Source organism: Sporosarcina sp. P12(2017), from assembly GCF_002743035.1.
GTDB classification, from domain to species: Bacteria; Bacillota; Bacilli; order Bacillales_A; family Planococcaceae; genus Sporosarcina; species Sporosarcina ureae.
In genome coordinates, this window is record NZ_PDYL01000023.1 from 1 (window position 1) to 51,152 (window position 51,152).

Annotated in this window: 46 protein-coding genes and 3 pseudogenes; 30 read left to right on the forward strand and 19 right to left on the reverse strand. The window is 43.1% G+C overall.

What is annotated here, in order from left to right; all coding sequences use genetic code 11:
- Nucleotides 1-308 precede the first annotated feature (308 nt).
- The 4 genes from CSV80_RS15575 (at nt 309) to CSV80_RS15590 (ending at nt 6,115) form a co-directional block, all read left to right on the forward strand.
- The gene (locus tag CSV80_RS15575; RefSeq protein WP_099671531.1) at nt 309-1,862 is read left to right on the forward strand and encodes a fatty acid--CoA ligase family protein; all 1,554 of its coding nucleotides are present in this window, start codon (nt 309-311) and stop codon (nt 1,860-1,862) included.
- Between the two features lie 123 nt (nt 1,863-1,985).
- Entirely contained in the window at nt 1,986-3,956 is a 1,971-nt protein-coding gene (locus CSV80_RS15580; protein WP_099671532.1) for a S9 family peptidase, read from the forward strand.
- Between the two features lie 103 nt (nt 3,957-4,059).
- Nucleotides 4,060-5,505 (forward strand): aspartate ammonia-lyase, encoded by a 1,446-nt coding sequence (aspA, locus tag CSV80_RS15585; protein WP_099671533.1) that lies wholly within the window; start codon nt 4,060-4,062, stop codon nt 5,503-5,505.
- Between the two features lie 319 nt (nt 5,506-5,824).
- Nucleotides 5,825-6,115, forward strand: coding sequence for a late competence development ComFB family protein (locus CSV80_RS15590; protein WP_099671534.1), 291 nt, complete (start codon nt 5,825-5,827; stop codon nt 6,113-6,115).
- An 863-nt stretch (nt 6,116-6,978) separates the two neighbouring features.
- Here CSV80_RS15590 and CSV80_RS15595 read toward each other — a convergent pair.
- The gene (locus CSV80_RS15595; protein ID WP_099671535.1) at nt 6,979-7,755 is read right to left on the reverse strand and encodes an enoyl-CoA hydratase-related protein; all 777 of its coding nucleotides are present in this window, start codon (nt 7,753-7,755) and stop codon (nt 6,979-6,981) included.
- Between the two features lie 596 nt (nt 7,756-8,351).
- Here CSV80_RS15595 and CSV80_RS15600 point away from each other — a divergent pair.
- From CSV80_RS15600 to CSV80_RS15660, 13 genes are all read left to right on the forward strand, one after another.
- Nucleotides 8,352-9,200 carry a DegV family protein gene (locus CSV80_RS15600; protein WP_099671536.1) on the forward strand — a complete coding sequence of 283 codons (849 nt, stop codon included), beginning with the start codon at nt 8,352-8,354 and terminating at the stop codon, nt 9,198-9,200.
- Nucleotides 9,201-9,214: 14 nt separating this feature from the next.
- Nucleotides 9,215-10,585, forward strand: a complete 1,371-nt coding sequence (locus tag CSV80_RS15605; protein WP_199083998.1) for an ATP-dependent helicase ComFA — start codon at nt 9,215-9,217, stop codon at nt 10,583-10,585.
- Entirely contained in the window at nt 10,582-11,196 is a 615-nt protein-coding gene (locus CSV80_RS15610) for a ComF family protein (protein WP_099671537.1), read from the forward strand. Before CSV80_RS15605 ends, CSV80_RS15610 begins: the two co-directional genes overlap by 4 nt.
- Before the next feature lie 5 nt (nt 11,197-11,201).
- Nucleotides 11,202-11,618, forward strand: a complete 417-nt coding sequence (locus tag CSV80_RS15615; RefSeq protein WP_099671538.1) for a TIGR03826 family flagellar region protein — start codon at nt 11,202-11,204, stop codon at nt 11,616-11,618.
- A 127-nt stretch (nt 11,619-11,745) separates the two neighbouring features.
- Nucleotides 11,746-12,012, forward strand: coding sequence for a flagellar biosynthesis anti-sigma factor FlgM (gene flgM, locus CSV80_RS15620; RefSeq protein WP_099671539.1), 267 nt, complete (start codon nt 11,746-11,748; stop codon nt 12,010-12,012).
- 17 nt (nt 12,013-12,029) lie between these two features.
- Nucleotides 12,030-12,536, forward strand: a complete 507-nt coding sequence (locus tag CSV80_RS15625; RefSeq protein ID WP_099671540.1) for a flagellar protein FlgN — start codon at nt 12,030-12,032, stop codon at nt 12,534-12,536.
- Nucleotides 12,537-12,548: 12 nt separating this feature from the next.
- On the forward strand, nt 12,549-14,111 hold the full coding sequence (gene flgK / locus CSV80_RS15630) for a flagellar hook-associated protein FlgK (protein ID WP_099671541.1): 1,563 nt from the start codon (nt 12,549-12,551) through the stop codon (nt 14,109-14,111).
- A gap of 16 nt (nt 14,112-14,127) precedes the next feature.
- Nucleotides 14,128-15,003, forward strand: coding sequence for a flagellar hook-associated protein FlgL (gene flgL, locus CSV80_RS15635; protein ID WP_099671542.1), 876 nt, complete (start codon nt 14,128-14,130; stop codon nt 15,001-15,003).
- Nucleotides 15,004-15,070: 67 nt separating this feature from the next.
- On the forward strand, nt 15,071-15,625 hold the full coding sequence (locus tag CSV80_RS15640) for a DUF6470 family protein (RefSeq protein WP_099671543.1): 555 nt from the start codon (nt 15,071-15,073) through the stop codon (nt 15,623-15,625).
- Between the two features lie 79 nt (nt 15,626-15,704).
- Nucleotides 15,705-16,136 carry a flagellar assembly protein FliW gene (fliW, locus tag CSV80_RS15645; protein ID WP_099671544.1) on the forward strand — a complete coding sequence of 144 codons (432 nt, stop codon included), beginning with the start codon at nt 15,705-15,707 and terminating at the stop codon, nt 16,134-16,136.
- 1 nt (nt 16,137) lies between these two features.
- The gene (csrA, locus tag CSV80_RS15650; RefSeq protein WP_099671545.1) at nt 16,138-16,359 is read left to right on the forward strand and encodes a carbon storage regulator CsrA; all 222 of its coding nucleotides are present in this window, start codon (nt 16,138-16,140) and stop codon (nt 16,357-16,359) included.
- A 262-nt stretch (nt 16,360-16,621) separates the two neighbouring features.
- A complete protein-coding gene (locus CSV80_RS18125) occupies nt 16,622-17,914 on the forward strand; it encodes a flagellin N-terminal helical domain-containing protein (RefSeq protein ID WP_099671862.1) in 1,293 nt (430 codons plus the stop codon).
- A gap of 332 nt (nt 17,915-18,246) precedes the next feature.
- Nucleotides 18,247-18,372: a flagellin gene (locus tag CSV80_RS15660; protein ID WP_304442308.1), complete on the forward strand. Its 126-nt coding sequence runs from the start codon at nt 18,247-18,249 to the stop codon at nt 18,370-18,372.
- 421 nt (nt 18,373-18,793) lie between these two features.
- Here the strand turns inward: CSV80_RS15660 and CSV80_RS15665 are convergent, their stop codons facing one another.
- The gene (locus tag CSV80_RS15665) at nt 18,794-20,707 is read right to left on the reverse strand and encodes a hypothetical protein (protein ID WP_099671547.1); all 1,914 of its coding nucleotides are present in this window, start codon (nt 20,705-20,707) and stop codon (nt 18,794-18,796) included.
- A 116-nt stretch (nt 20,708-20,823) separates the two neighbouring features.
- Between CSV80_RS15665 and CSV80_RS15670 the strand changes: the two genes are divergently transcribed.
- The 4 genes from CSV80_RS15670 to CSV80_RS15685 all read left to right on the forward strand — a co-directional run bounded on the left by CSV80_RS15670 (nt 20,824) and on the right by CSV80_RS15685 (nt 22,882).
- Nucleotides 20,824-21,030: a DUF5320 domain-containing protein gene (locus tag CSV80_RS15670; protein ID WP_099671548.1), complete on the forward strand. Its 207-nt coding sequence runs from the start codon at nt 20,824-20,826 to the stop codon at nt 21,028-21,030.
- 220 nt (nt 21,031-21,250) lie between these two features.
- Nucleotides 21,251-21,922 (forward strand): hypothetical protein, encoded by a 672-nt coding sequence (locus CSV80_RS15675; RefSeq protein WP_099671549.1) that lies wholly within the window; start codon nt 21,251-21,253, stop codon nt 21,920-21,922.
- Nucleotides 21,923-21,924: 2 nt separating this feature from the next.
- Nucleotides 21,925-22,500 carry a hypothetical protein gene (locus tag CSV80_RS15680; RefSeq protein WP_099671550.1) on the forward strand — a complete coding sequence of 192 codons (576 nt, stop codon included), beginning with the start codon at nt 21,925-21,927 and terminating at the stop codon, nt 22,498-22,500.
- Complete coding sequence (locus tag CSV80_RS15685) at nt 22,478-22,882, forward strand: hypothetical protein (RefSeq protein ID WP_099671551.1); 405 nt, start codon at nt 22,478-22,480, stop codon at nt 22,880-22,882. The genes CSV80_RS15680 and CSV80_RS15685 overlap by 23 nt, the downstream gene beginning before the upstream one ends.
- A gap of 122 nt (nt 22,883-23,004) precedes the next feature.
- Here the strand turns inward: CSV80_RS15685 and CSV80_RS15690 are convergent.
- Together CSV80_RS15690 and CSV80_RS15695 are read right to left on the reverse strand one after the other, a co-directional pair.
- Nucleotides 23,005-23,251, reverse strand: a pseudogene (locus tag CSV80_RS15690) (IS5/IS1182 family transposase); the annotation flags it as partial.
- A 134-nt stretch (nt 23,252-23,385) separates the two neighbouring features.
- Nucleotides 23,386-24,726 (reverse strand): reverse transcriptase/maturase family protein, encoded by a 1,341-nt coding sequence (locus CSV80_RS15695; protein ID WP_099671552.1) that lies wholly within the window; start codon nt 24,724-24,726, stop codon nt 23,386-23,388.
- Nucleotides 24,727-26,674: 1,948 nt separating this feature from the next.
- Between CSV80_RS15695 and CSV80_RS15710 the strand changes: the two genes are divergently transcribed.
- Together CSV80_RS15710 and CSV80_RS15715 are read left to right on the forward strand one after the other, a co-directional pair.
- The gene (locus CSV80_RS15710) at nt 26,675-27,493 is read left to right on the forward strand and encodes a choline kinase family protein (RefSeq protein ID WP_158231926.1); all 819 of its coding nucleotides are present in this window, start codon (nt 26,675-26,677) and stop codon (nt 27,491-27,493) included.
- Nucleotides 27,494-27,526: 33 nt separating this feature from the next.
- Nucleotides 27,527-27,946: a PaaI family thioesterase gene (locus tag CSV80_RS15715; RefSeq protein ID WP_099671556.1), complete on the forward strand. Its 420-nt coding sequence runs from the start codon at nt 27,527-27,529 to the stop codon at nt 27,944-27,946.
- Between the two features lie 123 nt (nt 27,947-28,069).
- Here the strand turns inward: CSV80_RS15715 and CSV80_RS17935 are convergent.
- The 6 genes and pseudogenes from CSV80_RS17935 to CSV80_RS15740 form a co-directional block, all read right to left on the reverse strand.
- Nucleotides 28,070-28,190, reverse strand: a pseudogene (locus tag CSV80_RS17935) (FAD-dependent oxidoreductase); the annotation flags it as partial.
- Nucleotides 28,191-28,229: 39 nt separating this feature from the next.
- On the reverse strand, nt 28,230-29,483 hold the full coding sequence (locus CSV80_RS15720) for a dihydrolipoamide acetyltransferase family protein (protein WP_099671557.1): 1,254 nt from the start codon (nt 29,481-29,483) through the stop codon (nt 28,230-28,232).
- Between the two features lie 12 nt (nt 29,484-29,495).
- Complete coding sequence (locus CSV80_RS15725) at nt 29,496-30,491, reverse strand: alpha-ketoacid dehydrogenase subunit beta (RefSeq protein WP_099671576.1); 996 nt, start codon at nt 30,489-30,491, stop codon at nt 29,496-29,498.
- 26 nt (nt 30,492-30,517) lie between these two features.
- Nucleotides 30,518-31,582 (reverse strand): pyruvate dehydrogenase (acetyl-transferring) E1 component subunit alpha, encoded by a 1,065-nt coding sequence (gene pdhA / locus CSV80_RS15730; protein ID WP_099671558.1) that lies wholly within the window; start codon nt 31,580-31,582, stop codon nt 30,518-30,520.
- A 29-nt stretch (nt 31,583-31,611) separates the two neighbouring features.
- Nucleotides 31,612-32,751 carry a Glu/Leu/Phe/Val dehydrogenase dimerization domain-containing protein gene (locus CSV80_RS15735; RefSeq protein WP_099671559.1) on the reverse strand — a complete coding sequence of 380 codons (1,140 nt, stop codon included), beginning with the start codon at nt 32,749-32,751 and terminating at the stop codon, nt 31,612-31,614.
- Nucleotides 32,752-32,807: 56 nt separating this feature from the next.
- Nucleotides 32,808-34,163: a sodium-dependent transporter gene (locus tag CSV80_RS15740; protein ID WP_099671560.1), complete on the reverse strand. Its 1,356-nt coding sequence runs from the start codon at nt 34,161-34,163 to the stop codon at nt 32,808-32,810.
- Between the two features lie 284 nt (nt 34,164-34,447).
- Here CSV80_RS15740 and CSV80_RS15745 point away from each other — a divergent pair, with 284 nt between their 5' ends.
- A complete protein-coding gene (locus CSV80_RS15745) occupies nt 34,448-34,912 on the forward strand; it encodes an Lrp/AsnC family transcriptional regulator (protein WP_099671561.1) in 465 nt (154 codons plus the stop codon).
- 435 nt (nt 34,913-35,347) lie between these two features.
- Entirely contained in the window at nt 35,348-36,055 is a 708-nt protein-coding gene (locus CSV80_RS15750; protein WP_099671562.1) for a gamma-glutamyl-gamma-aminobutyrate hydrolase family protein, read from the forward strand.
- A 102-nt stretch (nt 36,056-36,157) separates the two neighbouring features.
- Here the strand turns inward: CSV80_RS15750 and CSV80_RS15755 are convergent, their stop codons facing one another.
- Nucleotides 36,158-36,856 (reverse strand): YjjG family noncanonical pyrimidine nucleotidase, encoded by a 699-nt coding sequence (locus tag CSV80_RS15755; RefSeq protein WP_099671563.1) that lies wholly within the window; start codon nt 36,854-36,856, stop codon nt 36,158-36,160.
- A 197-nt stretch (nt 36,857-37,053) separates the two neighbouring features.
- Between CSV80_RS15755 and CSV80_RS15760 the strand changes: the two genes are divergently transcribed.
- Nucleotides 37,054-37,809, forward strand: a complete 756-nt coding sequence (locus CSV80_RS15760) for an IclR family transcriptional regulator (RefSeq protein ID WP_099671564.1) — start codon at nt 37,054-37,056, stop codon at nt 37,807-37,809.
- A gap of 56 nt (nt 37,810-37,865) precedes the next feature.
- On the opposite strand, the gene CSV80_RS15765 is transcribed toward CSV80_RS15760, so the two are convergent.
- A complete protein-coding gene (locus tag CSV80_RS15765; protein WP_099671565.1) occupies nt 37,866-38,855 on the reverse strand; it encodes a 5-oxoprolinase subunit C family protein in 990 nt (329 codons plus the stop codon).
- Complete coding sequence (pxpB, locus tag CSV80_RS15770; RefSeq protein ID WP_099671566.1) at nt 38,846-39,586, reverse strand: 5-oxoprolinase subunit PxpB; 741 nt, start codon at nt 39,584-39,586, stop codon at nt 38,846-38,848. Before pxpB ends, CSV80_RS15765 begins: the two co-directional genes overlap by 10 nt.
- A 307-nt stretch (nt 39,587-39,893) precedes the next feature.
- On the opposite strand from pxpB, the gene CSV80_RS15775 reads away from it, so the two are divergent.
- Genes CSV80_RS15775 through CSV80_RS15785 form a run of 3 tightly spaced genes read left to right on the forward strand, consistent with a single transcriptional unit; the run spans nt 39,894 to nt 42,704 of the window.
- Complete coding sequence (locus tag CSV80_RS15775) at nt 39,894-40,670, forward strand: LamB/YcsF family protein (RefSeq protein ID WP_099671567.1); 777 nt, start codon at nt 39,894-39,896, stop codon at nt 40,668-40,670.
- The gene (locus tag CSV80_RS15780) at nt 40,667-41,893 is read left to right on the forward strand and encodes an NRAMP family divalent metal transporter (protein ID WP_099671568.1); all 1,227 of its coding nucleotides are present in this window, start codon (nt 40,667-40,669) and stop codon (nt 41,891-41,893) included. Before CSV80_RS15775 ends, CSV80_RS15780 begins: the two co-directional genes overlap by 4 nt.
- A gap of 19 nt (nt 41,894-41,912) precedes the next feature.
- Nucleotides 41,913-42,704 carry a putative hydro-lyase gene (locus CSV80_RS15785; protein ID WP_099671569.1) on the forward strand — a complete coding sequence of 264 codons (792 nt, stop codon included), beginning with the start codon at nt 41,913-41,915 and terminating at the stop codon, nt 42,702-42,704.
- A 90-nt stretch (nt 42,705-42,794) separates the two neighbouring features.
- Here CSV80_RS15785 and CSV80_RS15790 read toward each other — a convergent pair whose 3' ends face one another.
- Nucleotides 42,795-43,562, reverse strand: a complete 768-nt coding sequence (locus CSV80_RS15790; RefSeq protein ID WP_099671570.1) for a 3-hydroxybutyrate dehydrogenase — start codon at nt 43,560-43,562, stop codon at nt 42,795-42,797.
- A 504-nt stretch (nt 43,563-44,066) separates the two neighbouring features.
- Here CSV80_RS15790 and CSV80_RS15795 point away from each other — a divergent pair.
- Nucleotides 44,067-44,621 (forward strand): competence protein ComK, encoded by a 555-nt coding sequence (locus tag CSV80_RS15795; protein WP_051210420.1) that lies wholly within the window; start codon nt 44,067-44,069, stop codon nt 44,619-44,621.
- 452 nt (nt 44,622-45,073) lie between these two features.
- On the opposite strand, the gene CSV80_RS15800 is transcribed toward CSV80_RS15795, so the two are convergent.
- The 5 genes and pseudogenes from CSV80_RS15800 to CSV80_RS15820 all read right to left on the reverse strand — a co-directional run bounded on the left by CSV80_RS15800 (nt 45,074) and on the right by CSV80_RS15820 (nt 50,911).
- Nucleotides 45,074-45,586: a sigma-70 family RNA polymerase sigma factor gene (locus CSV80_RS15800; protein WP_099671571.1), complete on the reverse strand. Its 513-nt coding sequence runs from the start codon at nt 45,584-45,586 to the stop codon at nt 45,074-45,076.
- A gap of 795 nt (nt 45,587-46,381) precedes the next feature.
- Nucleotides 46,382-48,364 (reverse strand): methyl-accepting chemotaxis protein, encoded by a 1,983-nt coding sequence (locus CSV80_RS15805; RefSeq protein WP_099671572.1) that lies wholly within the window; start codon nt 48,362-48,364, stop codon nt 46,382-46,384.
- Between the two features lie 139 nt (nt 48,365-48,503).
- Nucleotides 48,504-48,581 (reverse strand): annotated as a pseudogene (locus CSV80_RS17940) (YjcZ family sporulation protein); the annotation flags it as partial.
- 120 nt (nt 48,582-48,701) lie between these two features.
- The gene (locus CSV80_RS15815) at nt 48,702-48,830 is read right to left on the reverse strand and encodes a YjcZ family sporulation protein (protein WP_083035222.1); all 129 of its coding nucleotides are present in this window, start codon (nt 48,828-48,830) and stop codon (nt 48,702-48,704) included.
- A 113-nt stretch (nt 48,831-48,943) separates the two neighbouring features.
- Nucleotides 48,944-50,911, reverse strand: coding sequence for a methyl-accepting chemotaxis protein (locus CSV80_RS15820; RefSeq protein WP_099671574.1), 1,968 nt, complete (start codon nt 50,909-50,911; stop codon nt 48,944-48,946).
- Nucleotides 50,912-51,152: the final 241 nt, after the last annotated feature.

Below are 51,152 nucleotides of genomic sequence, written 5' to 3' on the forward strand. Positions count from 1 at the left end.
TCAAGCATGTCAAAATGATGGTTGATAGACATAAAAAGAACTCCTTTCAAAAATGATGGTATGTATCTTTACCATCTTTTTGAAAGAAGTACACCTATTTCTTAAGTTGACAGCTATGGGCTCAAGCCACGCCCTCCGGAAAGCGTCCCCAGCTGGAGCTTCAATCCCCACCCACTTACCCCGTCCAGACTCACCTAATAAAGTAAAATAACAAAATTCCCAGTAAACTCTTGCCAATTAATTGTTTTGTCAGTATAATGAACAAAATACTGAATGGTTATTCATTCACTTGTTAGGGAGATGAAAGCATGAATTTAGTTTCTAGTGTTCAGCAAACCGCACAGAGCAAGCCAAGTAAAATCGCCTATCACTTCATGGGGAAAGACACGACGTACGCAGAGTTTGACATGTCCGTATCCATGTTCGCCAACGCACTACAAAACCTAGGGGTCAATAAAGGAGACAAAGTGGCATTCTTACTCGGCAACACGCCGCACTACTTGATCTCACTCTATGCCACTATGCGGATCGGAGCGACAGCTGTGCCGATCAATCCGCTTTATACACCTGACGAAATTTCATACATTCTAGAAAACAGTGATGCCAAAGCCGTTATTGCGATCGATCCATTACTGCCACTGGTAGAAGTAGCAAGCCAGTCATTCCCGACGATTGAGAACTATGTCATCTGTGAAATGAGTCCAGATGCAGGACAGAAATTAGCTGCGCTAAACGATGCGGTGAAGGAAAAAGTGCATTCATTTAGCATGCTCATTAAGAAATCTAAACCGATGACGGAAGCGGTTGAAGTTGACGAGAATGAAAGCGCTATCATTCTTTATACATCTGGAACGACTGGACACCCGAAAGGTGCGATGTTAACACATAAGAATATCTACTCGAATGCGCGTGACGTAGGGGACTATTTAGGCTTCTCCGAGAATGATAGAATCGTAGCCACATTGCCTTTATTCCATGTATTCGCATTAACGGTTGTAGCGAATGCACCACTCGTTAAAGGCGCTACTATTTTACTTGAACCACGCTTTAGCCCGGGCGAGATATTCCAAATGATTCGCGAGCAGAAGGCGACAGTATTTGCGGGCGTTCCTACTATGTATAACTTCCTTTATCAGTATCCAGAAGGTAAAACAGAAGACTTCGACTCCATCAGACTAGCGATTTCAGGTGGATCTTCACTGCCTGTCTCCTTGCTTCATAACTTCGAAGAGAAATTTAATGTGCGTGTTTCGGAAGGTTACGGCTTATCTGAAGCCTCACCGGTTACGTGTTTCAACCCGTTAGATCGCGAGCGTGTACCTGGATCGATCGGCACGAATATCATGAATGTCGAAAATAAAGTGGTTGATGAAATGGGCGAAGAAGTTCCTGACAATCAAGTCGGTGAATTAATTGTACGCGGACCGAACGTCATGAAAGGGTATTATAAAATGCCTGAAGAAACTGCAGCTGCACTTCGTGACGGTTGGCTCTACACAGGCGACTTGGCGCGACGAGATGAAAACGGTTACTTTTATATCGTAGACCGCAAGAAAGATATGATCATCGTCGGCGGATTTAACGTCTATCCTCGTGAAGTCGAGGAAGTGCTGTTTAGCCACCGCGATATTGTGGAAGCCGCAGTCGTTGGCGTACCAGACACGAACTTCGGTGAAGAAGTACAAGCCTATGTTGTGTTGAAGGAAGGTTCGAATGCTACGGAACAATCGCTGCATGAATTTTGTGCGAAGCGTCTCGCGAAGTATAAAGTACCGAAAACGATTGAGTTCCTTGATGAGTTGCCGAAAAATACGACAGGTAAGATTTTAAGACGTTCATTGAAAGATCAAGTTAAGAGTTAAAGATCATAGGAACGAGTGATGGGGAATGATAGCCCGTCACTCGTTTTTTTACGCATGTATTGCCAAAGCAAGTGCGGTCTTGTTATGGTTTAGAGAGAAAAGTAAGAAAATAGGAGGGGTTAGATGAATAAACGATGTGTAACGATGGACGATCTATTTGAAACGAAGTCGGTAACGAATCCGGTGTTGGCACCTAACGATCAAGAAGCGGTATGTACGGTGACGGAATTAAATAAAGAGGATAATGCGTATCATTCAGCCATCCATCATATCGACTTACAGACGGGTGAGGTAACGCGGTGGACATATGGCAAGCAACGAGTCGGAGCAACAAAATGGTCTCCAGACGGCAAGCAAGTAGCGTTTTTATCGAATCGTAGCGGAACGGATCAACTATATATGATGCGAAAAGCAGGCGGGGAAGCACGTGCTCTAACGGACTGTAAAGAGGGGATCGATTCATTCGAATGGTCGCCATGCGGCAAGAAAATCTGGTTTACGGGCAAGCTTAAAACAGGCGAAACATTTTCTACTACGGTACAAAAGCAAAAGGGATTTCCCCAACCGATCCGTGTGACGAAAATGAAATACAAAGAAGATTTCATTGGAGTCTTACCGCAAGACGAATTCACACAAGTCGGCTATGTCGATGTGGCCACGTGCACTGTTTGTAATTTCACAAAGGAACCATTTAATCATTCATTAGAAGCGGTTTCGCATGACGGCAAGCAATTGGTCATCGGCGTCAACCGCAACGAGCAGACGGATCATGACTTCAGTGTTCCGTTAATACTAGTGGATATTGAAACGAAAAAAGAAACAGTGATCCTTGATGAACAAGGCTTTTTCGGCAATGTCGCTTTCTCTAAAGACGACCGCTATATCGCGTATACAGGGTATGACATGACGTTCCAAAACGTTACGCAGGCAGATGTCTTCGTCTATGACCAAACGAATGGTCAGACGATGAATCTAACAGCGGGGATTGACGCACCGATCGGAGACGAAAGCATTTCTGATCACTTGCAACAAACGATTGCGCCAGGTGTAGTTTGGACGGAAGACGAGCAGCTGTATTTCCAACTATCCAGTATGGGGGAAGTACGATTATATGCGGCTACACTTGACGGTGCAATCTATCCTGCGACTGGTGAAGAAGAACATGTTTATGGTTATGACGTTGCGAAAGACGCTGAATTCGCATTGCTCACCGTAAGCACGATGACGAATCCGGGAGAACTGTATCGCCAAACGATTGCGACGGGGGAACGGATAAAATTGACTTCATTCAACGAAGGCTGGTTGAAGAAAGTCGAGTTAGTTGAACCGGAAACGATTTATTTTACGAATGGCAATGAAAATATCCAAGGGTGGCTCATGAAGCCAGCGAAATTTACAGAAGGTAAAACGTATCCGCTCATTGTGGAAATTCATGGCGGACCGCATGCGATGTACGGCTATACGTATTTTCACGAGATGCAAGTGCTAGCGGCGCAAGGCTACGGTGTTCTCTATCTCAATCCACGTGGTAGTCACGGTTATAGTCAAGCGTTTGTTGACGCGGTGCGCGGTGATTACGGTGGCGGTGGATATGAAGACATTATGGCTGGGCTGGATGAAGTATTGAAAACCGAAAGCTGGATCGATGAAACGCGCCTTGGTGTAACGGGTGGTAGCTATGGTGGCTTCATGACAAACTGGATTGTGGGGCATACGAATCGTTTCAAAGCAGCCGTCACACAACGTTCCATCAGCAACTGGGTCAGCTTCTTCGGAGTATCCAATATCGGCTATTACTTCACCGACTGGCATTTGAAAGCTGGAATGACAGACGTCGATACGTTATGGAAGCAGTCTCCATTAAAATATGCAGAGAATGTCGAGACACCTCTATTGATTCTTCATGCAGAACGAGACTTCGTTTGTCCGATTGAGCAAGCGGAACAACTCTTTATTACATTAAAAGATTTAGGCAAAGAGACAGAATTTGTGCGCTTCCCCGAATCCGATCATAATATGTCAAGAACAGGGAAACCAAACCTGCGAATTGCGAGATTAGAAGAGATTACCGGGTGGTTTACACGTTATCTATAAGGTAAGATGAAATTGTATGCCCGAACGGCTATACATGGACCGTATTGTGTGTATAATGGGATACGAATTAAACTTATAAAAACTACTTGAGAAGAGGTTCTGCATGATGGAAGAACAATTACTGTACAGAATAGAGTCGGATTTTATCGGAGAGAAGAAGGTGCCACAAGACGCGTATTACGGTATACAAACATTACGCGCAGCAGAAAACTTCCCCATCACGGGCTACCGCGTCAACCGCGACTTAATTCGTGCGATTGCAATCGTCAAAAAATCTGCAGCACAAGCTAACCGCGACATTGGTCAATTGGACGCTACTCTTGCAGAAGCGATTATTACGGCATCTGAAGAAGTCATCAATGGCGCATTGCGCGACCAGTTCCTCGTCGACCCAATCCAAGGGGGAGCAGGAACGTCAGTAAATATGAACGCAAACGAAGTCATCGCCAACCGTGCACTGGAGATTCTCGGTTACAAAAAAGGCGAATACGATATTATTAGCCCGAACACGCATGTCAACATGGCGCAGTCGACAAATGACGCGTTCCCGACTGCAATTCATATCGCAACATTAATGAAAGTAGATAAATTACTCGGTGTTATGGAATCACTTCATAAAACCTACTTGAAAAAGTCTATCGAGTTCCAATCGGTCTTGAAAATGGGCCGTACACACTTACAAGACGCGGTTCCAATTCGTCTTGGACAAGAATTTGAAGCGTACGCAATGGTACTACGCCGCGACATCGAACGCGTTCGTGTATCACGTGTGTACTTGTATGAAATCAATATGGGCGCAACAGCGGTTGGAACCGGCTTAAACGCGGATCCACTATATATTAAAAAAGTAGCGAGCTATCTGTCAGAAAACAGTGGTTTCGAATTAAAGTCTTCTACGCATTTAGTAGACGCAACACAAAACACAGACTCGTACGTTCAAGTATCTGCAGCACTACGCGGCACGATGCTGAACCAGTCTAAAATTTGTAATGACTTGCGCTTGATGGCATCTGGTCCACGTACAGGTCTATCGGAAATTGCATTACCTGCAAGACAGCCAGGATCTTCTATTATGCCAGGAAAAGTGAACCCGGTAATGGCAGAAGTCATGAACCAAGTATCGTTCCAAGTAGTCGGTAACGATATGACGATCGCATTGGCATCCGAAGCGGGACAGTTCGAATTAAACGTGATGGAGCCAGTGCTTGTATTCAACTTGCTGCAGTCATTGAAAATCATGACGAACGTCTTCGGCGCATTCCGCGATTATTGTTTAGATGGAATCACTGCAAACGTCGAACACTTGAATGAATATGTGGAGAAGAGTATTGGGATCATCACGGCAATCAATCCGCACGTCGGCTATGAAGTGGCGTCAGAGATCGCGAAAGAAGCGTTGTTAACGAACAAGTCGATTCGTGAGATTTGTATCGAGAAAGATATTTTGTCGAAAGAAGAGTTGGATACGATTTTGCATCCGTTCGAGATGACGAAGCCTGGTATTTCGGGTAAAGAGTTGTTGAAGAAGAAGATTATTCTTTCTAAGTAAGGTTTTACTTTGCAGAGGCTTGACTGGGGCTAGTGGTTTGGGGAATGGGGCTCCAGACGGGACGCTTTCCGGTGGGCGTGGCTTGAGCCGCTTCCTTCGCTTCGCTACGTCCAGGGTCTCAAGGCGCACGCTGATCCACTCGGAGTCGCCCGTCTTCCGCCCCATTCCCTAGGTGCATAGTGGAGGAGACATTAAGAATACACTGGCATACTAGGTGAAAGTTTTACTGAAGTCATAGAGCAACATATTGAACGATCACGATCCAAGTTATTTATATCTCCAATCTCTATCTACTCTGAGTAAGAAGGAGTATCTGACTATGAAAGTGCATAATATTATGGAGGTCGTGGTACGCGACGTGATTTCCAAATATAAGAATGAGTTGCATTTGCCGTGTACATGCGAGCGTTGCCTCAATGATGTACTGGCGATGACGTTGAATCATGTTGCACCTCAATATGTCGTTGATGAAGCAAACAGTGCGTATATCCGTGCTGTCCATGAAGCGGATCGTCAAGGGGCTACTGCGGTTTTGACGAAAGTTGCGTGGGCTGCGGGAGTTGTTGGGCAAAATCCGCGATGTGACAATATGAAAAATCCTTCCGAGTGATTCGGAAGGGTTTTTTCTTTTGGAAACTCACGCTATTGGAGGATTTCATTGCTTATAGGGAGGGTAGTTGTCGGGCCGCGCTCATAGTTGGCCGAGATCGGCTCTATCCAGGTCGGTTACTGCTCTATCTAGCGTGTTATCCGCTCATACTTAAACTTGAGCGCTCTATCCAACCGTTTAACCGCTCAATAAGGACGTTCATCCGCTCTATCGACCATGCTGTGAAGCTTAGCACGAATTCATTGCTTATAGAAAGGGCAGTGGCCGGTCCGCGCTCGTAGTTGGCCGTGATCCGCTCTATCCAGCTTGGTTACCGCTCTATCTAGCGTTTTATCCGCTCATACTTTACCGTGAGCGCTCTATCCAACCATTTAACCGCTCAATGAGGACGTTCATCCGCTCTATCGACCATGCTATGAAGCTTAGCACGAATTCATTGCTTATAGAAAGGGCAGTGGCCGGTCCGCGCTCATAGTTGGCCGAGATCCGCTCTATCCAGCTAGGCAAGCGCTCTATCAATCGTGTTAACCGCTCATACTTTACCGTGAGCGCTCTATCCAACCGTTTAACCGCTCAATGAAGACGATTATCCGCTCTATCGACCACGCCGTGAAGCTTAGGACGAATTCAGTGCTTATAGAGAGGGTGGTTGTCGGGCCGCGCTCATAGTTGGGCAAGATCCGCTCTATCCAGCTCGGTTACCGCTCTATCAAATGTGTTATCCGCTCATACTTTCCCGTGAGCGCTCTATCTATCCATTTAACCGCTCAATAAAGACGTCCAACCGCTCTACCCAGCCGATCGAACGCCCAATTCACCACGCTATGAAGCTCAATCCATCACACTTTTCCCCCGAAAAACACTTACTTCCCCTTAAACACAGGCTTCCGCTTCTCCGAAAAGGCAATCAATGCCTCCACACGATCTTCCGTGGGCAACGTCATCTCATATGCCTTACGCTCAATTGCTAGCCCTGTCTGCAAATCCGCCATCATCCCTTGCTTGATCGCAAATTTCGCCTGCTGAATCGCGATTGGTCCGTTAGCGAGCAATGAATCGACAAACGCATTCACGACTTCATCCAATGAATCCACAGGCGCTTTCTGCGTCACCATGCCAATCCGCAACGCTTCTTCGGCCGACACGCGTCGAGCTGTCAAAATCAACTCCATCGCTTTTGATTCACCAATTAACCGAGGCAACCGCTGCGTTCCGCCAGCCCCCGGAATAATCGCCAGTCCCGTCTCTGTCAGTCCCATCACTGCACTATCCGCCGCAATCCGGAAATCACAAGCTAGCGCGAGTTCCATACCGCCACCAAACGCAAAGCCATTAATGACTGCAATCGTAGGCTGTGGCAGCTGGTCAATCATCGTAAATACGTCGCCAATCTTATTCAAATTCCTTCGCACCATCGATTCAGTCAACGTCTTCCGCTCTTTCAAATCAGCACCTACACTAAAAGCCCTGTCGCCACTGCCTGTAAATACGACAGCCCGCACATCGGGATCGATTCGAATTCCTTCAACAACTTGCCCAAGCTCGAGCAACAGTTGAAAGTTAAACGCATTCATCGACTCCGGTCGATTTAACGTCACATACGCTACCGCGTCCCGCTGTTCATAGATAATTTCCTGCATAATCAAACGCCTCCTTGAAGTGTTCAGTCTAGATACAAGATAGCATGAAAGAGTTACTTCGTCAGTTTTAGAGAGTTGAAGGGGAAGGGCATCGTTACGCTGCGTTCCAGGCGGACGCGTTTGAAGTGACCCGCGGTGAGCCCGCTAGTCGCTGCGCGCCTTCAGCGGTCTCACCTGTCGGGGTGATCCTCCCAGAGTCGACCATCTTCCACCCCCATCCCTTACCGATTGCTGATACTTACCTTTTGTTGAGTTTCATTGTGGCAGTAGGGAGTAAGACATTGCAGTTCATACTTAATCCCTTGATATTTGAACTTGAACTAGAAGTTAATCCCAATTTCAATGAAAAACAGTATGTGCCACCCCACTAAAGGTAGGATTGGAGCGTAAGAGGGGGCGACTCCGGGAGGATCAGCGTGCGCCTTGAGACCCTGGACGTAGCGAAGCGAAGGAAGCGGCTCAAGCCACGCCCTCCGGAAAGCGTCCCCTCTGGAGCGCAAATCCCCCACGTACCGCAATTCATCCTCACCAATTCCCCCTTCACAGATGCCAACTCCGCCAATTTCAGGTAGAATAAGTAACAGGAGTTGATCATATTGAAAATAGCGATTGTGACAGACACGACGGCGTATTTGCCGGATGACATAAAAGCAGGACTCGGGATCCATACCATCCCGTTACTCGTAACAATTGACGGCAAAGAATTCAAAGAAGACGCCGACATCACAACCGAAGCATTCTACGACATGGTACGCGGTAAAGGCCCGCTACCGAAAACATCACAACCCGCGATCGGTGACTTCGAAGCGCTATTTAGCGAACTCGCGAAAGACTACGACGCGGTCATTACGATCCACTTATCGAGCGGTATCAGTGGAACGTATATGGGCGCAATACAAGCCGCCGAGCTCGTGCCGGAACTAGAAGTCCTGCCGTTTGATTCTGAAATTTCAGCCTATCCCCAAGGCTTTTACGCGATTCGTGCAGCACAGCTTGCGAATGAAGGCGTACATCCGCGTGCGATCATTGAAGAATTGAAAGAAATGCAGAAAGACGTTAAAGCTTATTTCATGGTGGACGACTTATCGCATCTACAACGTGGCGGTCGTTTATCCGGAGCACAGGCGCTAGTTGGCGGACTGTTGCAAGTGAAGCCCGTCTTGCATTTCGTAGACAAAGTCATTGTCCCATTTGAAAAAATTCGTACATCACGAAAAGCAATGAAGCGAATTTCAGATTTATTGTCGGAAGATGCCAAGAATCAATTGCTCGACGCAGCAGTGATCCATGCGAATCGCTATGACGACGCAGTAGAATGGAAGAAACAATTAGAAGAAAAACATCCGAACGTCGATTTCACGATTAGCCACTTTGGCCCGGTCATCGGCACGCATCTTGGTGAAGGGGCCATGGGACTCGGTTGGGTGAAACGACGCGGAACCTGAACAGGGGGAACTGCATGTCCGAACGACACCAACTCAAGCAATTTTTGGCAGGGCGCATGTGGTTGCGTCATCTTTTGCCATTCTCGGAAGAAACCGTTGACGAAGCAATCCGTCAAGGCAAGATCCATATAGAACAAGGCGTTACGACAAAAAAGACGTGGCACGGAACGCACTATGCTTGTCAGCGTTGCCATAATGAAAATCCAACACGCTTCACTGTATTTACGTGTGCGCAATGTGAAGCACCGTGCGCTTATTGTAGAAACTGTCTCAACATGGGGCGCGTGTCATGCTGTTCAGAATTGCTTACGTGGACAGGCACGCCACCGACTTTCCCAACGAACCACCGCATGAACTGGCAAGGGAATTTGACGCCTTCTCAGCAGAAAGCGACGCGTGAATTGCTTGATAGTACGAAACAAAACGTATCTCATTTACTCTATGCAGTGTGTGGATCGGGCAAGACGGAAATGCTGTTTCAGCCGATTCATTACGTATTGAATGAAGGCAAGCGGGTGTGTCTCGCAGCACCTCGAGTGGACGTTATTTTGGAACTATTGCCGCGGTTAACGACTGCCTTTCCTGATACTAGAGTAGAAGCGTTATATGGTGGGGCGGAGGTAGAGCACTTTGACGCGCAGCTAATCCTTGCGACGACTCATCAGCTCTATCGTTTTCACGAGGCGTTCGACGTGATTTTCGTTGATGAAGCCGATGCGTTTCCGTATACTGCGGACGAAACGTTACAGCGAGCAGTCAGAAAAGCCGCAAAACCTAACGCACCCATCCATTTCGTCACTGCGACACCTTCTAGTCAGTTGCTTGCGATGAATAAAAAGCAAGGCAAAATATCCATTCTAGCGAGACGTTATCACGGTCAGCCACTACCTGTACCACGCAACGAAGCGCTGTGGAATTACGAGAAACAGCTGAAAAAGAAACGAATTCCGGCGAAATTGTTGCGCTGGACAACTGAACGTCTCGACAAACAGCAACCGTTTCTCATTTTCTTTCATCAGATCGAACTAATGGAACTGGCCGAACCGTTATTTCAGAAACTGGATGAACGAATTTGTGCTGTCCATGCGGAACATGAGGATCGCAAAGAACGAGTGCAGTTACTAAGACAGAAAGAAATTCCTGGCTTGCTGACGACGACGATTCTGGAGCGGGGGATTACGATACCGAACGTGCAAGTGGCGGTTGTGGGAGCGGAGCAAACGATTTTCAATAAAGGTGCACTCATCCAAATCGGTGGACGAGTGGGACGCTCTATACCGAACACGTCGGGTGACTTCGTATTGTTTCACCAAGGCATCACAAATGCAATGGACGAAGCGAAACGGGAAATCCGGAAGCTAAATCGTACGGAGGTGCCGCAATGACGTGTTTACTATGCGATCAATCTTTACACTATCAGCCGACTTGGCAACACTTCCTTGGTATTCAAAAAGACGCTTTTGCTTGTCCAATTTGTTTTGAGAAGTTCGAGCGCATCGATCAAATTATAGAAGACGATGTACTCGATTCTGTTCATTCGCTTTATGCATATAATGAAGCAGGGAGAGAGTACTTGCATCAGTTTAAGTTCATGCAAGACGTTGCGCTTGCGCAAATTTTCGCGCCTTCATTACGTAGCGTACTGAACGAATCCCAAAAGATTGTCGTACCGATTCCGATGCATCCAATCAATAAAAGGAAACGAACCTTTTCTCAAGTGGATGCGTTGTTAGAAGCAGCGAAGATTCCGTATCAGTCGCTACTTGAAAAAACGACGGAATCGGTCATGGGAGAAAAATCTCGTAGCGAACGTCTCGCGATGACTGAACTATTCCACGTAACTGCCGATATACAACGTAATGAAGCAGTGTATGTACTCGTTGACGATATTTATACAACTGGCACGACATTGCGTCACGCAGCAGAGGCGTTGAAACAGCGCGGCGTACAACGGGTGGAAGCTGTGACGTTGTTCAGACCTATTAGAGAGAAGTGATCAAAATGGCGGAAGTAAGAAATTGTCCGACATGTGGCGGTATGTTTAATTACACGGGCCTTCGGGATGTGTGTGGAACGTGTGCGCAAGCAGAAGAGCAAATGTATGAAACGGTCTATCGCTTTTTACGCAAACGGGAAAACCGTGCAGCGAATATCGATCGAATCGTGGAAGTGACAGGTGTGACAAAGGAATTACTGTATCGCTGGGTGCGTAAAGGAAGACTGCAACCGGCATTGTTCCCGAATCTTGGCTATCCATGTGATAAATGTGGCGCATTAACATCGACAGGTAAGCTCTGTGCCAAATGTACGGAAGAGATTCAATCCGATTTACGGACATTTGACGCGGCGCAAGAGCTCCGTGAGGCCGTAAAGGCACAAGATCGAGGCACATACTACACGCAAAAAGACAGTAAATGAGTAAATACGAAACGAGCAGTTCGTACTGCTCGTTTTTTCGTACAAAAGCCTCTAAAAACTTCATGAAATCTGCCGAAGTAAAGAGAAGGACCCAAATCTACGATAAGAATTGAAAGGAGCGAGACGTATGAAAATAGATGGATTTAAAACACAAGCCGTCAACCCGTACCGCAATCAGCAAATGAAAGTGGACCAGGCGAAGCAAGCCGCACAAGTGAAAACAGATAAGCTCGAGATTTCTTCAGAAGCGAAAAAATTATCCGCCGCTTCACCGATTGAATCCGCAAGACAAACGCGTGTACAGGAATTGAAAGCGCAAGTGCAATCTGGAGAATATCAAGTAGATGCGAGCAAACTCGCTTCCAGTATGCTGTCGTATTTCAATAAGCCATAAGGAAAGTAGGGTTACACATGTCCATTGAACCAATTTTGACAACGCTCAATCACCTAGAAAAACTGCATACGAGCTTGCTTCGTCTGTCCAACGACAAGACTGCACTGCTAAAAAGCGGTGACGTCGACGGGATTGACCAGCTGTTGAAGGAGGAGCAAGCTCACCTAGCAGCTATTGTACAAATGGACCAGAAGCGCCTGCAGGAAGTGAAGCAGTATATGGCCGCACAAGGACGTGCAGTGCCTGCTGAACCGACGATGACGCAATTGATCGAAGTAGCGAACGAACCGGACAAAGAACAGTTAGCAGAGGCGAAGGACCGTCTCCTGCATGCGATTCATGAGTTGAAACAACAGAACGAACTCAATCAGCAACTGACCTATCAATCTCTTCAATTTGTGAATCTATCGCTGGACATGGTCCGTCCGCGTCCGGAAACCGTCAACTATTCGAAAAACGAAGTACAAGGGCAGTCACAAAGCAGAGCCAAAACCAAGCTCTCTTCATTCGACTCCCAAGCATAAGGAGGACATCACATGCGCTCGACATTCATGGGACTAGAAACTAGCAAACGCGGATTGTACACACAGCAATCCGCTCTTTATACGACAGGGCATAACGTAGGGAACGCGAATACACCCGGCTACTCACGCCAGCGCGTGAACATGCAAGCGACTTCTGGATTTCCTGGAGTAGGACTGAACGCGGGAACGACTCCTGGCTTTCTTGGGACAGGGGTAGAAGCGGGAAGTATTCAGCGGATTCGGGATACGTTTGTCGATCATCAGTTTCGAAATGAATCAACGAAGCTTGGGTATTGGGAGTCTCAGACAAAAGCGATTACTCAAATGGAGGATGCAATAGGCGAGCCTTCTGAATTTGGCTTACAGCAAACACTGACAGACTTCTGGCAATCATTGCAGACGCTTGCGACGAGCCCCGAAAACGGTGGAGCACGTGCAGTTGTCGTAGAACGTGGCGTGGCGGTAGCTGATTCGTTTAAATATATCTCCAAATCCATTTCCGAAATAAAAACTAACTTAGGAGACGAAATAAATGTCTCCGCAATCAATATCAACTCGATATTTGGCCAAATTACTGAACTAAATAAACAAATTGCAGAGGTTGAACCGAATGGTTATTTGCCAAACGACCTCTATGATGCACGTGATGGTTTGCTAGATCAATTATCCGGCTACTTGCCGATTGAAGTCAGCTACGATAAAACTGGCGGACGTGCACTGGCAATAGCTGAAGGTACCGTTACAATTAAAATCAAGACAAACGGTGATTCAATAACCGTTTTACAGAAAGATAAATTCTCGGAAATATCGATAGATGGAAAAGACTTAGCAACCGGCGAACTCCCGGCTGCCATCACAGGCTTTACATTCAGCGGTGCACCTGCTGGAGACGCAAAGCTTTCAGTGACAGAAATGAAGAAAACTGGTGAGTTAAAATCACTCGTAGATTCGTATGGTTATAGTGATGCACCAGGCGAAGAAGTAAAAGGTCTTTATCCTGACATGCTCGCGAAATTGGACAAGATGGCGAATGCTTTTGCTACGGAATTTAATAAAATTCACAAAGAGGGTACAGATCTAGAGGGGAACACAGGTGAAGATTTCTTCGTAGTGATCAATGGCGGAAGTATTTCTGCAAGCAACATCAAAGTAAACGAGAGTATAGTTAAAGAACCGAATAAATTGGCGGCATCCACTTCCAAGCAGGTAGGCGATCCAGGCACTAATCCCGAAGTAGGAAATGGACAAAATGCCAAAAATCTAAGTAATGCGCTGTTCAACAAACTCAGTGGACCTGACGGGCTAGGTGGTTCAAGCGTCCAAGGATTCTTCGCTCAAATCATCGGGGAACTGGGAGTCTCTGGACAACAAGCAATCAAAATGACCGAAAGCTCAGGAACCCTTCTGCTTGCCGTTTCCAATCGTCGGGACTCGATCAGCTCGGTCTCACTAGACGAAGAAATGACCGACATGATCCGTTTCCAACAAGCATATAACGCATCTGCCCGCATGATCACCGTAATGGATGAAGCGTTAGATAAAATCATCAACGGCATGGGTACAGTCGGCAGATAATTTAGGAGGAATCTTCATGCGTGTAACACAATCTATGCTATCTCAAAATATGCTGCGGAACTTATCAAGCAGTTATAACAATATGGGAAAATTACAAGAACAACTAAATACAGGAAAAAGAGTCACTCGCCCATCTGATGATCCTGTTGTCGTTATGAAAAGCCTCGGCTACGGTATGCAGGTCAACAGGGTAGAGCAATATCAGAAAAACTTAGGCGAAGTAAATAACTGGCTGGATAGTTCAGATGACGCGTTGGACGGAGTAGGACAAGTCCTTCATCGTGCGAGAGAACTAGCTGCAAATGCTGCGAATACAGGTACGATGACAGAAAATGATCGAGCGATGATCAAAGTCGAATTAGAACAATTGCAAAATCAACTGCATGACTTAGCGAATACGAAAGTCGGCGACAAACATATATTTAGTGGGAAGATGACCGATCAACCGTTATTCGATAAAACAACGGGTAATTATGAATCGGGTGCATCTTTTAAAGAGAGTGTATCAATTGAAGTATTTGATGGAGTAGACTTACGTGTAAGTACGAATGTGTCGGATATGTTTAACAATATTAATCAATTGTTCACGGATATAAAAAATGATACGGACGACAAGTATGATTTTAGTTCCGCGCTAGAAAAAATTGATGGGTTGCTGGATGATGTGCTTATAAAACGTGCGGATATTGGTGCGCGTTCCAACCGTGCAGAGCTTATGGATAATCGTCTTCAAATGCAAGAAGGTGCCGCGAAAAAGCAACGTTCCGAAAATGAAGATATTGATTATGAAAAAACGATTACGGATTTGATTACTTCAGAGTCAATCCACCGGGCCACATTATCTGTAGGGGCGCGTATTATCCAGCCTTCTTTAACGGATTTCTTGCGGTAAAAAGTAGTGCGGACACGATGATGGTGTCCGCTATTTTTATATAGGAAAGCAAAGGAAGGTGATAGATATGAATATCCCTCAGCTGCAAGTCCAGACAACATCAGCCAGGTTGGGATTACAAATAAATAAACCCATACAAGAAATTCAGCAACCGAAAGCTACCCTGACTATCGAACAACCCGCAGCCATTATTGAAATGTCCACTACACCGTCGGAACTTACGATCGATACGACAGAGAATCGAGCGGCTCTAGACTTAATGAGCATGTTTAGACGGGGAGATGAAGTCGCTCAGTACAGTCAGCAAAAAGTGCAAGAAGGCATTGCACGCAGAGCTCAGGAAGGGCAACAGCTCGTGAAAATTGAAAATGGCGGTAACCCCTTAGCTGATATTATTAAACAAAACACTGATCGACCAGTAGCTGAGCTAGGTATCCGCTTTGTGGGGAATTCATTGCAATTAAAAAGAAGCTTTACACCAGGCCATGTGAGTATAAACGTGACACCGCAGAAGCCCATAATAGATGCGCAGATCAACAAACCAATCCATCACTATACGCCAGGGACTGTAACAGCCAACCTGGAGCAACATCCATCTATCGAAATCGATTGGAAAGTATAACAAAGAATGAACGTAAAGTATCTTCGTGGTAAATAACGTAATAGTGAACAAGACATTAAGAAGAGGAGCAACATACAACATGAGAATTGAAACTAAATTTCATGCAACGATCGAAATAGATCCAGCAGAAAAGTGGTATTTTCCAAAGGGAATCCCAGGCTTTGAAAACGAAACGAATTTCGTATTGCTGCCGATTGAAGGCAGTGATTCATTACAAGTATTGCAATCAACGAATCAGCATGAAGTGGCATTCATTGTAGCTAACCCCTATACACTAGTAACCGATTATACATTTGAACTAGATCACGCGACGATTGACTTGCTTGAAATTAGTCAACCAGAAGAGATCATGGTGCTTGGCATCCTATCCATGAAACAGCCTGATCACCAGTCGACGATCAACTTGCAGGCGCCCTTAATCTTTCACGTTCAAAACAAAAAGGCCAAACAAATGATTCTGAACGACCCACGTTTCACAGTCAGACACCCACTTGACAAAGGAGGGAACTAACATGCTCGTCTTGTCACGTAAAGTAAACGAAGTCATTCAAATTGCAGACAATATAGAAATTCGGATACTAGAGGTCAAAGGCGATACCGTTCGAATTGGAATTGACGCACCAAAATCTATTGAAATTCTTAGAGGAGAGTTAGTTCAGTCGATTACAGAAACGAATAAAGAGGCGCTCACTATTGATATGGAACTGTTCTCGCAGTTGATGAAAAAAGAATAGTCTTTGATTAGTAAAGTATCGCTATAGAAGCTCTATGGCGGTGCTTTTTTATGTGGGATTCTGTTTAGACAAACTTATGACATATGTACGCTGATTTCTTCTATAGATTATAAAATACTTTAAAAATATACTAAACACTTAATCAGCCCGTCCGATATTACTAGTGTAAGCGGGAGAAAGAGTTCGGCCGGCTCTGTACACCGCCACAAAATTCAGGGTCACAAGGAAGTGTACCCTACACACACTCAAGGAGGAAATTAAAATGAGAATTAATCATAACATTGCGGCGTTGAATACACATCGTCAGTTGAATACTGCATCAACAAATCAATCAAAATCTATGGAGAAATTGGCTTCAGGTCTTCGTATTAATGGTGCAGCTGATGATGCAGCAGGGTTAGCAATTTCGGAGAAAATGCGTGGGCAAATTCGTGGTTTAGACATGGCTTCTAAGAACGCGCAGGATGCAACATCATTGATTCAAACGGCAGAAGGAGCTTTGAATGAAACACATGATATCCTTCAACGTATGCGTGAATTAAGTGTTAAATCTGCCAACGATACTAACACTGCGGATGATAGAGCAGAAATTCAAAAAGAAGTTAACCAATTAAAAGAAGAAATTGACAGAATATCTACGCAAACCGAATTTAATACTAAGAAACTTTTAAATGGTGACTCCGGTGCTAAAGTTAACTTTTCTAGTAATGCAAATGTAACTTCTGCACAAGCTTCAGAACAAACTGTAGCAGGAACATATACTGTTGAAGTAACTACTGCGGCAGAACAAGCTACAGCTACAGCATCAGGCACTTTTGCTGATTCTGATTTAACAGAAGCAAGTGGCAGTAAAACGGTTGAAATCAACGGTCATTCAATTTCATTTGATTTTGATAATGCAGATGCAGCAGCTACAGCCTCTAATTTTAAAAATGCAGTAAATAACGCTAATATTGGAATCACTGTTACTGGAGATGGTACTACTTCAGCATTAGAATTAAAGACTACTGAATATGGCGCTGATACATCTATTACTATTAAGGCTAATGCAGTTACCGCTGAAATGAATTTAACTTCTGATGCATCAACTGATACGACGGATGCAGGAGTTGATGTTGCAGGTGAAATCGATGGAGTGGCTGCTAGTGGTAAGGGGTTAACATTAACTGGTTCTGGTGATACTGCGGGGTTAAAAGTTAATTTGACTACTACAGCTGCAACAAATGCTGCTGCGGCAGGTTCTGTTGATATCGTGCAAAACGCTTTAACAGCGCATATAGGTGCTAATAAAGGCCAGACTATGTCAATAAATATTAACAGTATGACAACAAGCGATTTAGGTGTTAATAGCTTAGATGTAAAAAGTCAATCTGGTTCAGAAAGTGCAATTGAAACTATTGACAAGGCAATTCAAAGTGTATCTTCAGAAAGGTCAAAATTAGGTGCGTACCAAAACCGTTTAGACCACACAATTAATAACTTAAACACATCTTCTGAAAACCTAACTGCTGCGGAATCTCGTATCCGTGACGTAGATTATGCTTTAGCTGCTTAGACAGTGACAAGCACAGTCGTCCTAGCTGGTAACGGCTAGAGATAATTATCGGGTGAATTGCTGGAAACCCCTAAAACTCACTTCCCTACAACGTAGCTGGAAACGGCAAGCGTGAATGGTCGAAAAGAAGAGAGATTGGGCAATCAGCAGCCAAGCTCCTGTCTCGAAAGAGTGGAGAAGGTTCAACGACTAGGATAGACCATCTAAGGCGAGAGCTATGGTGATGAAATCCGTAGGTGAAACAATGTACATCAGCATTGTGAATCCGAAGTGCCCGACCCCTACTAGGAAATTAGAGGGTGAAGATATAGTCTAGTCATTTATGAAAGTAAATGTTTCGCACGATGGCGAAAGAAATGATGGAACAAACAAAGAACTCAATTCTTTCTCAAGCAGCACAAGCAATGTTGGCTCAATCGAATCAGCTGCCTCAAGGCGTGTTACAACTCCTTCGGTAATTTGATTGCATGGGCGTCTATACCAGTAATGGTATAGATGATCACTGGGTGAATTGCTGGAACCTCCTGAGAGCTCTTCTGCCACAGCGGAACTGGAAACGGTAAACGTAACGGCTTGAAAAATGAAGAGATTGGACAATCAGCAGCGAAGCCCCTGTCGGGAAACCGTGGGGAACGTTCAACGACTAGGATATACCGTCTAAGGCAAAATGCTATGACGATGAAATCCGTAGGGCGCCAATCGGCGTTCGAAGTGCCCAGCCCCTCCAAGATAACTGGAGGGTGAAGATATAGTCTGGACCTATTTAGAAATAATAGGACTTTCCGCAAGCGAATCAGCAACCGCAGGGCGTACTACAACTACTACGTTAATAGTACCTCTGAACTATGAAAAGAGACTTCTTTTAAGAAGTCTCTTTTTCTATAACAATTTTTGTGCACGCAGTTCACTAACTTTATAAACGACTGACCAGTAGCTTCGGCCTAGTGCGTCTGCTATTTGCTGATCGGTATTTCCAGATTGTTTCATAGATTTAAGAGTCTTTATTTCATTTGGCGTGTAAGCACGCATTCGTTTTCTAGAACTGGTTATTAATTGATAGTCAGGATATTCGCAATGCCATCTTTGTTTCTCGATATAGAAACGATAATGCCAGTTAGTTTTATAACTCATTGAAGGACATGTAACAGCAACATGTTCTATGTCATGAAGGAACAATAACGTATCGGTGGTCCGGCTGGTTCGTAGATAATAGCCATTACCATCAGGTAGTTTAGTAAGGAAAAACTTAGCATCAGTTAACTCTTTGATCTGTCCTTTTAATAATGTCAATTCGTCAAAAGTAAAGCTTTGTAAATAAAGAGCTATATGGGGAGTAATATAAATCTTTTTGTAATTATGGTTTACCCGCGTGGTTAACAATAAAGATCCGTCGTCCATATATATAGTTGCCAAGCCATGCAAGTCATTCAAATTAAAGATCTGGTTTTTGGGTAATAATTTAACTCTTGATTTACCTTGAGCTTTATCGCTATAAAAGTTTGCTTCTAGATTGCTCCACAGATCATCGACTCGTGAACTAATAACATTACCTTTTTGAGTGAAAGAAAGATATGGCTCTAGCTTCATGACTTTCCAAGCCCGGTAGTCTTTTTGTTTAATAGAAAAGTGTTCACTATATGTGCTTCTAATCCCTTTAGATTTTGTAGGCATATGTGTCAGCATACCGTCTCCAATAATAGAACCAATCATAATATTTTGCTGTGTAGTCGAAAGGTCATCTAACGTTTGCAGCGGTCGCGGAGAAAAGCAGTTCTGTTGATGAAAGCACTCCTGCACAATCTCACCTAAAGTTAAGCCTGTTGATGCTCGGACAGAACAAATAATGTCTCGATTTTCTTCAGTAAGGTTCACTTGATAGCGTTTGGATTCATTGTTCTCTTGCCTGGCGTAGTTAAATTTTTGAAAGTTCTCTGTTGTTACTTTAATAGAGGAAGCATATTGCTGAATCATTTGATTAATTTCTTCAGTAGGAGAGGGAATAGATATCTGCTTGGAAAGCCGTATAGTGGTCCGCTTCGCAACGGGTTTGCGAACTTCTACATTCTTAATTTTATAGGAGAATACAGGATGAATCCAAGGCGCAACCATACCTAGAAAATATTTGATTTGCAGTTGGTCATATAGAATAAGTCTTCGTTGACCGTCTATCGCAAACAGGAAATTGAATTTGATATTTATTACATATTGAAGTAACCGAAGCTCGTCCTCGGTCCATTGCTCGGTGGAGAGAATCAGTTTCTCCAGCGTGCCGTTTTCTTTTACTTTCAAGTGACCGCATTCCTGGTACCACCACGCAAGTGTCTGAGCGGTCATATACTGTTCAACAAACTCCAGAGGTATGCCCTTGGAGGCGTTCTGATACCAAGCGGAGTATAATGCTTCAGCAGTAGCACAAGGAGTAGATTCAATCACCACGCGCTCTGTAAAGCTGAATTTACTCCGTGTATCCTTAGTTTGTTCCTTCTTAATAAGAAAGTCTGGTACATAGGATTGTAACTGTTGATAGCAGGAGTGAGCCCATTCACTGTGTTTTGTATTAAAAGTGAATCGGAAATATTTGTGGTTAGTTACAGAAGACATAATACGTCCGCTACCAAGCTGCAATGCGCAGAGCAGACTGTTTAATTTTTCATTAGAAGAAGGCAGTGAATTTATCTTCAGGTCGCTGTTCTTACAATTGGCAGTGTATTGTTCCTTTGCCGCTTTACCATCTTCCAGTAAAAAGCCGTAAGATCGTGAATTCGTAGAGTATATCAATTTTCCGATCGTCATAGTGAGCCCTCCTATAAGATAAGAATGTGTGTTCTTATTGTATAATGTTGGAGGAAAAATTGCTAATTCTAATTAGAAAGTAGAACTGGTATGAAAGTGTAAAGGAGGTACAGTAAATGAAGGATAACTTAGAAGAAATCGAGCGGTTGAAAGAACAACTGGAGCAAGTTAAACAGCAAGATCGGATATTGGAAGAGATAGAGAAGCGTTTGTTTAAGATGAAAGAGATTGCGGAGTATGCTTCGAAGTATCGGATTGATAGGGAAGAAACGCGGGAGTTGGAGAAGCATAAGGTTGCTATTCAGTCGTCGCGGAAATATTAAGACACTTGAAAGTCTTAAACATACATTATAAAAAATAGTGCGCTACTATTTTTATATGTGGACTCTTATCTGATAAATTATAAAATGTCCATATATGGGAGACTTTTTATTCCGCTAAATATAAGTGGAAACTTATAGGTAATTGGAAGGATTCTATTTCTTCCTTCCGAATATGATATACTATTAAGTATCAGCATATTACTAATTAAGGGGTATATATATGACTAATGAGAAATTGCTTCAACTACAATTCGCGCTATTCTTTACAACTAATGAAAACAGACCTGATAAATTAATTACTAAAGTCGATAATGCATTCGGAGAGCTATTTGATCAGATGCCAAACATGATAAATTTGCCTTCGGACGCTCCCTTAGAACTCCCTCGAATTACTATGCAGAGTTCCGATGGAATATACGCGTGTAACATTGGGATAAATCGTATTGATTTCATTGGTCATTATATTGATTCAGGATCTTCTGTTACAGTAAATGTCCAAGATTTTATCAAAAAAGTATACTTACTTTCGAGCGAGATATTTGCAGATAGAGAAATCATCAGATTCGGCTTGGTAGGACAGTATTTTATTGAGAGTGCTAGCGCCGTTGAAAAAATAACAACAAAATATTTAAATATAGACATTGAAAATCTAGAAGAAATAAATATTAGGTTTAATAAGAATTTTATAAATGGTGGTCTAACTATGAATGATGTAGTGGAAATCAGTAAAGGATCAGTTACAATTGCTAACATATCTCAAAAAGACGGAATTCTTATACAAAGAGATATTAACAACAAACCCACAAAGGTATTAGAATTTAATGAAATGAAATCAATAATTGAAAGTAACGAAAGTAAGTTATTGCTTTCCGGTATTCGGGAGTTGATTTAGTAATGAACGAATCAAATATTAAGTATTCGAGTTCGTCGATAATAAAAGGAAGTTTTGAATCTTCAAATATAACAGCGAAAAAAACACATGCAAATAGTTCAACGACTGAACCAGTATCCAATAATTTGATCCACTTTCCGAAAAAGCAACTAGGTAATGAGAGTGATAACTTTGTAAATAACAGAATACAAATACAAAAGGCGAGTAATACTGTTGTAAGTGAATTTGAAAATTACTATGAAGATTTGAATGGTTATCTTAAAAAGGCTATTGATATTACAGAAAGAATAAATTTGAATGCTACTTATAAACCGTATGTTGGAACATCTTTGAAGGAAGATATTAAGTTAAAGGAGGCTGAGGAAAGAGTGCTTAAAATCCAAGCGAAATTCAGTGCCTATAGGTATTATTCATTGATTTGGACTCTTAGCGCTTTTTTATGTGGAGTATTTGTTGTTTTAGGGATAACGGGAGCTTTAGCAACTTTTTCATCAACTACTGGTATTTTAGCGACAATTGTTGGATCGATAGGTGCTTTTATTGATTGGAAGGATCGTGAAAAAAAATATGAGTGCTGATAGCATTTTATTCTCACAAGTCCCTGAACCTAGTTCAACACCCTCTACAAGTACAAAAAAAGATTCGAAAAATGCTTTTATGAACTTTGGTAAGCATTTAATAAAAAATTCTAATTTGACAAAGGGTCAATCGTTTTATCTTATATGCACTGTAATTTACTTGAGCTTTATTTTAATTATGACTGCATCACCTACGATAATTGGAGTTGTTGTGGCAATTAAAGGGGATTCCTTGGAGAACATAAAACCTGTGATTCCTATAAAGGACTTATTAATAGGTCTTTATACTTGGTTTTGTTTAGGTGTATTATATTTTATTGCCTATGCAGTGCCAGAACTTAGGGATAGATGGAAAATTAAAAAAGGTGAAAAAGACTTATAAACTAAATTGTAATATTAGGTTAAGTGAGTCAATTTAAAAATTATCCTTTTTCAAAATACATGCAAAGGCAGAATTTGAGTAGGGTGCCTCAAAAAGCAAGAATCATGCTATTTGGGGCTGAGTTAATATAGCGCTAATTTATTCAGCCGCAAGCTAGACGCATTATACAGGAGAACTAACTAAATCAAAATGTACTTTAGCGCGTTTACCTGTGCGATAACGTACGTTGTTAAGCTGGAAAAACACTTTCAAATAGGTATTGTTATGTTCGACAGCAGTTCGGTGGTTAAATAGCTTTTTCCACGCCTTTGAGCCGCGGGTGGGTGCCGTATATTTTCCTGAACCAGTAGTAATTTTAATTTTGTATACTATTTTTATTTTTTGACGCCTTTAACCCCTTGGGAGACAAGGGCTTGGAATTATGAAATTCATTCACATTAGTACAATTTTAAAAAGCGTCAACCATTTTTAATGGATTGACACTTAGATTTACCAATAACAGTTTAATGCTTAAAACTAATTCTATAACCTAATTTCTTTTCAATTTTAGTTTTTCTGTTTTTAATTTGTTGCAAAATAAGATTATTTGTGTTTGGACTTATTTCATCAAAAGCCTTTTGAGCTTTGATCGCATACGTTATAAAATTACCGTAAGGAGTGCTATTAGTCCCTGCGTCTGTATATAGTGTGTATATTTTCTTTCTGTAAGGCAATTTTTTTAAGTTCTTTTTTTCTTTTACTTTCTTAGCTTTTTCAATTAATCGGTTAGCTTTCCTATAGAATTTACATGGACTTTTACTTCTCATCCTTACATTTTCTCCATCAAAAGCAAATCCCAAATAATCTAGATTACAGACAATGTTGCTATCTAAATGCCTAATTTCATTTTGCTCATACAGAAGATAATGTGTTTTTGTTAGGTGTATTTTTAATTTTTCTCTTGCGGCAAGGGTATTGATTTTTGAAGCCAATTCATTAAATTCACTTTTACCAAAGTCACCTTGGGCTGGAATAACAATTATAAAATCATCCGAATACCTTCTGTACAAACCATTGTAATCTTTCACTAATGATTTAATTTCTTTATCGAATAAAATAGCATAGACATTAGCCAAAACTGCGCTAATGGCGGTTCCTTGGGGTATGCCAATGTTGTTTTTATTAAAAGAAATCTTATATTTCTTTTTAAACTCCCTATACTCGCGCGTATTGTCAAAGTAACTAAACTTTCGTTTCTTTCTTAAATATTTGTCCGTACCAAATAAGCTGTTTATCAACTCTTTTTCACAATAGGAGTATCTAGTGACAGATCTAAAGACTCTGTACCAATCTTTTTCTAAATTCTCCATATTTAACACGATTTTGACCCTTTTCTTTAACAGCTGATGGTCTAAACTATCAAAATAACTTTCAAAATCCCCTACTATTATGTAACAATATTGATGTTCGACTATTGCACTGATAACTTCCGCGGCGGAATCAATATTGTTCTTACTGTACTTAGGCTCCCTATAAGCTATAGACTCTTCGTTTATATCATTTTCTTTAGCCCAATTGGAGTATGCTTCATTTAATAACTCTCCATAGTAACGATAGATAAAATTATCTTTGTGGCAAGCATACATAATATTACGGGGTTTAGTTTTTATCGGCAATTTATCATCACGGATAGATATCTGAGTTACATCAAATTTATCAGTACTTTGAGTGTACTTTAATAATGGGTAAAAATTATGTTTTTCAATCTTCATTGGGTCTTCAACATACTTTTGTACATTTGTATATTCAATTCGACTATCAAAATGAAGGTATTTTTTACTTTGATATTTCTCATTATCTCTCATTATAATTCTCCGTTCTCCGAGCAGATGAAGCTACAATCCCAGCAATTGTTTTATAGCTTATCTGCACTCCGGCCCTGATGTTCGCAGATGGGGACCACATTAATTCTGCAACATGCTGGTATTAAACTTGATTGTTATAATCTAGTTAGACTGTCAGTATCTCATATTGGAGGAATAAAGATGAAGATTGTATTCCAGTTCCAACTTGTTGTAGATCCAGGGTCTGTGAAGCGTTTAATAGCATTCCTTATGTGGATGCCTTCTAGGCTTCTTCTCTGGAGCATTATGGTTGACAGTTCCATACTTGATTCCCCTCACATCCCAATATTCGGAGGGCATATGAATTATATCATTTATTAACTCATTTGGCAATTTAAGGGCAAATACCCACTAAAACTATGCATATCAAACATACTTTCCCTTTGGCACCACTTGCTTAATAGATAAGGAGTACGATTGGTGTCCTAGAGTCCCTACTTGTCCAATTAAACCAAATAAGTTAAAGAACCACTTAAATTTTGTTTACCTGTGCATCACACATCTCAAGAACAATTCAGAATAGTGCCTTGTGTGATGCACAGGTAAACAAGAAATAATATATTAGAAATCTCTGCTCAAATAAATGAGAATTAACCTATCCCATATGAGACGAGGCACTGCCTAGAAGTTGAAGATGGTCTGCCTAAAGACGACAGGTGTACCTGACGACATTGGGCAAGTGCACCTGCCTAACCCCGCTAGGCGAATAACCAAAGAACTTAAGAATATTATATACGCACCTGTGCATCACACATCTTCGACACTATTCAGAATCGTTTCCGATTTGTGTGATGCACAGGTTTGCTAAAGTCAATAGTCCCAAACCGTCTCCCAGTGTTAATAAAATATAAATATAGCTATAACAGTCAATATAATAATCACGGGTACTGATAAAACATAAATCCACAGCAAATTGGAAAAAGATTTTTTGCTGCTGTACTTTTTATTCTTAGAATCCGTACTGGAATTAGCAATAGAGAGAGTCAAAATCAGTCCGACAACCAAAACAATAATAACGAGAATCATGGCTACGATAAGGCCCAAGTTGATGAAGTCCTCCTTTTAAAAAATAAATTCCTTTGTTCCATACGTTATAATGATATCACATAAAACATTTTCGAAGACCATCCAATTAGGGGTTATTTAAATTAACCACTTTTATGTAACAGTTGTTACATAAAAGTGGTTGGTTGGAGGTTATGAGATCGTCAAGAATTATGTGTCAAAGTGTAGCCTACCTGTACATCAAACGGTTTAGATACTATACTGAATTGCTTTGGAGTTGTATGATGCACAGACAAACAAAAAAGCACTGCCCAATAGTTACAGGTGGTCTGCCTAAAGTCGACAGGTGTACCTGACGACATTGAGCAAGTGCACTTGCCTAAAACCGCCAAGCCAATAACTAAAGAACTTAAAGAATCTTAAGAAATAAGAATAGTGTCGAGATGAATCTCGACGTTGCACATTTCTTTATGCAGTGCATGAGTGACGAAATTAGAAATCATATCGATTTCAAAAATAATTGCTACAGTGTGTATCCTTTTCGGAAAAAAGCTCTATATGACAAATGAGAGAGGACATGCAAAGCGAATCCACACAGGATGCGGTGATACTGCAAGACTATGTGAATAGATTTCGCCAATTCAATTTCCAATGGACTATAGTGAATCTAGTATTACTATTGATTTAAATGGAGCGTTGAAAGATAATAACGTAATAGGTGTGTCTTATTCGTAAGTGGATGCTTGATATATAGAGTGATAAGAAAAGATCTATTCGGTAAAACGATTGATTTGAATTTACGGATTTCTGATTAATTTTCCGAATAATTAATAAGTATGTTGAAATCGGAAATTTACTAGAAGAACCGTACATACTACAGTACGAAAAACAGGGGTGTTATAAAGTGTTTCTAATTGAAGATCTAAAATACATAAAAAGACTAGGCGGTCTCACTAATCTAAACTTCCTCGTCGCACACAAAGGACAAAAATACGTCTTACGTTTTCCAGCGCATGAGTTTGAAGATATCATTAACCGCCACCATGAAAAAGAGAACCAGCGAATTGCGGCTGAAATTGGGGTGACGGTTGGCAATGTGGTGTTTACTGATGAAGGTATAAAAATGACTCCGTATTATGATGCGACGGCTAATTTAACGCGAGATCTGATTGTAACGCCTGAGTATTTGGAGAAAGTGGCGGGTGTGTTGTCTACACTTCATTCGTCGAAAAGGGAGTTTCCGAATCGTTTTAATTATTGGGGAGAGGTGGAGAAGTATAAGATTGCGTTAACTGAAATTCCATCGCTCTATGTGTTGTTGGAGGAGAGGTTGAGGAAGTTGATGGAAGGGGAGCGGCAGGAGTATGTGCCGTGTCATATGGATTCGGTGACGGGTAATTTTATTCAGAATGACGCGGGGCAGTTGCTGTTGATCGACTGGGAGTACAGCGCAAATTATTTACCAGAGTGGGATTTGGCAGCGTTTATTTTGGAACGTGAGTTGAGTGAGGAGCAAGAGCAAGTGTTACTCGACTACTACGGTTTGCCAGCTGCTTCGAAACAGTCGCTGGATTTGCAAAAGTTGAAGTCGGATTTTCTTTGGTCGTTATGGTCACTCGTTAAAGAACTGGAAGATCCTTCGTTTGAACAGTATACAGCGAAGCGGACGGAGCGCCTGCTCGAGGGGGTGGAGCAGTATTATCGTGTGTATGGGAATAATTAGATAGTAGGCTAAAGGAAAGGAGTGAATGAATTTATGGCACAGTCGAAAACAGTGGATTTGATGGAGGTAGTAAAGGGGGAAGCGACACCACCGAATTGTGATCTAACATTGCAAATTGAAGTATTATCTGCACACGATGGATTGGCCCGTGGTGTTTGGACAGTGGATGAAAAGTTTATGAACGGAAACGGGGTGTCGATGGGCGGCTTTTTAACATCTGCGGCAGATATTATGATGGCTTATGCAATTGCTTCAAAAATTACGGAAGATCAGACATTTGCTTCTGTGGATATACATACGACGTTTCACCGACCTGTATTCGCGGGGATGGTGGAGGTGGAAGCGCGTGTAGAGCGACTCGGACGCAAGATGGCTTATGTCGTGGCTAGCCTTTATCAACACGATAAGAAAGTCGGCGACGTCGTTTCTTCTGTCATGATCTTGGCTAAGTAAGTTGAACCAGTACTGCAAAGAGAAGTCAACTTAGCCTTTATGTACAGATTGTTTAAGCAGTTTTACTGCGTTGTGAAAACGCTTTCTAAAAAATCTTTTCCGGTAACACGGGAAAGATTTTTTGATGCATCCTTTGCTGAGGCATACACCAACGGAGTTGATTTTTTTCGATCAATGTGACATGGTGACCGAGCTGAGCGGCACGGATGGCAGCAGTATAGCCACCCGGATCGCCACCCATCATAATCAGCTCTTTTTCTTGGATGATTTCACCTACTACTAATTATATCAACTCCAGCCAAAGCTTTTTAGGATTTTCAATCAATTCTGCAAAGCGATTTGTAAAGGCTACTGCCGTTGCACCGTCTGTTACTCGGTGGTCAAATGACATGGAAATATTCATAATCGAGCGGATTACAATTTCGTCATCATCCGTGACAACTGCGCATTTCTTCGTCTTATGGAATGCGATAATCGCTGTTTCAGGATGGTTGATGATCGGCGTCGCTCCTGTACTTCCGAGTGGTCCGACGTTCGTGATTGTCATGGTGCCGCCTCGCATTTCATTGCCAGACAATGTACCGAGCCGTGCTTTTTCATTGAGCTCTTTCATTTCAGTGTGGACTTCTAGCAACGTTTTCTTGTGAGCATTTTTCAAAACCGGCACAATGAGTCCAAGTGTTGAATCGACAGCAAGTCCGATATGATACTCTTTTTCCAAAATGATGACTCCATTTTCCTCATCCAACTTGGCGTTGAAAACAGGGAATTCTTTTAACGCTACGACGAGTGCTTTGATGAAAAATGCGACCGCGGAAACAGAGACACCATCTGCTTTTAATTCCTGACGTAGCGCAAGGAGATTCGTCATATCGATTTCCTCGAAATGCGTAACATGCGGAATGGTCGTCAGTGACTGTGTCATTTTCTTTGCGATTTGCTTGCGGATGCCTGTGAAAGGAATTATCTCCGCTTCTGTCGATACCGTTGCTGCTTTAGCTGCAGGGGAGGGGGGAGCAGGTTGCACAGTGTCCGTTGCCACAGTTTCCTGTGACGCGGAAATCTGGCTGTTTACCGTCTCCATAAAGTGGTACACGTCCTGTTCTAAAATACGGCCTGCAGGACCGGTGCCACTGACAAGTGTAATGTCGACACCATTCTCTCTGGCAATTTTCCGTGTGTACGGAGCAGCCATGACCCGGTGTGGTCCTTTGAACTTCGTTGCAACATGTGTAGCGTTATTTGCGGGTACCGCCTCGGCAGTAGTAGTGGCGGCTACATGTTCCGCTCGTCCTGAACGGTTTTCTGCTTCTATTAGTAAGATCGTGGTACCTACTTCTACAGTGGAAGTAGCGTCGACTAATAGTTCTCTTACAATTCCGGTTGCGGGTGACGGTAATTCCGCCACCATTTTATCCGTCTGTACTTCTACAAGTGCTTGATCAGCAACAACGGAGTCGCCGGGCTTCACGAAGTAGTGAAGAATCTCCGCTTCCGTCATCCCTTCTCCTATATCATGCAGTTTCACTTCTAACAATGTAAGACCCCCTTAGAATGTATACACTTTTTCGATTGCTTCTTCTACCCGTTTAGGAGTTGGCAGATACTCATCTTCCAGTGCGAAGAAGGGTACTGGTACATCAAATCCTGTTACTTTTTCAATCGGTGCTTTCATATATAAGAATGACGTTTTATTAATAATAGAAAGAATATCGTTGCCAACGCCTGTCGTTTCATGTGCTTCATGCACCACTACTACGCGACCAGTTTTCTGTACGGATTCTGCAATGATGTCCTTATCTAAAGGGAACAGAGTGCGTATATCAATTAAGTCACACTGAATTCCTTTTGCTTTCGCTTTTTCCACCGCTTTCTTCGCGACAGGTACCATGGCCCCCCAGGTGATGACAGTTACATCATCACCTTCAGTCACTTTCTTACCTTTTCCGATTTCGACTTCATACATCCCTTCTGGAACCTCTTCACGAACAGCACGGTATAAGCGCATCGGTTCCATGAACAATACCGGATCCGGATCTTTAATCGCTGCGATTAGCAAACCTTTCGCATCGGCAGGGGATGAAGGGCAGACGACTTTAATGCCTGGCATATGTGTGAAAAGAGATTCGGGACTGTCTGAGTGAATTTCTGGTGCGCGTACGCCCGCTCCGTACGGTGCACGAATCACCATCGGCACCGTATATTTGCTCATCGTTCGCATTCTGACACGGGTTACATGCGTGGCAATTTGTTCGTATGCCGGATAGACAAAGCCGAGAAATTGTATTTCTACGATCGGAATCATACCATTCACTGCCAGCCCGACAGAGGAGCCGACAATGCCAGCTTCACTTAACGGTGTGTCAATGACACGGTCTTCGCCGAATTTTTCCTGCAGTCCTTCGGTTGCGCGGAATACACCGCCATTTTTTCCGATGTCTTCTCCGAGCAGCATGACCCGGTCGTCTTCCGCGAGCATCGTGCCGAGTGCATCTGTCACCGCTTGGACGAGCGTTAATGAACGTGTCGTGTTACTGGTTTTCATTGTTGATGTTTCAGCGACTGGATTCATTACTGATCCCTCCTAACTGATTGTAGATACTGTTCTTTCTGTTCTTGTAGTGGCCAAGGCAACTCTTCAAACACATGGTCGAATAAATCTTCCACTTTCGCTTTCGGGAAGTTTTCCATTTCAACAATTGCTTCTTCGATTTCTTCGTTGATCTGTGTACTAATTTCTGCCACCCATTTTTCGTCCCAATATGTTTGGCCTTTCATGAAACGTTCTAAGCGTAGCAGGGGATCCAGTTGATCACGTGTAGAATCCACCTCGTGTTGATCGCGGTATTTTGTCGGATCGTCAGCTGTTGTATGCGCACCGAATCGCTGGGTTACGGCTTCGATTAAAGTAGGTCCGTCACCATTTCTCGCTCTGTCGAATGCTTTTTTCGTTTCAATATACACTGCGAAAATATCGTTTCCGTCAATACGGATGCCAGGCATGCCGTACGCGACACTTTTTTGAGCAATTGTTTTGGAGTTCATTTGCTTCTCGATTGGCACCGAGATGGCATATCCATTGTTCTGGTTAAAGAAAACGACAGGTAACTTAAATACGCTGGCAAAGTTCATGCCCTCGTGGAAGTCACCTTCAGATGTCGCCCCGTCGCCAAAATAGGCGATAGAGACATTTTTATTGCCCTTGCGCTTATCTGCCCACGCAGCACCTGTTGCATGCGGGAGTTGTGTGGCAATTGGAACGGCCGGAGGGAAGATATTGCGGTCAGGGTGTAGATTACCTTCCGCGCGCCCGTTCCAGTACAGCAGAACTTTCGGCATATTTGCGCCGAACGTTAACAGGGCGCCGTGATCACGGTAGGTAGGAAACACCCAGTCATCTTTCTTTAAAGAAAGAGCGCTTCCTACCTGTGCAGCCTCCTGCCCTTCGAAAAGGGCATATGTTCCAAGGCGGCCTTGACGTTGTAGGCTCTTCGCTTTGCGATCAAATGTTCTAATTCGTAGCATGTTATAGTAAAAGGAATGAACTAATTCGGCTGTGATCTCTTCTTTAATCGAGTCATCCGAGAATGTTCCTTCTTCATTCACATATTGTATAATTGGATATAATTCTTCCATGAATTCATCACCTCATTCGGCTATTTTTATTACTGATGAAAATTCCATTTCGGTCGGTTTGACTGTGTGAAGAAGCTGTTGCGGTTCTTGGCATCCGCAATACGCTTTTCGCACATACGGTCTGCGGCAGTGGCAGTTGTTATATGATCCTGTTCTGCCTGATTGAATACTTCAAGCAGTGAGTTGTAGATGTTTTCAGTTTTAGCGAGTACACGTGCAGGATTCGTTCCGTACAATTCATCCGCCACTTGGATTAAACCGCCGCCGTTGACGATATAGTCTGGTGCGTACAAAATACCCTTTTCACGTAGTAGCTCTCCATGGCGGCTTTCCGCGAGCTGATTGTTTGCTGAACCGGAGATTCCTCGTACTTTCAGCACCTTGAGCGTATCGTCATTGATCACGCCACCAAATGCACAAGGAACAAAAACGTCTGCTTGCAGACTGTAAATCTCATCGCTTGATACGACCTTGACAGCGCTTCCACCGAGCTTTTGAATATCTGCAATCGCTTGCTCATTAATATCTGTGACGATCACGTTTCCACCTTCATTGATAATATGTTCAGCTACTTTGTAACCTACTTTACCAAGACCTTGGATACTGTATGTTCGACCTTCTACTTTGTCGTCGCCAAACACATTCTGGTTTGTCGCTTTAATACCATAGAAGACTCCTAGTGCAGTAGGGATGGATGAGTCTCCGCCGCCGCCATATTCAACCGGCTTACCCACGATGTAGTTTGTTTCTTTCATGGCTTGCACAAAGTCTTCAAGCGTTGTGCCCATGTCCGTCCCTGTATAGAAGCGTCCGTTCAATGATTCGATGAATTGCCCGAAAGCACGGAATTTCTCAGGAGTTTTATCTGTTAACGGATCTCCGATAATGACGGACTTTCCGCCGCCAAAGTCTACGTCAGCTGCCGCACATTTATATGTCATCCCTTTAGAAAGGCGAAGAACATCTTTTAATGCGAGATCCATAGTTTTATACGGCGCCATGCGACACCCACCGAGTGCAGGTCCCATAGTCGTATCGTGAACTGCAATGATGGCTTGAAGACCGGTTGCTTTATCATGACAGAATAGAATTTGTTCATGCTCCACCATTTTATCCAATACACTTGCCTTGTCGTCTTGTAAAGTCTGTTCTAAAGTTACCAAAATCATTTCCTCCTCTATTTTATTGCTGTAAACCTATAAGAGGGTATCAGCAATCTATCTATTTATTTCAAGAAGTTCAATAGTCCAAGTACGTCTGCAAACACGATGAGAATAGCTACCGGTGCGAGGTAACGGATTAATAAAAACCAGGCAGAAAATAATTTTGTGCTTATATTGGAGCCGGCCTTCAATTCTTCATAGAGCTTTTCTTTCGGTATTTTTATTGGGATGAATATCGCGATCAACAACGCACCGAGTGGCATGAGAATATTACTTACTAAAAAGTCGAAGGCGTCAAACAGAATCATACCGAAAATCGTAAAGTCTGATAATATGCCGTACGATAACGCGGATGGGACACCGACTATAAAGATAGCTGCGCCAATCATCCAGGCGTGATTTTTCCTCTTCTTGTGATCCCCTTTGGAAGTGGCTGCTACAATTATTTCCAACATGGAAAATGCGGAAGTCAGCGCGGCAAACAGGAACAGAATCAAGAATGCTAGGAAGAACAATGTGCCAAACGGCAGTTGCCCGAAAATGGTAGGCAATACATTAAAGAGTAATGTAGGGCCTGCGTCCGGTTCGAGACCGAATGCAAAGACTGCTGGGAAAATAACCAATCCGGCCAGAACGGCTACGAGCAGGTTCATTAATACGATGGAAATAGCGGATTGTGGCAAACTCTCCTTCTTGGATAAATACGAACTGTACGTAACCATTACGGAAACACCGATACTGAGTGCAAAGAATGATTGACCCATCGCAAACAAGATCGTTTCAGATGTAATGTTGCCAAAGTCCGGTTTTAGGAAGAAGCTGACACCTGCCATCGCTCCGTCGAGAGTGAATGACCGTATAGTCAAGATGATAAACAAGATGAACAGTGCAGGCATCATATACTTACTGGCCTTTTCTATACCACTTGTCACTCCTTTTGCTATAACAAATGTTGTCATTATCATGAATAGGAGTTGGGCACCTACGCTTACGTAGGGACTGGATACAATGTTACCGAATAAATTTCCATAGTCAGCCTGCGTTAGACCACTCAGACTTCCCGTGGCAGCTTTCCAAATGTAGATAAGCACCCAGCCACCGACCACGCTGTAAAAGGATAGAAGGATGAAACACGTAACAATTCCTAGTTTACCGATCAAATGCCAAGATGTACCCGGTGCGATCGTTTTATAGGAATCAATTGCGTTCTTCTGGGTACTCCGTCCAATTATGAATTCTCCCATGAGTAGCGGAAGTCCAATCAGGAAGGTGAAAAGTAAAAAGATTAATAAAAAAGCGCCACCGCCACTTGTACCTGCTACATAAGGGAATTTCCATATGGCACCTAAACCGATTGCTGAGCCCGCTGCTGCTAAAATAAAACCTAATTTAGAAGACCACTGATTGTTAGTATGCATGCGTCACGTTCCTTTTGTGTTATAGTTTTCATAGATGGGAAAAGAATTTCGGGTTTTGTAATCGCTTACATTTTCATGAAAAAAAATACATGTTTATTTATACATGGGGTTTGGGATACATGTAGTCTGTTTCATACCTCCTTCGTCCGCTGTTTTCCCTTTGACTTAATAATAGAGTAAGTTATAATTTATTTACATATCAGAAAAAAGTGGTTTTCACAAAAAAGACACAACTTTGAATAACTTTAGAGCATTTATCCTTCATTTTGGAAAGAGGTGGGATTTTGAACAAAACGGACATTAAATTATTGGAACTATTGCAAGAAAACAGCCGTGTGACAATCAGCGATCTTTCTAAACAATTATCTCTCAGTCGCCCTAGTGTTTCGGAACGTTTGCTGCGTCTGCAGGAAAAAGGTATTATAGAAGAATTTACTGCGCGAATATCATTGCAGGCACTCGGACTGGACACATTACTATTCATCCAGGTAAATGAATTAAAATTGAAGCCCACTGAGTTTGAGGAACAAATTAAAGAAGAAAATTCGATTCTTGAATGTCACCGTGTGACCGGAACGACAAATTATATCTTGAAAGCCGCAACGTCTAGCATGGCCAAAATGAGTGAGCTAATCGACCGGCTGATCCCATTCGGTACGTTAACGACTTCTATTGTATTGTCGTCGCCTATCCCATATAAGATTATTCTGCCGGAAGAAGAGGTAGTGGAAGAAAACTGTTTGCTGTAACGGATATGGGATGAGAATGTGTTGAATTTCTACTATATAAGCATATGTATACGTTCTATTTGTATGCGCTTTCAAATTAGTGGCTAGTATTATAGAATAGAAGAAAAAATATCGATTAATTCTTTAGAAGAGACTATGTAATCAACGTCTTTGTAAAAGCTTTGTGTTTGATAACAAAATAGTACGCAGACCAATCATTTCAACAGGGATCCGGCTGACTTTTTATTTTTACTTTGATGCACATGTAAACAAAAACATCTTTAACAAAACATAACCATACTCCATCTGTCCCAGATCTTCCATTCGATGCATGGATTGAAATCTGGGTTTTCTATTTACTTGTTAAGTAATGCAACGATCCCTGAGTAGCTTCCCACAAATTTGGGTATACAATATTTCATCACTTGTAGGAATGTAAAAGGGAGAGTGCACTATATGAAACCATTAATTGGTGTAACGTCAGATATAGATCAGAACGGGGATACACTAGTTCAGACTAGATATATACGAGCAGTTCGGCAAGCAGGTGGCGTACCCGTCATTTTGCCGGTAGGACTGGAAGCGATTGAAGAAGTTTGCGATCGTTTAGATGGTGTATTGCTAATCGGTGGGGAAGATGTGGATCCGTATTTGTATGGTGAAGAACCGCATCGGCAGCTTGGGAAAGTGTTGCCAGAGCGGGATGAGTCGGAGCTCGCGTTAATTAAAACGATGGCGGATCAAGATAAGCCGGTGTTTGGGATTTGCCGTGGGTATCAGTTGATCAATGTGGCGTTTGGTGGAACGATTTATCAAGATATGTATGCGCAGCTTTCAGAGGATTTATTGCAGCATCATCAGCTGACGGATTTAGACTTTGCGTTTCATTCAATAGATATTGTAGGGGATAGTAAATTGGCGGAGTGGGCGGGAACTTCTGAAGTCCGTGTGAATTCACTGCATCATCAGGCGGTGAAGGAAGTCCACGCACCACTTGTTGTGACGGCAGTTGCCAAAGATGGTGTCGTTGAAGCTATTGAGAGTACTGCGCATCGTTTTGTCGTAGGCGTTCAGTGGCATCCTGAAGCGATGGTGAAGCGGGATGATCGTTTGTCGTTGAAGTTATTTGAGCAGTTTATTGAGGCGGCAAGTGAGAAAAGGTAAATGATTATCTGCAGATGTTTTTGAGGCATTTTATTGTTAGCTTGAATAGGTATATGAGAAACCCCTCCAACTAAATGTATTGGAGGGGTTGTTGGTTTTAGATTAGTTGTTCATTACCGTGTTACGTTCCAAGCTGAATTCTGCCCATGAATGAATTTCATATGTAGGCTGAATTCCTGCATGATTTTCGCGGTGGTCTGGATTGAACCAGCACGTGTCGATGCCCGCGTTGATTCCGCCTTGAATGTCGGAAGTTAGAGAATCGCCGATCATTAGTACACGAGAAGGATCCGTAATGCCTAGTTTCTGAAAAGTATATTCAAAAATCTCGGGCTGTGGTTTCTTGTATCCTGTTTCTTCGGAAGCAATGATGGCTTCGAACGTATTGCGTAAAGGAGAGCCGGCTATGCGCGCGTGTTGAGCTAGTGTGAAGCCATTCGTTACGATGGCCAATCGGTATTCAGATAGCTTTAAAATCATTTCTTCTACGCCGTCGATCAAATGAGATTCGTAGCCTAGGTTTTCGATGTATAGCTCTCCGAAATGTGCAGCGTCAAGTTGTAGTTCGTGATGTGCGAATAACCGACGGAAGCGTTCCACTTTTAATTCTTCAATGGTGATTCGTCCTTGTTCGAGATCATCCCAGATGACGGAACTGATCGCACGGTACGTATCGCGGTAAGCTTCTAGACCGTTTGGTAGTCCGAACGTGTTAAATGTATTGCCGAGTGCATGTTTTTCTGTTTCAGCAAAATCGAATAATGTATCGTCTAGATCGAATAATAATACGTCGTATGGCATAAAGAAAACTCCTTTTTTTACAATAAGTACTAGTATAACATGATGTGAACGATAGGTGGAAGGACTGCCGATTATGAATGGAAAATGAAGATCCTAGGGTATGAGATGATCGAAAGAGTGTAATGCGTAGGTAGGATAATAATGGTATACTCGTCCATAGAATCTATATAAACTATTATGTTTGGAAAGGAGCCAAAATGAGCACAAATAACAAAACAGTCGTCCGCTCGCTAGACATACTCAACCTATTCGTCGACCACCCAGCCCTAACATTCCAAGAAATCATCGACCTGTCGGGTATTCCAAAGTCCTCCGTCTATCGCATGCTGTCTTCACTCGAAGAAATGAAGTTTCTAGAGAAAGGCGCGGATTCACAGTATCGTCTAGGTCTGTTGTTTTTGAAATATGGCAGTCTCGTTTCGAAACGATTGGATATTCGCAAGATTGCGCATCCGATTATGGAAGAACTTCACAATGACGTGAAGGAAGCGATTAATTTGATTGTTCGACAGGGCGATCAAGCGATTTATGTAGAGAAAATCGATACGTTCCAGAAGGTTCGTTTGTATACGGCGATTGGCAGGAGTAGTCCGTTGTATGCAGGGGCTTGTTCGCGGATCATTTTGTCCCATCTATCGGATCGCTATATTTCCGAGTATTTGGATAAGACAGAATTACAGCGGTTTGGTAACGGTACGTTTACGGATCGGGAGTTGCTGCTCGCTTCTATTGAGGAGACGCGACGGAATGGCTATACGCTTAGTAATTCGGAGCTTGAGAATTTCACTTCTGCTGTTGCGGCACCGATCTTTGATTTTAGTGGTGATGTGATTGCAGGGATTAGTATCGCGGGTATTGAAGCGAATTATCAAGAAGAGAATTTAAGAATATTCGTTCCAAAAGTGAAAGAAGCTGCCTTGAAGATTTCTAGGCAGCTTGGGTATACAGAATGAGTGAAACCTTGTATTTCAGTAGAGTAATACTGAAACGCAAGGTTTTTTATTGTGCTTCAATACTGAAGTGTATGTTGGATACCGATTTTAATTTGGTTGATCAGCTCTTCTTTTGCGATGAGTTCACGTTCTGCTTCTGCATGTGTGATGAGCTTGAAATAGAGTTTCGCGTTAGGTTTCACTTGCGACAGGCTGCCTAAGTCGGCGGTGATGACTTGTCCGATTTTCGGATAGCCGCCAGCCGTTTGTCTGTCCGCCATTAAAATAATCGGCTTGCCGTTAGGGGGGATTTGAATTGTTCCGAACGTCACGCCTTCCGATAGTAGTTCAAGTTTTTCTGTTAATGAAAGTGCCTGTCCTTCAAGTCGTAAGCCCATTCGGTTCGATTGCGGCGTGACAACATACGGCTCGCGTACAAGTAGTTGTTTACTGGCATCATCAAAGTGCGTATATTCAGTGCCTTCGATGATTCGTATAGTTTGTGTAGATGCCAGACTGATTAACGGATGATGGGGTACAGCCCAGTCTGGCGTGCCTTCTTGTTCAATCAACGTAAAGACTTTCTTGTTTGATTCCGTTAATTGACCGAATGAAAGCTGATCGTTTTGTTTCAAAGCTCTACCTTCGAATCCGCCAATACCCGCCACCATATACGTACTTTTACTTTCCATGACAACTGGTATGTCGATCCCACCGGCAATTGCCAAATACGCTCGGCAACCTTCAATCGCAAAGCCGAATTTTAGAATCGAGCCTTTTTTGACAATGAGAGGCCGCCAATTCGCCACCGGTATCCCGTCAATCGTCGTTTGAAGATCGCCGCCCGTAATCGCGATCAGTGTATCTTCTTCAAACTCAAGCTTCGTTCCAAATAACGTGATTTCTAGAATGCCTTCACGTTCATCATTGCCTACAAGTAAGTTCGCGATACGCATCGAATAACTATCCATGGCACCGCTTACAAGAACACCGAATTTTTGTGAACCGGTGCGACCGATATCTTGTACGGTTGTTAAAAGTCCTGCATTTAATACGTTTACTGACATGTCGTCACCTTCTTTTGCTTATCATACTGTTCTTGTGTCATCGGACAAAACTTAATTTTATCTCCCGACTGCAATAAAGAGGGGGGAGACATATCCGGAACGAATAGATCCGTTGGTGTGCGTCCGATAATTTGCCAGCCGCCTGGTGTTTCGAGTGGATAGACACCGGTTTGTTTGCCAGCGATCCCGACAGAGCCAGGAGGAATCGATGTCCGTGGCGTTAGTTTTCTCGGTGTCGCAATTCGTTCGTCGAGGCCACCGAGAAATGGAAATCCTGGTGCGAAGCCGATCATGTAGACGAGATATTCAGGTGTCGTATGAATTTTAATTACTTCTTCGATAGACATACCATGGGTTTCCGCCACGATATGGAGATCAGGACCGAATTCTCCACCATAAAGAACAGGAATTTCTACTAACCTTCCTTCCGTAACAGGAAGTTCGGATATTTGCACAGCTAAAGTATTCATATAATCGGTCACTTTTTCAATAGGTGTGCCGTCAATCTGAAATCCATTCTTTGATTGATAGACCAGATACGGAGAGTAGTATACCGCCAAGCTATTATAAGCAGGAACTGACTCGATGAATCCGTCAAATGGATATTCATCCAAAAGGAAAGACAGATTTTTTACTTGCTGGTGGATGGAAGGATGGATGCCTTCACCTAGTTTTATAATGATGGCCGAGTCGCCAAGTACTTTTATATCGAGAGATTTCTGATCACTCATCGTAACATCTCCTTCAAATTCCGAAATTCGAAACCGTTATTCTGAAAAACGAATCGTAGTTCTATTATAGATTTCTAAAAAGAAAATACAAGCTTATTATTCAGTTAGTAAAAATACTCACCATATTTCGACAACAGTCTATTCAACAAAAGAATTTTATGATAGACTAAGTTTCAAGTTCAAAACCTTGGTTTCGAATTTCGAAACTAAGCGATATGCAAACGCTTACTTCATGTCGGTAAATTAGATGAATCATCCGGATTTTGATGGGTTTGATTCATTTTAAAAAATAAAGGGGGTCATACACATGGTAAAAGTAGATTTGAATAGTGATTTAGGAGAAAGCTTTGGTCGCTATACATTAGGGGAACAAAAAGAGATATTGAAATATGTAACCTCTGCCAATATAGCGTGCGGATTCCACGCAGGGGATCCTTCCGTGATGCGGGAGACGGTACAACTTGCGATCGATAACGGAGTACGAATCGGCGCACATCCGGGGTTGCCTGATTTAGTTGGATTCGGGCGTAGAGATATGAACATTACTCCCGAAGAGGCGTATGACATGGTCGTTTATCAAATCGGGGCCCTGCAGGCGTTCCTCGCTGTACATCAAGAACCGATGCAGCATGTGAAGCCGCATGGCGCGCTGTATCAGATGGCGTCAAGAGATAAAGGAATTGCAGAAGCGATCGCAAAAGCGGTTTATGATGTCTCACCTTCACTTGTGCTGTTCGCTCTTGCGGATAGTGAATTGTCGAAAGCGGGGGAAGCGATTGGACTCGTGACGGCGCATGAAGTATTTGCCGATCGTACGTATCAATCAAACGGCATGCTCACTTCTCGTTCACAAGATGATGCGATGATTACTGATCAAGAACAGTCTGCAGCGCAAGTTATTATGATGGTCAAAGAAGGAAAAGTACGTTCGCAACAAGGGACGGATGTCGCTCTTCGCGCAGATACGATCTGTATTCATGGAGATGGAGAACATGCAGTCGAGTTCGCGAAATATATTACAGACCGGCTGAACGGTGAGGAAATTACTGTGACGGCTATTGCTGATCGGGAGGATTCGGTATGAAAAATGAGAAGTTAGGATTGACTCATGAGCAGGAACAGAAAAAAATAACTCGTGGCGTCTTACTAGGCGCCGCTTTCCTGATGGCCACCTCGTCTGTTGGACCAGGTTTCTTAACACAGACAACTGTATTTACTGAGCAACTGGCAGCAAGTTTCGGTTTCGTTATTTTAATTTCTTTAATTCTAGATGTCTTTGCTCAAATGAATATTTGGCGAGTGATCGCGGTTTCTGGATTACGTGGACAGGAAATTGCCAATAAGGTGTTGCCGGGTCTAGGTTTCGTTCTCGCCTTCCTCATTGTCGCCGGAGGTCTTGCGTTCAATATAGGAAACGTCGCAGGTGCAGGTTTAGGGCTTAACGCGATGGTTGGAATCGATCCGATTATGGGTGCGGTCATCAGTGCGGTCTTTGCGATTTTGATTTTCATGGTAAAAGAAGCAGGTAAGGTGATGGACAAGGTCGTTGCCGTTGCGGGTGTGATCATGATTATTTTGGTCGTATTCGTCGCTTTCAAAACGTCTCCGCCAGTTGGAGAGGCGATCGTCCGAACGTTTAATCCTTCTGAAATCAGCTTCTTCGCGATCGTTACGTTGGTCGGAGGTACAGTCGGTGGGTATATTACGTTCGCAGGTGGACACCGTTTATTAGATGCAGGAATTAAAGGTATTGATTCCGTTCCATTAGTCACGAGAAGTTCCGTTACAGGTATTGTCGTTACGGGAATTATCCGAGTGGCATTATTCCTGGCAGTTCTCGGAATCGTTTCACAAGGGTTGCAGATTGATCCAGACAATCCTCCAGCATCTGTTTTCCAGCTGGGTGCAGGAGAACTTGGGTTGAGATTGTTCGGTGTCATCATGTGGGTAGCAGCGATTACGTCAGTTGTCGGTGCAGCGTATACGTCGGTTTCATTCATCCGATCATTCCACCCACTCATCGAAAAATATCACAACTGGATTATTATTTTATTCATCATCGTCTCGACGTCAACTTTCGCATTCGTTGGAAAGCCGGTTACGATTCTTTTATTAGTAGGGGCATTGAATGCGTTGATTCTGCCACTAGCGCTAGGTACGTTGCTCGTTGCGGCGTATAAGAAGAATATTGTCGGTGAATACAAGCATCCACTATGGCTTACGATTGGCGGCGTGGTCGTTGTCGTCGTAATGGGCGTGTTGAGTGTCATCACGTTGATCGAACAGATTCCATTACTCTTTGACTAATCTATAGGAGGTTTTATTGATGGAAGCATATCGTTCCATGAAAGCGCAAGAAGTTCGGAAGTTGATCCGAGAGCAAGTCATTACGGGGCAGACGTCTGGGATGGCGACGGGCTTTACGCAAGCGAATTTGGTCATCTTAAAACAGGAGCATGCACTTGATTTCCTGCTGTTTTGCCAGCGTAATCCGAAGTCTTGTCCGTTACTAGATGTGACAGAGCCGGGTTCATATCGTCCGGCTAAGCTTGCTGAAGGTGCAGACATTCGCAGTGAACTACCGAGTTACCGTATTTATAGAGATGGCGTGTTGACCGAAGAAGTGAACGATATCACGGACTACTGGGAAGATGATATGGTGGGCTTTTTAATCGGCTGCAGTTTCACATTTGAAGCACCGTTACTGGCGGGCGGAATTCCTATTCGGCATATCGAAGAAAATCGCAATGTTCCGATGTATGAGACGAATATTGCATGCACGAAGTCCGGTATTTTCGAAGGGCCGACCGTCGTCAGCATGCGACCGATGAAGGCGCAAGACGCGATTCGAGCAATTCAAATTACGACGCGTTTCCCTGACGTTCATGGGGCACCGATTCATCTTGGGGATCCGAGTTTGATTGGAATTGACGATATTTCCGCACCGGACTTTGGAGATGCCGTTACAATTAATGAAGGCGAGATTCCGGTGTTCTGGGCGTGCGGTGTGACGCCGCAAGCGGTAGCGATGCAGAGTAAGCCGTCCATTATGATCACGCATTCTCCGGGTTGTATGTTTATTAGTGATACGAAAGATTCGGAGCTTAGTGTTTTGTAAGAAAAAAGTTCTCAACTCGACTAGACGTCGGTTGAGAACTTTTTTGGTGGTTATTGGCTAGTATTCATTCACGAAATATTTATTTAGACCCTATTGCACGGTATATCCACCGTCGAGCACAACGGCTTGGCCGGTAATCCCTTTCGCGCTATCACTTGAAAGATATAGCGCAAGATCCGCGACTTCTTTCACGTCCAACAAACGTTTCTGTGGCACTAGGGGATAGATAATTTCCTCTAGTACAGATTCAAGCGGCACACCACGAACTTCCGCTAAGTCTTCAAACTGATTGCGCACGAGCGGTGTATCCACATATCCTGGGCAGATTGCGTTCACGGTTATGCCGTCAGCTGCTGTCTCGAGTGCAGCGACTTTCGTCAATCCGATCACGCCGTGTTTAGACGAGTTATACGCGGCTTTGCCCGCAAATCCGACGAGCCCGTTAATAGACGCCATATTTAAGATCCGACCGAATTGCTGTTTTTTCATATGCGGCAACACGAGCTTCGTCGCGATGAACGGGGCAGTGAGCATTACTTTTACTAACAGTTCAAATCGTGCAGTAGGGAAGTCTTCGAGCTTTGAGACATGCTGCAAACCTGCGTTGTTAATGAGGATGTCGATTCTACCGAAGCGAGCGATTGCTTCATCGATTGCTTGCTGAATATCTTCTTCTTTCGTGACGTCGCATTTCAAGCCGATTGCGCTGCCACCTAACGTGACAGCCGCTTCTTTTACCTTTTCTTCATTCACATCGGTCAATACGACGATGGCACCAGCTTCTGCAAATGCTTTGGATATTTCGAATCCTATTCCTTGTGCAGCCCCTGTGATCAGCAATATTTTATCTTTAACCATATGAATATCCTCCTTAGTGCTCTTCAACAATCGCATAATGTCTCAAATTGTATTTTAATTCACTTCATTCGCTAAACGCAATGCTTCTACAAAATGCCTGATCTACATACAGAATCTGCCATATTATATAGAGGTTCAACAATAAAATCAGAATAATGGAAAAGAAGGTAGACGAAATCATTATAGTACTATATACTAATCCTTAAGACAGGTATTTTGTATGAGGTACATCATGTAAACGCTTACTATCTTTAAAAATGAATGAGTGCAGGTCGATAACTAAAGCTCTATTTATTGGCCTGTTTTTTGTGCGTTAACGTAAGGATCTGAAAGGAGGTGAGATCGTAATGCGTCACCTAGTGGATAGAGAAAATCCCCGAGTGCTTCATGTCGTGGGAGACAGACTCGAGGATTTAATAGCTGGTGTATACCAACATATCGTAAGTATACCCCTTTATTCTACTAATCGAAAGAAGTTTCTATAAAAGAGGAGGATAATGGGGCATGGACGAAGAAACAAAGTCAGTGATTTCACCGGGGACGAGTCTGGTATATCCGTATTATGATGATGAGGGAAAGTTATGTGCGGTGTTATTGAAAGACGGTGATTTTATACGGGTGGATAAAAGTCCAACTGAGATAGTGGATTTGAGTATGCAGTTTTATGGGACAAGTTTGCGTGGTGGGATCGATGGTGGTAAGGCGTTGATGGGCAAAATCCATATGACGCCCGTGATGGTCAATGAGCGATTGGATATGTACTTTTTCCCAAGTAATTCGCCTTCTAGTAATGAATGCGTGTGGTTTTCATTGTCACACATCCTAACGTTTTTGCCATTCGATAAAAAACATACAAAAGTGATATTCCGTGATGGGAATGTCTTCACTGTGAACTGCAGCTATTCAGTATTTCAGACAAGATACCAGCGGGCGTGCATGTTGAAGAATGGATTGTCGGCCAGGTTCACGCAGATGGCGCTCGGTGTAAGGAAAGGATATAAGACGTATTTGATCCGAAAGAATCATAAGCGTGGGAATTATGAAATATCGGATGAGTAAATAGAATTATACATAGCGTTCCTCTTTGGAGGAGCGCTTTTTCTGTCGAATGGTTTTGTGAAATATTCACTGTTTTGGTTGGCGGGGTGGTATAATCAGTGTAATTATGAATCGTTTGGTTGGGAATTGTGTTCGTCAGCGGTCAGGAGGGAAGAGTATGTTGTTTGATTTCTTTAAGCCGAAGTGTGAATATTGTAAGAAGCGGACGTCTGTTTATCAGGGATATTATTTGCCGAATGATAAGAAGATTAAGGTCTGTTCGTCTTGTGCGCGTTTTGCGCAGCGTCGTGGGTTTCGGAAGTGGAAGGGGTGAGTAGTGAGGCCTCGCCTACTACTTACGTTCAACTGGAATCGTTTTCGAACATAAAATTATTTTTAAAGACTAGAGACAAAGACAAGTTCAATAGAGCAAACGAAAGCAAGAGCTACCCATTAGGGCGGCCCTTGCTTTTTTAGATCTCTACGTTTCGTTTTGCTGTCAGTTGATCTTTTAGTTTCTTCAGTAGTTTTTCTCGACGTTTTTTGACTCCTGAAATGGATATGCCGAAGTGGGTAGCGCATTCAGCTTGGGTTTTGTTTTCTACGTATAGTTTGATTAGTAATTCGCGTTCATTTGTTGGGAGAGCGGTGAGGATTTCGTGTAGTTCGCTGTTTGGGTCTTCGGCGAAGTCGTTATGTGTTAGGTTTTCCAAGGTTTCGGTTTCGACGGATGTATTGACTTCGCTGAATCTGCTTTCTTTTTTTAGGTCATCAAGCATGGCACCGTAGATGGAGCGGTAGGCAAAGGGAGTGAAGTGTCCTTTTGTTTCGTCAAATCGCGTCCATGCTTGGTAAAGTGCGAAGCGTCCCGTTTGACGGAAGTTGTCGAAATCACGGTAGATGTGTAATTTTCTAATGATGGCTGAGATCATCGGTTCGTATTGTTCCATTACGACTTCAAAGTTTTCATTCTTACTGATTTCCATAAAAGCGACCTCTTCAGGTCGTGCACGACACTTTGTATTCCCTGGGTATGTATATAATAGAAAGTTTTGAAGGAGATATCGAATCGTTCTGTTGTCGTTTTATTTGGGAAAAGCGGGTGCTTTTGATAGGGGAAAGGATGTGGTTTGATTGGTGGAAGTTGGGTGGATTTGATTGTTTTTAATGGGTGGAAAAGGGTGGATTTGGGGATTGGGGTGGTGGGGAATGAGCGGATGTTTTGGTTGATAGAGCGTTTTCGGGGTGGGAATGAGCGGATATTATGTTGGATAGAGTGGTTGTGAGGTGTGTATGAGCGGATACCGTGTTGGATAGAGCGTTTGCGTGTTGAGTATGAGCGGATGTCGCGTTTTATAGAGCGGATGCGCGTTGGGTATGTGCGGATGTCGTGTTGGATAGAGCGGTTACGTGTTGAGTATGAGCGGGTGTCGTGTTGGATAGAGCGTTTGCGTGTTGAGTATGAGCAGATATCGTGTTGGATAGAGCGCTCGGACGTTGAGTATGAGCGTATGCCGCGTTTGATAGAGCGGTTACGCGGTGACTATGAGCGGGTGTGATATCGTGTCTGATGGAGTGGCCACGCGTTGTTTATGAGCGGATACCAAGTCCAATAGAGCGGTCACGCGACAGCTATGAGCGGATACCAAGTCCAATAGAGCGGCCACCCAACAACTATGAGCGAATCCCATGCCTAATAGAGCGCTCGCACCAAAACTATGAGCGCACAAACAAAAAAGAAGACCCTCGTCACAAACATGACGGGGATCATCTCTAAAAAATTACATTTTAAATTGTGCAATGACCTCTGATAGTTTCTCGCTCAGTTCAGTCAATGTTTCAGCTGCATCTGTAACCGATTGGATCGCGCGGAGTTGTTCTTCTGATGATGCGCTCACTTCTTCACAAGCCGCTGCGGTTTCTTGGGATGTGGCGGACATGGTTTGAACGGTTAAGGACACGTCGTCTTTATGTGTGACGATTAACTGGATTTCATTTGATACGGTATGGATCGATTCTTGCATCGTGTCCATCAGTGAAGAGAGTTCTTCAAACGTATTTTCCGTATCTCCGACGACTACGCCTTGGTCGCGGAATGTGTTGATCGTTTGTTGCATTTGTTCAGAGACGATGGATGATTCTTTTTGTAATTCTTCTATAGTTACTTTGACATCGTCTGTTGCACGGGCGGATTGTTCGGCAAGAGTGCGGACTTCTTCTGCTACGACTGCAAAGCCTTTGCCGTGTTCGCCTGCTCTAGCCGCTTCAATGCTTGCGTTTAGTGCCAAGAGATTGGTTTGTTTGGAAATATTCATGATCGTTTCCATGACACTACCGATTGCTTGTACTCTTCCACCGAGTGAATCAATGTCGTTGGACATCTCTTCTAGCGTTTTACCGGTAGTTGCAAACGAAGTCTTTAATGCATGCATTTGTTGTTGGCCATTGGAGTTTTGAATGCCAGTTTGTCTCGCAATATCCAGCATGACTTCTGCTTTTTCTCGAATTTCATTGATTTCCTCTCCGAGAAGGTCAGTACGTTCTGTAGCGGTTTCTGCGTCTTCGGCAGATTTTGCGGCGCCTTGTGCAATTTCTCCGACAGCCATTGCGACTTCATTGCTCGAAGCACTCGTTTCTTCTGATACGGCACTTAAGCTTTCGGAATTCGATCGGACATGGTCTGCTGATGTATGGACGACTGTGATGATGTCGTTCATATTTTGCACCATATGATTGAAGTCACGACTCAGTTCACCGATTTCATCTGTACTCTGATTATCTGAACGTACTGTCAGATCTCCGCCAGATACTTCGGCCATCAAATCTTTGACTGTATCGAGTGGCTTCAACATACGGCTGATGGTAATAAATAGACCGACGAATGTGAGAATCAACGTCAGGAGTGCAATGAGTAACATAGAGTTACGTAATGACTGTGCCATCGCACTTAAATCGCGTTCTTCATAGACTGCGCCAACCTTCCAGTTAAAGTTAGGAATCGTCGTATAGATATTGCGCTTGTCGATCCCTTGATCATCGGTATATTCGATGACGCCACTGTCCGCGTCATACATTTTTTTGAAATGTGCTTCGTTTGTAACATCCGTTCCTGTTTTGGAAGGGTGAACGATAGCCAGTCCTTGATCATCGAGCAGCACAGAATAGCCGTTATATCCGATATCACGGCTCGCTATTTCGTCTGTCAATGCACTCAGTTCAATATCAAGTCCAAGAGCACCGATAAACGTACCATCCCTGATGATGGCTTTGGAAGCCGTGATGACAAACTGATTGGTTGTATCATCCAAATACGGCTCTGTCCATTGCACATCGTCTGGATGTTCTTGTGCTAGTTTATACCAGTTTCTCGTCGTTGGATCGTAATCCGTTAAATCATCATCCGGTTTGATGACAGTATATTTGGATGTCAATGAATAATAGACCGCATCTGCACTTGGATACATAGACAAGAAAGCTTGTAGACGTTCCTCTATTTCTGTAACAGATACTTCTTTCCCGTTTTCTCCGGTAAATTCAGTGATTGCATCGGTTGTCGCCAACAATGCCAATCCTTTTTCATACTTGTCCATAAATTGATAAACTCCGAAACTCATTTCATTGATGATCGCATTACTTGAATCAATGGCATTGGCCATGGAGTGTTTGTTCGCTTGATCATTGGTCATCCAAGTCATTAATGCAATACCTAGAATGAATACAGTGATAGCGGTTAAGATAATCTTTGTCTTGATTGACCGTAACACGTGGTGTTCAGCTCCTTCATAGATGTGTGATGATATATTGTGCCTAACTTGATATCGGCTAAATTTCCTATATGTTCATTGATTTATAAAGAAAAATGAAGAAACCTGTCGAAAAATCGACAGGTTTCTTTTTAACGTCTTATAGGCAAGCGGCGCCTACAATAATGAGTAAGATAAATAGTACGACAATCAATGCGAATCCGTTACCGTAAGAACCGCATGAGCCGTATGATCCACCAGACTCACAGCCATGTCCTCCATGTCCTCCGTGGCCGCCGCCACCGTGTCCATATCCACCGAATCCAAACATGTCTCCACCTCCATTTTTTTTAAGTAATTAGCAACCGTAACCCATAAATCCTGCACCGACAATGATCAATAAGATAAACAGCACAACGATCATTGAAAAGCCGAAGCCTCCATCATAACCGCCACCGTAACCAGATCCTTTAACTGATTCTCCCATATTGATTTCACCTCCAAATGTGGAACTACCCTTATTCTATGCAAAGATTCTCAGAGTGCCTTGGCTTTTATAAAAAAATCCGCCAATCCTTCGAAAAGGAGAGGCGGATCTTGTTAGATTTTGAATCGTTCTACAGCATAACTCAAGTCTTCACTCAACTGCGTCAAGGTTTCAGCCGCTTCGGCAACTGAGCCGATTGCGTGGAGCTGTTCATCAGAAGAAGCATTCACTTCTTCGCAAGCAGCTGCCGATGCTTCTGTCGTCGACAATAAAATTTGAATTTGCTCGGACACATCATTTTTATGAACGTCCATTTCTTGCAGAGCGGTAGTGACTTGATTGATCCGGGATTGCATATCGCCAATGAAACTAGAAATACTTTCGAAAATGCCTTCTGTGTCTTGTACGACGGTGCTTTGGCGTTCAAATGTATTACGCGTATTGTCCATCTGCTCGATGACATGCTGCGTGCCGTTTTGCAGTTCCTGGATTGTTGAACGTACTTGTTCCGCTGATCTCGCAGACTGTTCCGCTAATTGACGGACTTCATTTGCTACTACAGCGAAGCCTTTCCCGTGTTCACCGGCCCTCGCTGCTTCAATACTCGCGTTTAACGCGAGTAGATTGGTCTGGGAAGAGATCGTTGTGATGGCGTCAATAACGGAACTGATCGCTTTTACTTTGTCTTCCAATGATCCGATCATGCCGCCCATTTGTTGTAAATCTTGATTCCAGTTATTGAACGAAGAGCTTAATATACTCATCTGTGCGCGGCCCTCTGCGTTATAGGTTACAGCTTCTGTTGCCAAGCTTGCCATTTCGCTCGCGGTATCATTGGCTTCTTGAATTTGCTGATTTAATAACTCCGCACGAGTAGTCACCGTTTCCGCATTTTCCGCAGACTGTACAGCCCCTCTAGTGATTTCAGCTAAAGCACTTGCAATTTCTTCGCTGGTCGCATTCGTTTCTTCGGATACTGCACTCAAGTTTTGTGAGCTAGCAAGTACATTGGAAGCGGAATGCGTGACGGTCGTAATCAAACCGTTCATTTGGTTGAGCATCTGATCAAAACCTGTAGCGAGATCGCCAATTTCATCAGAAGAATGGATGTTAGCCCTAACCGTCAAGTCGCCGTCTGCAACTTGTTGCACGGTCTCTTGTAAACGGAAAATTGGCTTCAGTACTCGACTGATGAAAATGAATAGAATGATTGCAAGTATTGCCAATGTCACAACAGCCGCTATCATCATGACGTTTCGTAAACCTGTTGCGAGGGATTGCATATTTTTCTGATCATAGATAACACCAAGTTTCCAGTCAAAATTCGGAATCGTCGTGAACATATCGACCTTTTTGACACCATCTTGCTCGAACGTATGATGACCAGCTGACTCTTTGTACATTCCAGCTACATAGTCACGATCCATGACATTCTCTCCAACAAGTGAAGGGTGGGCGATAGCTGTTCCTTCAGAATCGAGAATGAATGCATAACCGCCATGGGGGATAGCGGTCGCTGAGATACCTTCAGACATGGTCGATAACTGAATATCAATTCCAGCTACACCCACTAGTTCGTTGCCGTTCATCACGGCTTTTGAAGCACTAATGACGAAATTACCTGTCGCTTCGTCAATATACGGTTTGGTCCAATGCACTTGTTCCGTTTCTGTCACGGCATTTTGATACCATTCACGTCCTGTTGGATCGAATTCTGTCAAATCTACGTAAGGGCGAATGATTGTTTCTTTAGTCGCAAAGCTAAGATAAGTACTAGATACGTCAGGGTACGTTTCTAACGTATTATTGAGTGCTTTAGCAACTTCTGCTTCGCCTTTTGTGGCGGTCGCATTCGTATAGTCCGACGAATTGGTCAGCAACTCTAACCCTTTACTGTATTGCTGCAAATCCGCTTCAATGGAAGCACTCATTTCAGCTAGCAGCGTACTGCTCGATTCTGTGAGGTTTTCCTCTGTCCGTTCCTTGACTAGCCAGCTACTAATACCCGTCATGGTCAAAACTCCGCATGCAACTAGCACGACGACAAGAAAAATCATTTTCGTTTTAATGGAATGAAACATGGATGTGTGCTCCTTTACTCTTATAGATTGTTCTTATCATACATTACTTTCGACTATTCTAATAGTCTGAATTTCATAACGTTGAAAATATTTATACACACGAGAACACTAGTGTCGCGTTAAAATAATATCTCTTGTTGTTGAATTCTGAATACTCTCTAATTAATCTTTTCCACAAAAAAATCCTTTATAATGGGTTGGAGGCAGTAATCCATCCAAATCCAATATAAAGGACTCACTC

Coding starts and splice junctions, on each gene's coding strand:
- CSV80_RS15575 (WP_099671531.1), top strand. CDS start 309: ATGAATTTAGTTTCTAGTGTTCAGCAAACCGCACAGAGCAAGCCAAGT.
- CSV80_RS15580 (WP_099671532.1), top strand. CDS start 1,986: ATGAATAAACGATGTGTAACGATGGACGATCTATTTGAAACGAAGTCG.
- aspA (WP_099671533.1), top strand. CDS start 4,060: ATGATGGAAGAACAATTACTGTACAGAATAGAGTCGGATTTTATCGGA.
- CSV80_RS15590 (WP_099671534.1), top strand. CDS start 5,825: ATGAAAGTGCATAATATTATGGAGGTCGTGGTACGCGACGTGATTTCC.
- CSV80_RS15595 (WP_099671535.1), bottom strand. CDS start 7,755: ATGCAGGAAATTATCTATGAACAGCGGGACGCGGTAGCGTATGTGACG.
- CSV80_RS15605 (WP_199083998.1), top strand. CDS start 9,215: ATGTCCGAACGACACCAACTCAAGCAATTTTTGGCAGGGCGCATGTGG.
- CSV80_RS15610 (WP_099671537.1), top strand. CDS start 10,582: ATGACGTGTTTACTATGCGATCAATCTTTACACTATCAGCCGACTTGG.
- CSV80_RS15615 (WP_099671538.1), top strand. CDS start 11,202: ATGGCGGAAGTAAGAAATTGTCCGACATGTGGCGGTATGTTTAATTAC.
- flgM (WP_099671539.1), top strand. CDS start 11,746: ATGAAAATAGATGGATTTAAAACACAAGCCGTCAACCCGTACCGCAAT.
- CSV80_RS15625 (WP_099671540.1), top strand. CDS start 12,030: ATGTCCATTGAACCAATTTTGACAACGCTCAATCACCTAGAAAAACTG.
- flgK (WP_099671541.1), top strand. CDS start 12,549: ATGCGCTCGACATTCATGGGACTAGAAACTAGCAAACGCGGATTGTAC.
- flgL (WP_099671542.1), top strand. CDS start 14,128: ATGCGTGTAACACAATCTATGCTATCTCAAAATATGCTGCGGAACTTA.
- CSV80_RS15640 (WP_099671543.1), top strand. CDS start 15,071: ATGAATATCCCTCAGCTGCAAGTCCAGACAACATCAGCCAGGTTGGGA.
- fliW (WP_099671544.1), top strand. CDS start 15,705: ATGAGAATTGAAACTAAATTTCATGCAACGATCGAAATAGATCCAGCA.
- csrA (WP_099671545.1), top strand. CDS start 16,138: ATGCTCGTCTTGTCACGTAAAGTAAACGAAGTCATTCAAATTGCAGAC.
- CSV80_RS18125 (WP_099671862.1), top strand. CDS start 16,622: ATGAGAATTAATCATAACATTGCGGCGTTGAATACACATCGTCAGTTG.
- CSV80_RS15660 (WP_304442308.1), top strand. CDS start 18,247: ATGTTTCGCACGATGGCGAAAGAAATGATGGAACAAACAAAGAACTCA.
- CSV80_RS15665 (WP_099671547.1), bottom strand. CDS start 20,707: ATGACGATCGGAAAATTGATATACTCTACGAATTCACGATCTTACGGC.
- CSV80_RS15670 (WP_099671548.1), top strand. CDS start 20,824: ATGAAGGATAACTTAGAAGAAATCGAGCGGTTGAAAGAACAACTGGAG.
- CSV80_RS15675 (WP_099671549.1), top strand. CDS start 21,251: ATGACTAATGAGAAATTGCTTCAACTACAATTCGCGCTATTCTTTACA.
- CSV80_RS15680 (WP_099671550.1), top strand. CDS start 21,925: ATGAACGAATCAAATATTAAGTATTCGAGTTCGTCGATAATAAAAGGA.
- CSV80_RS15695 (WP_099671552.1), bottom strand. CDS start 24,726: ATGAGAGATAATGAGAAATATCAAAGTAAAAAATACCTTCATTTTGAT.
- CSV80_RS15715 (WP_099671556.1), top strand. CDS start 27,527: ATGGCACAGTCGAAAACAGTGGATTTGATGGAGGTAGTAAAGGGGGAA.
- CSV80_RS15725 (WP_099671576.1), bottom strand. CDS start 30,491: ATGAAAACCAGTAACACGACACGTTCATTAACGCTCGTCCAAGCGGTG.
- pdhA (WP_099671558.1), bottom strand. CDS start 31,582: ATGGAAGAATTATATCCAATTATACAATATGTGAATGAAGAAGGAACA.
- CSV80_RS15735 (WP_099671559.1), bottom strand. CDS start 32,751: ATGATTTTGGTAACTTTAGAACAGACTTTACAAGACGACAAGGCAAGT.
- CSV80_RS15740 (WP_099671560.1), bottom strand. CDS start 34,163: ATGCATACTAACAATCAGTGGTCTTCTAAATTAGGTTTTATTTTAGCA.
- CSV80_RS15750 (WP_099671562.1), top strand. CDS start 35,348: ATGAAACCATTAATTGGTGTAACGTCAGATATAGATCAGAACGGGGAT.
- CSV80_RS15755 (WP_099671563.1), bottom strand. CDS start 36,856: ATGCCATACGACGTATTATTATTCGATCTAGACGATACATTATTCGAT.
- CSV80_RS15760 (WP_099671564.1), top strand. CDS start 37,054: ATGAGCACAAATAACAAAACAGTCGTCCGCTCGCTAGACATACTCAAC.
- CSV80_RS15765 (WP_099671565.1), bottom strand. CDS start 38,855: ATGTCAGTAAACGTATTAAATGCAGGACTTTTAACAACCGTACAAGAT.
- pxpB (WP_099671566.1), bottom strand. CDS start 39,586: ATGAGTGATCAGAAATCTCTCGATATAAAAGTACTTGGCGACTCGGCC.
- CSV80_RS15775 (WP_099671567.1), top strand. CDS start 39,894: ATGGTAAAAGTAGATTTGAATAGTGATTTAGGAGAAAGCTTTGGTCGC.
- CSV80_RS15780 (WP_099671568.1), top strand. CDS start 40,667: ATGAAAAATGAGAAGTTAGGATTGACTCATGAGCAGGAACAGAAAAAA.
- CSV80_RS15785 (WP_099671569.1), top strand. CDS start 41,913: ATGGAAGCATATCGTTCCATGAAAGCGCAAGAAGTTCGGAAGTTGATC.
- CSV80_RS15790 (WP_099671570.1), bottom strand. CDS start 43,562: ATGGTTAAAGATAAAATATTGCTGATCACAGGGGCTGCACAAGGAATA.
- CSV80_RS15795 (WP_051210420.1), top strand. CDS start 44,067: ATGGACGAAGAAACAAAGTCAGTGATTTCACCGGGGACGAGTCTGGTA.
- CSV80_RS15800 (WP_099671571.1), bottom strand. CDS start 45,586: ATGGAAATCAGTAAGAATGAAAACTTTGAAGTCGTAATGGAACAATAC.
- CSV80_RS15815 (WP_083035222.1), bottom strand. CDS start 48,830: ATGGGAGAATCAGTTAAAGGATCTGGTTACGGTGGCGGTTATGATGGA.
- CSV80_RS15820 (WP_099671574.1), bottom strand. CDS start 50,911: ATGTTTCATTCCATTAAAACGAAAATGATTTTTCTTGTCGTCGTGCTA.